50 protein-coding genes (2 of these 50 cut by a window edge) are annotated in these 57,671 nt (G+C 54.2%); 27 read left to right on the forward strand and 23 right to left on the reverse strand.

Annotation, left to right across the window (positions count from 1 at the left end; translation table 11 throughout):
- Positions 1-1,549 carry the 3' portion of a sensor domain-containing diguanylate cyclase gene (locus QWY20_RS11195; protein WP_330129102.1) on the forward strand. Its footprint begins 356 nt before the window's first position, so 1,549 of the gene's 1,905 nt are visible here — the last part of the coding sequence; its start codon lies beyond the left edge, outside the window; the stop codon is at positions 1,547-1,549.
- A 36-nt stretch (positions 1,550-1,585) separates the two neighbouring features.
- On the opposite strand, the gene rep is transcribed toward QWY20_RS11195, so the two are convergent.
- Positions 1,586-3,604, reverse strand: a complete 2,019-nt coding sequence (gene rep, locus QWY20_RS11200; protein ID WP_330129103.1) for a DNA helicase Rep — start codon at positions 3,602-3,604, stop codon at positions 1,586-1,588.
- A gap of 138 nt (positions 3,605-3,742) precedes the next feature.
- Here rep and ubiK point away from each other — a divergent pair, with 138 nt between their 5' ends.
- Both ubiK and QWY20_RS11210 read left to right on the forward strand, forming a co-directional pair.
- On the forward strand, positions 3,743-4,030 hold the full coding sequence (gene ubiK, locus QWY20_RS11205; RefSeq protein WP_330129104.1) for a ubiquinone biosynthesis accessory factor UbiK: 288 nt from the start codon (positions 3,743-3,745) through the stop codon (positions 4,028-4,030).
- 4 nt (positions 4,031-4,034) lie between these two features.
- Positions 4,035-5,321, forward strand: a complete 1,287-nt coding sequence (locus QWY20_RS11210; protein WP_330129105.1) for a Xaa-Pro dipeptidase — start codon at positions 4,035-4,037, stop codon at positions 5,319-5,321.
- Between the two features lie 57 nt (positions 5,322-5,378).
- Here the strand turns inward: QWY20_RS11210 and QWY20_RS11215 are convergent, their stop codons facing one another.
- From QWY20_RS11215 to QWY20_RS11225, 3 genes are all read right to left on the reverse strand, one after another.
- Positions 5,379-6,011, reverse strand: a complete 633-nt coding sequence (locus tag QWY20_RS11215; RefSeq protein WP_330129106.1) for a PEP-CTERM sorting domain-containing protein — start codon at positions 6,009-6,011, stop codon at positions 5,379-5,381.
- Positions 6,012-6,238: 227 nt separating this feature from the next.
- Complete coding sequence (locus QWY20_RS11220) at positions 6,239-7,144, reverse strand: ABC transporter ATP-binding protein (protein WP_330129107.1); 906 nt, start codon at positions 7,142-7,144, stop codon at positions 6,239-6,241.
- A complete protein-coding gene (locus tag QWY20_RS11225) occupies positions 7,141-7,962 on the reverse strand; it encodes an ABC transporter permease subunit (RefSeq protein ID WP_330129108.1) in 822 nt (273 codons plus the stop codon). Before QWY20_RS11225 ends, QWY20_RS11220 begins: the two co-directional genes overlap by 4 nt.
- A gap of 153 nt (positions 7,963-8,115) precedes the next feature.
- On the opposite strand from QWY20_RS11225, the gene QWY20_RS11230 reads away from it, so the two are divergent.
- Positions 8,116-9,429, forward strand: a complete 1,314-nt coding sequence (locus QWY20_RS11230; protein ID WP_330129109.1) for an MFS transporter — start codon at positions 8,116-8,118, stop codon at positions 9,427-9,429.
- 3 nt (positions 9,430-9,432) lie between these two features.
- Here the strand turns inward: QWY20_RS11230 and QWY20_RS11235 are convergent, their stop codons facing one another.
- The 3 genes from QWY20_RS11235 to QWY20_RS11245 form a co-directional block, all read right to left on the reverse strand.
- Positions 9,433-10,155, reverse strand: coding sequence for a VC0807 family protein (locus tag QWY20_RS11235; protein ID WP_305946106.1), 723 nt, complete (start codon positions 10,153-10,155; stop codon positions 9,433-9,435).
- Positions 10,156-10,209: 54 nt separating this feature from the next.
- On the reverse strand, positions 10,210-11,280 hold the full coding sequence (locus QWY20_RS11240; RefSeq protein ID WP_330129110.1) for a M28 family peptidase: 1,071 nt from the start codon (positions 11,278-11,280) through the stop codon (positions 10,210-10,212).
- Between the two features lie 75 nt (positions 11,281-11,355).
- Complete coding sequence (locus QWY20_RS11245) at positions 11,356-12,135, reverse strand: helix-turn-helix domain-containing protein (protein WP_330129111.1); 780 nt, start codon at positions 12,133-12,135, stop codon at positions 11,356-11,358.
- Positions 12,136-12,307: 172 nt separating this feature from the next.
- Between QWY20_RS11245 and QWY20_RS11250 the strand changes: the two genes are divergently transcribed.
- Positions 12,308-13,339, forward strand: a complete 1,032-nt coding sequence (locus QWY20_RS11250; protein ID WP_330129112.1) for a M23 family metallopeptidase — start codon at positions 12,308-12,310, stop codon at positions 13,337-13,339.
- Positions 13,340-13,418: 79 nt separating this feature from the next.
- Here QWY20_RS11250 and QWY20_RS11255 read toward each other — a convergent pair whose 3' ends face one another.
- A complete protein-coding gene (locus QWY20_RS11255) occupies positions 13,419-14,210 on the reverse strand; it encodes a DUF2884 family protein (RefSeq protein ID WP_330129113.1) in 792 nt (263 codons plus the stop codon).
- A gap of 288 nt (positions 14,211-14,498) precedes the next feature.
- Between QWY20_RS11255 and QWY20_RS11260 the strand changes: the two genes are divergently transcribed.
- The 4 genes from QWY20_RS11260 to QWY20_RS11275 all read left to right on the forward strand — a co-directional run bounded on the left by QWY20_RS11260 (position 14,499) and on the right by QWY20_RS11275 (position 20,128).
- Positions 14,499-16,313, forward strand: coding sequence for an assimilatory sulfite reductase (NADPH) flavoprotein subunit (locus QWY20_RS11260; protein ID WP_330129114.1), 1,815 nt, complete (start codon positions 14,499-14,501; stop codon positions 16,311-16,313).
- Positions 16,313-18,031, forward strand: a complete 1,719-nt coding sequence (cysI, locus tag QWY20_RS11265; RefSeq protein WP_330129115.1) for an assimilatory sulfite reductase (NADPH) hemoprotein subunit — start codon at positions 16,313-16,315, stop codon at positions 18,029-18,031. Before QWY20_RS11260 ends, cysI begins: the two co-directional genes overlap by 1 nt.
- An 11-nt stretch (positions 18,032-18,042) precedes the next feature.
- Positions 18,043-18,780, forward strand: a complete 738-nt coding sequence (locus tag QWY20_RS11270; RefSeq protein ID WP_330129116.1) for a phosphoadenylyl-sulfate reductase — start codon at positions 18,043-18,045, stop codon at positions 18,778-18,780.
- A gap of 91 nt (positions 18,781-18,871) precedes the next feature.
- The gene (locus QWY20_RS11275; protein WP_407935426.1) at positions 18,872-20,128 is read left to right on the forward strand and encodes a mechanosensitive ion channel family protein; all 1,257 of its coding nucleotides are present in this window, start codon (positions 18,872-18,874) and stop codon (positions 20,126-20,128) included.
- Positions 20,129-20,140: 12 nt separating this feature from the next.
- On the opposite strand, the gene QWY20_RS11280 is transcribed toward QWY20_RS11275, so the two are convergent.
- Both QWY20_RS11280 and QWY20_RS11285 read right to left on the reverse strand, forming a co-directional pair.
- Positions 20,141-21,544: a GTPase/DUF3482 domain-containing protein gene (locus tag QWY20_RS11280; protein WP_330129117.1), complete on the reverse strand. Its 1,404-nt coding sequence runs from the start codon at positions 21,542-21,544 to the stop codon at positions 20,141-20,143.
- A complete protein-coding gene (locus tag QWY20_RS11285) occupies positions 21,541-22,578 on the reverse strand; it encodes a DUF2868 domain-containing protein (RefSeq protein WP_330129118.1) in 1,038 nt (345 codons plus the stop codon). Before QWY20_RS11285 ends, QWY20_RS11280 begins: the two co-directional genes overlap by 4 nt.
- 288 nt (positions 22,579-22,866) lie before the next feature.
- Between QWY20_RS11285 and ahpC the strand changes: the two genes are divergently transcribed.
- Together ahpC and ahpF are read left to right on the forward strand one after the other, a co-directional pair.
- Positions 22,867-23,433 carry an alkyl hydroperoxide reductase subunit C gene (gene ahpC / locus QWY20_RS11290; RefSeq protein WP_305946123.1) on the forward strand — a complete coding sequence of 189 codons (567 nt, stop codon included), beginning with the start codon at positions 22,867-22,869 and terminating at the stop codon, positions 23,431-23,433.
- A 202-nt stretch (positions 23,434-23,635) separates the two neighbouring features.
- On the forward strand, positions 23,636-25,180 hold the full coding sequence (ahpF, locus tag QWY20_RS11295) for an alkyl hydroperoxide reductase subunit F (protein ID WP_330129119.1): 1,545 nt from the start codon (positions 23,636-23,638) through the stop codon (positions 25,178-25,180).
- 120 nt (positions 25,181-25,300) lie between these two features.
- On the opposite strand, the gene QWY20_RS11300 is transcribed toward ahpF, so the two are convergent.
- From QWY20_RS11300 to QWY20_RS11310, 3 genes are all read right to left on the reverse strand, one after another.
- Positions 25,301-28,174 (reverse strand): insulinase family protein, encoded by a 2,874-nt coding sequence (locus QWY20_RS11300; protein WP_330129120.1) that lies wholly within the window; start codon positions 28,172-28,174, stop codon positions 25,301-25,303.
- A gap of 115 nt (positions 28,175-28,289) precedes the next feature.
- A complete protein-coding gene (locus tag QWY20_RS11305) occupies positions 28,290-29,867 on the reverse strand; it encodes a serine hydrolase (RefSeq protein ID WP_330129121.1) in 1,578 nt (525 codons plus the stop codon).
- Between the two features lie 75 nt (positions 29,868-29,942).
- Positions 29,943-31,232 (reverse strand): DEAD/DEAH box helicase, encoded by a 1,290-nt coding sequence (locus QWY20_RS11310; RefSeq protein WP_330129122.1) that lies wholly within the window; start codon positions 31,230-31,232, stop codon positions 29,943-29,945.
- Positions 31,233-31,503: 271 nt separating this feature from the next.
- On the opposite strand from QWY20_RS11310, the gene cysG reads away from it, so the two are divergent.
- The 6 genes from cysG to cysQ are packed head-to-tail and all read left to right on the forward strand — an operon-like array spanning position 31,504 to position 38,414.
- Positions 31,504-32,910: a siroheme synthase CysG gene (gene cysG / locus QWY20_RS11315; protein WP_330129123.1), complete on the forward strand. Its 1,407-nt coding sequence runs from the start codon at positions 31,504-31,506 to the stop codon at positions 32,908-32,910.
- Between the two features lie 9 nt (positions 32,911-32,919).
- The gene (cysD, locus tag QWY20_RS11320) at positions 32,920-33,816 is read left to right on the forward strand and encodes a sulfate adenylyltransferase subunit CysD (protein ID WP_330129124.1); all 897 of its coding nucleotides are present in this window, start codon (positions 32,920-32,922) and stop codon (positions 33,814-33,816) included.
- Positions 33,816-35,279 (forward strand): sulfate adenylyltransferase subunit CysN, encoded by a 1,464-nt coding sequence (cysN, locus tag QWY20_RS11325; protein ID WP_330129125.1) that lies wholly within the window; start codon positions 33,816-33,818, stop codon positions 35,277-35,279. Before cysD ends, cysN begins: the two co-directional genes overlap by 1 nt.
- Entirely contained in the window at positions 35,276-37,000 is a 1,725-nt protein-coding gene (locus QWY20_RS11330; RefSeq protein ID WP_330129126.1) for an SLC13 family permease, read from the forward strand. The genes cysN and QWY20_RS11330 overlap by 4 nt, the downstream gene beginning before the upstream one ends.
- 18 nt (positions 37,001-37,018) lie before the next feature.
- Positions 37,019-37,636: an adenylyl-sulfate kinase gene (gene cysC, locus QWY20_RS11335; protein WP_330129127.1), complete on the forward strand. Its 618-nt coding sequence runs from the start codon at positions 37,019-37,021 to the stop codon at positions 37,634-37,636.
- Between the two features lie 13 nt (positions 37,637-37,649).
- Positions 37,650-38,414, forward strand: a complete 765-nt coding sequence (gene cysQ / locus QWY20_RS11340; protein ID WP_330129128.1) for a 3'(2'),5'-bisphosphate nucleotidase CysQ — start codon at positions 37,650-37,652, stop codon at positions 38,412-38,414.
- A 22-nt stretch (positions 38,415-38,436) separates the two neighbouring features.
- Here the strand turns inward: cysQ and QWY20_RS11345 are convergent, their stop codons facing one another.
- Positions 38,437-39,078, reverse strand: coding sequence for a hypothetical protein (locus QWY20_RS11345; protein WP_330129129.1), 642 nt, complete (start codon positions 39,076-39,078; stop codon positions 38,437-38,439).
- A gap of 125 nt (positions 39,079-39,203) precedes the next feature.
- On the opposite strand from QWY20_RS11345, the gene rsuA reads away from it, so the two are divergent.
- The 4 genes from rsuA to QWY20_RS11365 all read left to right on the forward strand — a co-directional run bounded on the left by rsuA (position 39,204) and on the right by QWY20_RS11365 (position 42,724).
- Positions 39,204-39,908 (forward strand): 16S rRNA pseudouridine(516) synthase RsuA, encoded by a 705-nt coding sequence (rsuA, locus tag QWY20_RS11350; protein WP_330129130.1) that lies wholly within the window; start codon positions 39,204-39,206, stop codon positions 39,906-39,908.
- 96 nt (positions 39,909-40,004) lie between these two features.
- Positions 40,005-40,475, forward strand: coding sequence for a DUF3015 family protein (locus QWY20_RS11355; RefSeq protein WP_330129131.1), 471 nt, complete (start codon positions 40,005-40,007; stop codon positions 40,473-40,475).
- 162 nt (positions 40,476-40,637) lie between these two features.
- On the forward strand, positions 40,638-42,419 hold the full coding sequence (locus QWY20_RS11360) for an Lnb N-terminal periplasmic domain-containing protein (protein ID WP_330129132.1): 1,782 nt from the start codon (positions 40,638-40,640) through the stop codon (positions 42,417-42,419).
- Positions 42,420-42,478: 59 nt separating this feature from the next.
- On the forward strand, positions 42,479-42,724 hold the full coding sequence (locus QWY20_RS11365; RefSeq protein WP_228592997.1) for a GlsB/YeaQ/YmgE family stress response membrane protein: 246 nt from the start codon (positions 42,479-42,481) through the stop codon (positions 42,722-42,724).
- An 8-nt stretch (positions 42,725-42,732) separates the two neighbouring features.
- Here the strand turns inward: QWY20_RS11365 and QWY20_RS11370 are convergent, their stop codons facing one another.
- Entirely contained in the window at positions 42,733-42,978 is a 246-nt protein-coding gene (locus QWY20_RS11370) for a DUF1289 domain-containing protein (protein WP_330129133.1), read from the reverse strand.
- 402 nt (positions 42,979-43,380) lie between these two features.
- Between QWY20_RS11370 and ilvG the strand changes: the two genes are divergently transcribed.
- From ilvG to ilvA, 4 genes are all read left to right on the forward strand, one after another.
- Positions 43,381-45,039, forward strand: coding sequence for an acetolactate synthase 2 catalytic subunit (gene ilvG / locus QWY20_RS11375; protein ID WP_330129134.1), 1,659 nt, complete (start codon positions 43,381-43,383; stop codon positions 45,037-45,039).
- The gene (ilvM, locus tag QWY20_RS11380) at positions 45,036-45,290 is read left to right on the forward strand and encodes an acetolactate synthase 2 small subunit (RefSeq protein ID WP_330129135.1); all 255 of its coding nucleotides are present in this window, start codon (positions 45,036-45,038) and stop codon (positions 45,288-45,290) included. The genes ilvG and ilvM overlap by 4 nt, the downstream gene beginning before the upstream one ends.
- A 57-nt stretch (positions 45,291-45,347) precedes the next feature.
- The gene (ilvD, locus tag QWY20_RS11385; protein WP_330129136.1) at positions 45,348-47,198 is read left to right on the forward strand and encodes a dihydroxy-acid dehydratase; all 1,851 of its coding nucleotides are present in this window, start codon (positions 45,348-45,350) and stop codon (positions 47,196-47,198) included.
- A 188-nt stretch (positions 47,199-47,386) separates the two neighbouring features.
- Positions 47,387-48,946, forward strand: a complete 1,560-nt coding sequence (gene ilvA / locus QWY20_RS11390; RefSeq protein ID WP_330129137.1) for a threonine ammonia-lyase, biosynthetic — start codon at positions 47,387-47,389, stop codon at positions 48,944-48,946.
- A gap of 116 nt (positions 48,947-49,062) precedes the next feature.
- On the opposite strand, the gene QWY20_RS11395 is transcribed toward ilvA, so the two are convergent.
- Positions 49,063-49,899: a DUF3037 domain-containing protein gene (locus tag QWY20_RS11395; RefSeq protein WP_330129138.1), complete on the reverse strand. Its 837-nt coding sequence runs from the start codon at positions 49,897-49,899 to the stop codon at positions 49,063-49,065.
- On the reverse strand, positions 49,896-50,615 hold the full coding sequence (locus QWY20_RS11400; RefSeq protein WP_330129139.1) for a HipA family kinase: 720 nt from the start codon (positions 50,613-50,615) through the stop codon (positions 49,896-49,898). Before QWY20_RS11400 ends, QWY20_RS11395 begins: the two co-directional genes overlap by 4 nt.
- Positions 50,616-50,900: 285 nt before the next feature.
- Between QWY20_RS11400 and QWY20_RS11405 the strand changes: the two genes are divergently transcribed.
- A complete protein-coding gene (locus QWY20_RS11405; protein ID WP_330087701.1) occupies positions 50,901-51,101 on the forward strand; it encodes a ribosome alternative rescue factor ArfA in 201 nt (66 codons plus the stop codon).
- Here QWY20_RS11405 and QWY20_RS11410 read toward each other — a convergent pair.
- From QWY20_RS11410 to QWY20_RS11425, 4 genes are all read right to left on the reverse strand, one after another.
- Positions 51,085-52,848, reverse strand: coding sequence for an alpha-amylase domain-containing protein (locus tag QWY20_RS11410; RefSeq protein ID WP_330129140.1), 1,764 nt, complete (start codon positions 52,846-52,848; stop codon positions 51,085-51,087). The genes QWY20_RS11405 and QWY20_RS11410 overlap by 17 nt on opposite strands.
- A 304-nt stretch (positions 52,849-53,152) precedes the next feature.
- A complete protein-coding gene (locus QWY20_RS11415) occupies positions 53,153-53,932 on the reverse strand; it encodes a substrate-binding periplasmic protein (RefSeq protein ID WP_330129141.1) in 780 nt (259 codons plus the stop codon).
- A 95-nt stretch (positions 53,933-54,027) separates the two neighbouring features.
- Entirely contained in the window at positions 54,028-54,912 is an 885-nt protein-coding gene (locus QWY20_RS11420; protein ID WP_330129142.1) for a DUF4097 family beta strand repeat-containing protein, read from the reverse strand.
- Between the two features lie 186 nt (positions 54,913-55,098).
- Positions 55,099-55,356 (reverse strand): hypothetical protein, encoded by a 258-nt coding sequence (locus tag QWY20_RS11425; protein WP_330129143.1) that lies wholly within the window; start codon positions 55,354-55,356, stop codon positions 55,099-55,101.
- 169 nt (positions 55,357-55,525) lie between these two features.
- Between QWY20_RS11425 and QWY20_RS11430 the strand changes: the two genes are divergently transcribed.
- Complete coding sequence (locus QWY20_RS11430) at positions 55,526-56,740, forward strand: NRAMP family divalent metal transporter (protein WP_330129144.1); 1,215 nt, start codon at positions 55,526-55,528, stop codon at positions 56,738-56,740.
- A gap of 28 nt (positions 56,741-56,768) precedes the next feature.
- Here the strand turns inward: QWY20_RS11430 and ilvN are convergent, their stop codons facing one another.
- Positions 56,769-57,263 (reverse strand): acetolactate synthase small subunit, encoded by a 495-nt coding sequence (gene ilvN, locus QWY20_RS11435; protein WP_228591362.1) that lies wholly within the window; start codon positions 57,261-57,263, stop codon positions 56,769-56,771.
- Between the two features lie 2 nt (positions 57,264-57,265).
- Positions 57,266-57,671 carry the final stretch of an acetolactate synthase 3 large subunit gene (locus QWY20_RS11440; RefSeq protein ID WP_330129145.1) on the reverse strand. Its footprint extends 1,334 nt past the window's final position, so only the last 406 of its 1,740 coding nucleotides appear in the window; the start codon falls outside the window, past its right edge — the gene reads right to left on this strand; it ends in the stop codon at positions 57,266-57,268.

Genomic DNA, 57,671 nt, shown 5'->3' on the forward strand with positions numbered 1-57,671 from the left:
CTTGTTGTGCAATCAGGCGTTGTTTGAACAGCTGATTCAAAGCGGTGATATTCAGGCCCAGGGCAGCATGCCTACCCATTGGATGGGAATTCCGCTAAAACGTGGTCAGCAAGTGATCGGTGTGATGGCAATCCAAAGTTACGATCCAGACAAACAGTACAGCGAACAGGCGTTGGATGTCTTTTGCCACCTGGCCAATCATACCGTGACGGCGATCGATAGGGTACGTAGCCGGGAACTGTTGGAGCAGACAGTCCGACAGCGCACACAACAACTGCAACTGGCCAATCAGGAACTGCAGAAAGAAATCAAAGAGCGGATCGCGGCAGAAAAACTGCAAAGCTCGCTGTACCGAATTTCAGAGTTGTCGGCTTGTAGCCGCAATATGCAAAGCTTTTATCGGGATATCCATCAGGTGTTGTCCGAGCTGATGTATGCAGAAAATTGCTACATTGCCTTACTGGATCGCAGCGATAGCACACTGAGCTTCCCATTTTACCGTGACCAGTACACACCGGCAGCTCCAAAGCGGCCACTGGGCAAAGGGTTTACTGAATACATCATCCGCCGTGGTGAAGCCGCGCTCATCGATGGGGCAGCTGCTGCCAAGCTCCATCAACAAGGTGAAATTACCCGTGGCATGGTCAGCTCATTACGTAGCACCCGCCACTCTACCAGCTGGCTCGGAGCGCCGCTGCTGCTGGAGGACGAAGTGATCGGCGTCATTGCCTTACAGGCTTATGACTACCAGTACGATTACAGTGAGCAGGAACTGAAAATTCTTCGTTTTGTGTCGCGCCATATTGCAGTTGCCATCCAACGAAAACTGGCCACAGAGCAACAGCGCAAACAACAGGAAGAGTTGGAACGTAAAGTATTTGAGCGTACCCGTGAACTACGCCAAACCAATTTGTTCCTGCGGTTGCAAGTGGAAGAGCGCAAAAAAATTGAAGAAAAACTGTTCCATGAAGCCAATCATGATGCGTTAACCGGCTTATCCAACCGCCCCCGCTTCCTGCAATTGCTGCAGCAACAGTTCCGCCAGCGCAAGCGTCAAACCGATGGCAAGCTGGCCCTGCTGTTTATAGATTTGGATCGCTTTAAAGCTATTAATGATAACCTTGGCCATGCCGTCGGTGATCACTATCTGATGGAAACCAGTAAACGATTGCAACAAGCCATTCGTGAGCATGATTTGGTTGCTCGACTGGGTGGCGATGAATTCGTCGTCATGTTAACCGATATTCAGCAACAGCTGGATGTAGAAGATGTTGCTGACCGCATCATCGAAGCCGTGCGACAACCGGTATTTATTGAGCAGCACCAGGTGCTGTCCGGCGCCAGTATTGGTATTGCGCTATACCATAACGATTACCAGAGCCCGGATGAAATGCTTCGGGATGCCGATGCGGCCATGTATCAGGCCAAGTCGCTTGGCAGTAACCGTTTTGTGATTTTTAATGCCGACATGTTGGTCGCACCCGACCCAAAGCCGCAACCTGAGCCAAGCCGTGCCGTCACGCAAAAAAAAACGGCTAAAGCCAGTTAGTCCCTGCCAGAAACAACGCTAGCGGCAAGCAAACGGTTACTCCGGCTTTTTCAACAGTTGCCGTAACCTGTCAATATTGGCTTTGCCCGTTTGTTGGCGTTGCTCTGCGGTTTTAGCAACGGTACTGTGTTGCCAGTCCAGATCATCTTGTGGCAGCTCATACAGAAACCGGCTTGGTTCCGGCCGGATCACTTCCCCATACTGGCGTCTTTCTTTGGCGTAGGTAAAAAACAATTCACGTTGTGCCCGGGTAATGCCGACATAGGCCAGCCTTCTTTCTTCTTCAATATTGTCTTCATCAATGCTGCCCTGATGCGGCAAAATACCCTCTTCCATACCGACCATAAACACGTATGGAAACTCCAAGCCTTTGGAGGCATGCAAGGTCAACAGCTGCACCTGATCGGACTGTTCGTCTTGCTCCTGGCGCTCCATCATATCCCGCAGCGTTAACCGGCTGACCACCTCTGGCAAGGTCATCGGCTCTTCATCGTCCTTGCCTTCCAGCATTTCGACAATCCAGCGAAACAGCTCGTTGACGTTTTTCATCGCCATTTCGGCTGCTTTTGGGCTGTTGCTATGTTCAAACAGCCAGGCCTCGTACTGGCTTTGCCGGATCAAATCCCGAATGGCCTCCGTGGGTTCAGCACGTTTTACCTGCTCGGTTAACGCCAAAATCCAGTTGGCAAAGTGTTGCACCGCCTGATAGCCTCTAGCCGGCAACCGCTGTGACAACTCGGGTACAAAGCAACTCTCGAACAAGCTGATCTGCTGCTCATGCGCCAGAGTACCCAGCTTTTCCAGGGTGGCGGCACCTATTTCACGGCGGGGGACATTAATAATACGCAGCAGCGCATTGTCATCATCCTGATTCACCAATAGCCTCAGGTAGGCCATCACATCTTTGATTTCGGCCCGTGAGAAAAAGGAAGTACCACCCGAGATGCGATAAGGGATCCGGTTGTTCATCAGGGCTTTTTCAAAAATCCGTGCCTGATGATTGCTGCGATACAGCAGAGCATAATCCTTGTACTGGGTGCGGTTGGTAAAGCGATGCGAAATAATTTCCGCTACCACTTTTTCCGCTTCGTCTTCCTCGTGTTTGCACGGCAATACTTTTAGCGGCATACCATAACCAATCTCACTAAACAGCTGCTTATCAAACACATGCGGATTATTGGCAATCAGAATATTGGCCGCTTTTAAAATCCGCTCCGAAGAGCGGTAATTCTGTTCCAGTTTAATCAACTTCAGATTGGGGAAGTCCTGTTGCAGCAAAGCCAGATTCTGCGGTCTGGCGCCGCGCCAGGAGTAGATGGACTGATCATCGTCACCCACCACAGTGAAACGCTGACGTTCACCCACCAACAGCTTCACCAGCTGGTACTGGCTGGTGTTGGTATCCTGGTATTCATCCACCAGCAAGTAGCGGATTTTCTGCTGCCAGCGTTCACGCACCTCCGCCTGGTGTTGCATCAACAAGGTAGGCAGCAAAATTAAATCATCAAAATCAAAGGCATTGTAAGCTTTCAGTAACTGGTTGTAGCGCTGATAATACTGTGCCTGTAGCAACTCTTCCGGCTGGGTTGCCCGCTGCAGCGCCAACTCAGGCAGCATCAGGTCATTCTTCCAGTTGGAGATTTTACTTTGCAGCTGTTTTAGTAAGTCTTTATCGCCCAGGTAATCGGCTTCGGTGAGCTCTTTAAGCAAAGCCATCGAGTCCTGATCATCAAACAAGCTGAAACTCGCCTTGTAACCCAGAGCCCGAAACTCTTTTTTCAGAATAGTCAAACCCAGCGTATGAAAGGTGGAAATAGTCAGCCCGCGGCAGGCAGGTTTAGGCAGCTGTAAGCTAATGCGCTCTTTCATTTCCCTGGCGGCTTTATTGGTAAAAGTGACCGCAGCAATATGTCGGGCAGGCAGCTGACACTGCTCTATCAGATACGCAATTTTATTGATGATCACCCTGGTCTTGCCACTGCCTGCGCCAGCCAATACCAAACAAGGGCCAGAGATATAATGCACCGCTTCATTTTGCTGAGGGTTTAGTTTCATCGGGGACTGGCAAAGCTCCATGCAGGCTGCGGTAAATCGGCCGGTCAGTTTACCGGAAAATCAACTAAAAGAGCAGCGCAAGCTTTGTTATACTCAAACCAACTTAGCATGTAAGCAAAGACCTACACAGGGGCACCTATGATCGATCCAAAAAAAGTGGAAGAGTTGGCCAAACAAATTGGCGCTGTGATCCCGGCCAAAGTTCGACAAGCAGCTGATGATATTGAAAGTAAAATCAAAGTGGTGCTACAACAAAAGCTGGCTGATCTGGATGTGATTAGCCGGGAAGAGTTTGACGTACAACGCCAGGTGCTGGCCCGCACCCGCGAAAAAGTAGAAGCGCTGGAGCTGCAGATGCAAACCATCATCGCTGCTCAGCAGCCAACGGCCCCAAAGGCGGCGCCACCCAGCTCCGATCAGGAGTAACCCAATGAAAACCTCTCAACTTGTGAGCACCTTGCTGCTAGCACTTGGCAGCTCGGTAGTTCATGCTGCCGATCAGCTGATCCTGGCCGGCCAATTGCTGGATGTACAAAACGGTGAACTAAAGCGCAATCAGGCCATTCTGGTACAAGACCAACGCATCGTGGAAATCCTGCCGGTACGTCAATTATCTACTGAGCAGCGTGCCATTCCTACGCTGGATTTATCCGGTTATACCGTACTGCCGGGCCTGATTGATATGCATGTCCATCTTACCTCCAACCCACAGCAGCATGGTTTTCGCCGGCTCAATAGCACGCCGGCGCGTCAGGCCATTTTTGGGGTGACTGCAGCCGAAGTGACCCTGCAGGCAGGCTTTACCACCGTACGTAATGTCGGAGCAGCAGGCTTTGCCGATGTGGATTTGCGCAATGCCATTGATGAAGGCGAAATCCAGGGACCAAGGATGCGGGTAGCCGGCCATTCCATTTGCATTACCGGTGGCCACTGCGACAACAACTTACTGCCGCATACCTATGCCGCCACTGGTTTTGGGGTTGCCAATAGTCCGGATGAAGTACGCACCCGGGTACGGGAGAACATGAAATACGGCGCTAACTTAATCAAATTCACCGCAACCGGCGGCGTGTTGTCGCGCAACACCGACGTCAATGCCAGCCAGTTCAGTCTGGCGGAGATGCAGGCGCTGGTGGCCGAAGCGCATGACCGTGGTGCCAGAGTGGCCGCTCATGCCCATGGTTTGCATGGCATGAAGCGCGCTATTGAAGCCGGGGTCGATTCGATTGAGCATGCCAGTTTTTTAAATGATGAGATACTGGCCATGGCCGCAGAGCGCGGTACTTATCTGGTGATGGACATCTATGTCAGCGATTATATTTTAAGCGAAGGCGAAGCTGCTGGGATCTTACCGGAGTCATTGGCCAAAGAGCGGCAGGTTGGTCAGCTTCAACGGGAAAACTTTCGCCGTGCGGTCGCTGCCGGTGTCAACATGGCCTATGGTACCGATGCTGGTGTTTATACCCATGGCCAGAACGCCCGTCAGTTTGGCTACATGGTGGAGTGGGGCATGACACCACTGCAAGCCATTCAAAGCGCGACCCTGCATGCCGCTACGCTGCTGAATTGGCGTAACGAGCAAGGGCAATTGAATGTAGGCCTGCTAGAACCCGGTGCCTATGCCGATCTGGTCGCCGTTGAAGGCAACCCCTTGCAAAATATCCGTCTACTGGAAGCCATTCCAGTGGTAGTGAAGGGTGGTAAACAAGTCAATTAAATAGCAAAAAGGCCTGTTGTAGCAGGCCTTTTTGCAGAAGCTGGAGTGACGCTTGGTTTAGCGGCGACGCAGGCGCAAGCCCAGCAAGCCCAGACCAAGCAATGCCAAAGTGGCTGGGGCTGGTACCGGTGTGGTATCGCTTGCCGGTGTGCCATAGACACTTAGAGTTGCACTGTACAGATTAAAATTATTGGTACCGCTGAAACGTGAGAACCAGAGATAGAAGCTGCCTGAGCTGACAATATCATCGAATACATCCAGCGAGCTCGTGAAGGTATAGGTCACTATTTGCTGACTGCTCGATAAGCGTCTATCCGATAAAAAGGCATTAAAGAGGTTAATGTCATCACTGGCGGCAAATCGGCTAGCCCCCGGCCTTACAACCCAAACGCCATTGCTAAACTGATGATTCAAGGTCAGCTCGAAGGATGTAATCTCTTCAAACGCAAGATGGCTAAAATCGAAAGCATCGTGAAATGAGCTACCAGTGGCACAGGTTGAAAGACTGGGACGAACAACTTGAAAATAGTCTGTGTGTAAACTACCGCAGTACCCACCATAATTCATATGCGAAGGGGCATGCTTATCAAACCCATAATCATGCGTTATGGTACCAATTAAAGCAGCATGAGCCGAGAACACCAAACCAGTTACCAGGACAACAGCCCCTGCAAACAACGATGTTTTCATAAAATTTTTCCCTAAATTACGACGGTTGCCAAACAACGAATACGTTTTTTGAGCTTTTGAACATTGACAGCTTAATGAAAAGCAAAAAATGTGCCGAAATTTTAAACAAAAACATTAGCAGTTGTTTTATCAACGTTTATTTTTTATACGCTCATGTTCTAAACCCTAGCTGCAGTTAGAACAAGCTGATCTATGGCAAAAAAACAGACACTTTTCAGCTTGTTGGCCTAGCTACCTGATTGAAACAACTGTTGCTCCAGCGAAGGCCCCCGGCTTAACTGCCGATAATCAATGTCCTGTTGGTGCAGCAATTGCAGCAACTGAACATCAAAATCAGCTACCCGAGCAGCATCGTACCGCAACTCCAGCTGAAGCTTACTCACTATGAGGAAAGACACCAGGCCAGGCAGTTGCTGCAGCAAAGGCAGCAGAGGTTGATAATTTTCCTGACACAACTGCAAGCGAAGCACTCCTGCCTCACTGACTTGGGCTACTTGCTGCCGGATCTGGCCTTGTTCCAGCATCAGCACAGTGCCACACAGCTGCTCCAGTTCAAACAGGTTGTGCGAACTGATTACAAAGGTGCAGTGGGCACTTAACTGCTGAATGCAATCGCGCAAGGCTTTGGCATGCAGCGGATCCAGACCAGCGGTCGGTTCATCCAGCAGCACCAGCTCAGGCTCGCCCAGCAAAGCCTGGGCAATCGCCAGCCGCTTGCGCATGCCGTGGCTTAGCTGGACTACCTTGGAGCCCGCTTCTGCCGTTAAATCCACCAGCGCCAACACCCGCTCAGTTTCCTGCCGGGATTTTGCCGCTGACATCCCTTGCAAGCGCGCCAACCAATGCAACTGCCTGGCCAGTCCAAAGTCCGGATCAAACTGCGCATCCTGTGGCAAAGCGCCTAAGCGTCCACTCAGGGCTGGACTACCCGCCTGATGCCCCAGCACCTGCACCCGGCCCTGATCGGGCTGAATGTAGCCACAAAGCACACTCAGCAAGGTGGTTTTTCCGGCTCCATTGGCGCCCACCAGCGCAATCGGAGCTCCGGCGTGGATCTGCAGATCCAACTGCTGCAATACTGCCTTGTGACCAAAGTGCTTAGTCAGCCCCTGACAATCAACCAATACTGTCATATGCCTCTCCGTTGAAAGCTATACAGTGAAAGTGCCAACAACAAAAGTGCTTGCCCAACCGGCAGGGCCAAGGGTGCCCAGGATTGCCAGGGCAAGCTGTTCATCAGTGCCGGGATCTGAGCGCCAGGCAACCAGCCAAACAGCGGCAGCACACCGGGCCAGTAATAGGCAAGCACTCCTAACAGCACTGGCAAGACACTCAGCACGACGATGGCCAGACTAACGGCAGCCCGACTGGAGTTCAGCCACACCGACATCAGGCTCATTAAGGCAGTAAAAGGCAGTAAGCACAGCATCACGAAAACCCAGCAAAACAAGGCCGCACTAAACAGCTCTGTGCTCAAAGCCGCCCCCTGCCAAAAAGCCAGCGCCAGGCTGGCTGCCAGAGTAAGTGCCAACAAAGTCCCCTGCATCAGCAACTGGCCAAGGAAGCGCCCCAGCAGCAGACTGCTCCTGCTGATACGCAGGCAGTACAAGCGCAAGGTACCCCGGCTGCGGTCGCGGCAAATCTGTCCGGCACTAAACAGCACTGCCGCCATCGGGCTTAATACCAAAGCCAGTAGCCAAAACAGACTCAGCTCTGGTCGAGGCCAAAGCAATAACTGCCGCACATCGACCCAGCCCGCAACCATTTCAGCCCCTTCCAGAATTGCAGGATCCAGCATCCATTGACTCAGCGGCATCACCAGATAACGCAGCAACACAAACCACAGCAGGCAAGATGCGGCAATGGTTAACCAGCCTCTGCGGGTTAAAAAGAGCCGTTGCCATTCGATCTGGCTAAGCAACCAGAGTTGGGACCAGGCGGGCAGATGCATACAAGCTCCTTAGCTTAGAGAAGAAACATGTTAAGTTCAGCAATATCAGTGCCAGAATAAAAATGACTAAAATTCAATACACTAGCCTGCTAGACTAAGGCTATTGAAGTCTAAAGGCGACTTTTTTCGTCAGAATCACCATCCGGAGGTAGCGTGACCCCATCCCAGGAAAAAGTAGACAAGCTGTACAGCCTGATAGCCAACGAAGAAGATGCCCGTGCCTGCAAGGATATCTCGGAGCAAGCTTGTACCGAAGTGCCGCGCAATTTTTTCTTAATCTTAATCAGCCAAACCCTGACCAGTCTGGGCGATTTACTGACCAGCCCGAAAACCGTGCTGACCTGGCTGATGACAGCAGTAGGCGCGCCGGCAGCCTTGATTGCCTGGCTGGTGCCTATTCGCGAGTCCGGCTCTTTGCTGCCGCAGCTGCTGATTGGCGCCTGGGTGCGCCAGCATGCGCTGCGCAAACCCTTTCTGGTGTTGGGCGCCATCATCCAGGCACTCAGCCTGTTTGGCATGGTGCTGGCGGTGCTCTGGCTGCAGGGGCTAAGTGCTGGCCTGGCGATACTCGGCTTGCTGGTGGTTTTTAGCCTGGGCCGGGGCCTGAACTCGGTGGCGATGAAAGATGTGCAGGGCAAAACCATCCCCAAACAGCGGCGTGGTCGGTTAACCGGCCTGGCCAGCACCGTATCGGGCTTGCTGACCACCGGTGTCTCCATCTGGCTGCTGAGCAGTGTGAAAGAAGCTGGCGTGCTGATCTATGTGCTGTTGCTGCTCGGGGCAGCCATGCTGTGGTTTGGTGCAGCCACTTTGTTCAGCCAGATTGAGGAAGAACCTGGTGAGACCAGCGGTGGCGGCAATGCCATGCAGCAAGCCTTTGCCAACTTAGCGTTGCTGCGCGACGATGTGCTGTTTCGCCACTTTGTCATTACCCGGGCACTGCTGCTCAGCTCGGCGCTGGCCACGCCCTTTTTGATTGTGCTGGCGCAGCAGCACAGCAGCTCGGGCGCTTTATTGGGGGCTTTTTTGCTGGCCAGCAGCCTGGCCAGTTTGCTGAGTTCCAGCATCTGGGGCTGGCTGGCCGACTGGTCCAGTCGTCGGGTGCTTTTGCTGGCAGCAGCCCTTGCCTCGCTGTTCTGTTTTATTGCCGCCATCGCCAGTCAGCTGGATGGCGCGCTGGTGGCCAGCATCTGGTTTTACCCGCTGCTGTTTATGCTGTTGAGCATAGCGCATGCCGGAGTGCGGGTCGGTCGTAAAACCTATTTGCTGGATATGGCCGGCGGCAACAAACGCACCGATTACGTCTCGGTCAGCAATACCGTGATTGGGGCCTTGTTGCTGCTAACCGGTTTGATCAGTGCGGTGGTCGCCAGCTGGTCGCTGTTTGCGGTGCTGGTGTTGTTCGCCGCCATGAGTGGCCTGGGGGTGCTGTTTTCCTGGCGGCTAAAAGAAGTGACTGCGTCCTGAAAATTAGCTTTCAGGCGCACCCACCAAAAACTGATCCAGCTCTTCGCCGGTCAGTTTGCCGATTTGGCTAAACAGATAAAGCACAGCGCCCATCATAATAATGGTGCAGGGAATGGCAATGACCGGAAAGCTGAGCGCGGTCATACGGCCAATTTCGGCATTAAAGGCTTCGGTGCCAGCCGGACTAACCACGATCCACTTGGCCAGCACATAGTTAAGCACGGCCGACAGCGCAAAGGAGCTGGCCAGCAGGTAAGTGCTGATTTGGACTTTCTGCTCAAACTGCTGGGTTGCCTGTTTGGCGGCCAGGGCAGCAGCCAGCTTGTCGGTGCGGATCAGATCGTCATTCAGTAGCAGCTTGCGCACCAACGAATAGCGGGTGTTGTGGGTCAGGATCACCGCAATGCCCAGCACCGCCGGTACCGCCGCTTCTTTGATGGCGATGTAGGCCGGATCCAGCTGCAACAAGCCAATGCCACCGGTCAGCAGCACACTGATCACCCCAAGCACCGAGAAGAAGTTCACTTTGTCGCTTTGAACAAAGTCCCAGCAGCCATAGACCACCGGAAACGCCAGTGCCACCACCAAAGCCCACATCGGCCCCAGGTGCGCATCGCCGCTGAACTTGCTTAAAATCACCACCGGAATAATGATGTTAAACACCAGGTTGCTAAAAAAGCCGCCTTTTTTGCGGGCGGGTTTGGCTGGGGTTACTGACTCACTCATTACTGCATGCTCAATTGTTTCAATCTGCTCAGTATACTCAAAGCTAGCGGCTTGTCACCTCTGCCTGGCGGCCAGCTGCTGATCAAGTTTTACAATAAAATCCAGCACGGTTTCAGTAACCGCCTGATAAAAGGCGGCATCGACCCGATCACTGGTATCCCGTGGCGTGTGGTAATCCGGATGGTCGGCCACGCCAAAATAGATAAAAGGCACACCATGGCGGTGGAAAACTCCATGATCCGAGCTGTTGACCCAGTTCTCGGTGCGTCCGGCCCGCCACCAGGGCCTGTCGTGTGCCCGCATCAGCCGCACTGAGCTCTGCTGTTGTACCTGATCCAGAATGGGATGCAGCCAGGGGTGCTGGTAGGTGCCCACCGCAAACAGCTGGCGCTCGCTATCCCGGCTCAGCATATCCAGATTGACGTTAAAGGCCAGCTGCGAAGGCTGCACCGCCTGATCGCGGAACAATGCGACCGCCCCCTGCAGGCCTTTTTCTTCGCTATCAAGGGCGATAAAGAGCAGCGGATGCTCCGTCGGATGCTGCGCAAAGTAGCGCGCCAGCTCCAGCATGGCAGCAACACCGGAGGCATTGTCGTCAGCACCGTGAAAGATTTGGCCGTCACGCACTCCCAGATGATCGTAATGCGCTGTAATGGCAATGGCTGGCAAGTCTGGTTGTTTGCCCGGCAGGCTGCCCAGCACATTGGCAGCATTGCTGATGGCTTGGATTTGTCGCTGACGCTGCCGAAAGAGCCCACTGAACTGGATATGCTCCTGCACTTCGTATTCGTGCAAATAACCCTCTACCCCAGCCGGCTGCAAGCCAATCTGTTGGTAGTGCTCCACCAACCAGTGCCGGGTGGCTAATGCCCCGGGCTGGCCTGACTCGCGCCCTTCGCGCTCCGGATGCGCCATCCAGCTTAGATCGGCCAGCATACGCTGATGATTCAGCCGCTCGGGCACCGCCTGCGCTGCAACTGGCACTGACTTTTTTGCCTCAATCCGGGTGGCTTCCCGCTCGGTTAACCAAGCCTGCCAGGCCGGATACCCCCACCAATAGCCGGCTCCGGCCAAAAGCACGCCGATACCGACAGTGACCAGCAACGACTTCCAAAAAACTCTCATACAAACACCTTATGGGTAGACCAACAGCATCATAACTGTTTTTTCCCTGAACCACAGCCTCCTGACAATACCCCCTTAGTCAAGACTGGTCGGGTTGCATGCTGACAGCACGTGATCCGACGGCATCAGTGGTTGTGCTACCAAGGTCAGCTGGTACTCGGGTAGCTCATCTGCAGGGCCGTACATCAGTTCAGAAGCTTCGGCATACTTATCGATCACCCGCTTCAGCTCTGAGCTCAGTTGGCGGAATGCCTGAGGTGGCAAACGCAAGGGTTTGACCATCACCAGCGTCTCCTCGGATACAGCCTGATTGAGTACCGCCGCTTCCGCACGCTGAAAGTAGCGGCTTAATTGCTGCTGCAACACCCGGCTGCCTGGCGCAAAACCAAGAGGAGGCTTCACCTTGAAGCGGTAGCGATTACCCGGCTCCAGCTCCAACAGCCCAAGCATTTCCAATTTGCGAAGCCGCTGATAACAAGCAATGTCATCCAATCCCATGGCGTCAGCCAAGACATTGAGCGGGCGTTGTTGATAAAACAGGCCCACAAAAAAATCCAGCAATGCGGACTCTGCGGCAAACGCCTGATCTTGCTCTTCGGAAAAAAAGTGATGCTCAGCGTGCTCTTCCACCGCAGTCTGCAGCACAGACGTCCAGTCCAGCTGGCAGATATCGACCAACTGCAGCAGGCGTTGCAGCGAGATATCCTGACCATTCAGCAGCCGTTTTACCGTATTCAGTGAAACATTTAGCCGGCTTGCCAGCCCAGCATAACTGATTTTTTGCTGGCGCAACCCTGCTTTTATCTGCTGCAAAGCTCGTTGAATCACTAAGGGGTTGAAGTGGGTTTTGTGCATGGCGCTAACCATTCAGGCTCATAAATTGACTAGTAGGGTACCATTAATTGATGCTTTTCGTGCAACCTCTGGTTTTTGCTTGTCCGTGCCAGCCTGGCTGACTAAATTACGAACCATCAGTGCGCTCCCGCTGTTGCATCAGGCGCCTAAAGTCACCACAAAGGAAAAGCAGATGGCTGAAACACCGAATCCAACAAGCACAGGCTGGCGCCAGGAGCTTACCGCATGGTATTGGCCGATGCTGGGTGGCCTTGCTATGGTCTTGCTACTGCAGTTTGGCGTGCAGGCGCTTTGGCAATGGTCACTGCCGTTTTGGCTTGTGATTGTTCTTTATCTGGCTTTTGCCGCTGGCCTGAGCTCAGTGTTGGGCCGGCTTGCTAACGAATATAAAACGGAAAAAACGCCTGTTCACCCCGCCAGCGCTTGGCCTGTTTCTGGGCCAATTCGCTATTTGGGCCGCTATTCGATGCTGTTTACCTTCCTACCCAGCTCCTTGCTGTCGATCCTAAACCCATGGCAACTCACACAGCAGTTGAAGCAATTGGCTGGCCAGGCCAAAGTGCATCGGCGCATGCGTGGACATTACGGCGAGCTGGATAGCTACCAAAATAAAGCTGTTTACCGCCTTCCATTTGCCGGCGAATGGCTTATTTTCAATGGTGGCCTGACACCAGGCACCTCCCACTCCTGGGATGTATTGGCTCAGCGCTATGCCTATGACTTTGTGGTGGCTGACGTCTCATTTCGTCGCCACCGCAATCAAGGGACCCGGCTAGAAGACTACTTTTGTTATGATGCACCCATACTGGCTGCTGCAGATGGCGTTGTGGTGGATATTCAAGACGGTATAAGCCCAGCACCTTTGGTTGGCTTTGCTGTCTGCGACTTTCTGTGTCGACACTTTGCCGGCAATTATCTGGTCATTCAGCACGCAGATGGCGAGTTTGGTGTTTATGCGCATTTAATCAAAGGCTCCATAACGTGCAAACTTGGGGAAAAAGTGCAACAAGGGCAACAGATTGGTCGCTGTGGTCATACAGGTCACTCCACGGAACCACACCTGCACTTCCATTTGCAGGATGGGATCAGTCTTTTTAACTCTATGGGCTTGCCAATATGGTTTCAAGACACCTTGGTCGATGGCGAACAAAAAACCAGTCCGGTGGCGCTGGAGCGCGGACAGCGGGTTGAGCAACCGCATTGATGCATAAAAAAGACGCCTTATCCAAAAGGAGTAAGGCGCCAAGGCTGTGGTTGGAAACTGTGTTTTGGCTAAGATTGGTTTAGTGGCGATTCGCCTGGGCATCCTGTTGAAACAGCGCATAAGGTGCCAGCTGCGGCAGTTCGCTGATCAGACTTTGTTCCAGCAGAGTCAGTTGCTGAATTTGCTCGCATAAGGCATCACCACGTTGCTCCAATGCTTCGGCTTTTAAATTCATGCTGGCTTCGAGCTCTTCGCCAAACTTTTCCATCCGCTCACCAAAGGCTTCCATCCGCTGCTCGAAGTTGCCTTCGCCGCTAAAAAAGGCTTTGCCCAGTTGCCAGAAAATACTGCCCATCGAGCTTTTCACCACTTCTTCAATCGCCGCTTCAAACTCGGGGCCAAAAGCTTCATTCAGCGCATCGAACTGACTGCCGCGGATCACCAGGGTATCGCCCTGCTCAGAAATAATCCGGCTTCTGGCCTCATCAACGTTTTGCATCGCGCTCTGCATCGCTTTGTGCTGCGCCAGCGGCCGGCCGGTTAATTCGGTCAGCACCTGATCGACGGCGCTGTAGGCCAGGTCCATCGCTTCGACCACAATACGCACCGTGCTTTGGCCTTGCTGATAGACTCCCTCGCGGTACTGCATCAGATGCGCACGCTGGGCCGGGGTGGTTTGCTGCGCTTCTTGCTGCAACCAGAAGTTGCCGTGCTGGTCGATGCGCCATAACTCGGTACCGGCCGAAGACAGTGTCAGCTGCTGCGGCGATAGGGTTAAATCATGCTGCAACTGAAAGTTGCACTGCTGATGCTGCATAGTGCCGCTGCTCACAGTAAATGCCAGGACGGTGGTTAATAACAGGCTGCTCATCATGCTGCTCCTTCTTGTTGGGTGTTGCTGATGCAAATTGCTTTTCAAGTGAATGGACTTTTGCAACCGCAATGCCAACTTTTATCTCATTGTTTTTAATGGTATTTAATATGAGCCTCTGATTGAGCTATTGGCGCAAATAAGGAAATTGACCAAAAAATAGTCCTTTTGCTAAACCGACATGCCACTTTGTAATTCCATAAAGGAATAAAAAAGAGAGATCTATTCTTTTACGCGCATCCATATAGACGGCTATGCTAGCGGCCTTATCATCGAACAGGTGTCGTTATGCTTTTGTCTTCTCTTGTCGCGCAGGCCAGCCCGTTGTCGGAACAGCAGGTGCAGCAGTTGCAGGGGCTGGTTAGCCAGCTTAATCCCATTCAGCAAGCCTGGGTCAGTGGCTATCTGGCGGCCAGTGCCCAGCTGGCCGGTGGCGCTTTGCCGCAGCAGCCAGCTGCCAGTGCGGCCCCGGCGGCGACCCTGACCATTTTGTATGGCTCCCAGACCGGTAATGCCCGTCATGTGGCCGAACAATTGGCGGCACAGGCCAAAGCCAAACAGTGGGCGGTGAACCTGCTGGATATGGCCGATTACAAAGCCAATCAGCTGAAGAACGAGCAATTCCTGACCATCGTCACCTCCACCTACGGTGAGGGTGAGCCGCCAGAGAATGCTGAAGCCTTCTACAAGTTCCTGTTCAGCAAAAAAGCACCGCAGTTGCCACAACTGAAATACGCCGTGCTTGGCCTGGGTGACACCAGTTACGAATTTTTTTGCAAAACAGCGCAGGATTTTGACCAGCGACTGGCCGAGCTGGGCGCTAAGCCACTGCAAGGCCGGCAGGATCTGGATGTCGATTACGAAAGCGCCGCCAGCAGCTGGAATCAGGCGTTAATTGAAGTGCTCGAACCCGAGTTTAAAGAAAGTGCAGCGCCAGCCAGTGGTGCTCAGGTCATTGCCTGGCCGGGCCAAACCGCCACCGCTGCCAGCAGCTACAGCAAGCAACAGCCGTTTGCCGCTGAGCTGTACACCAATCAGAAAATCACCGGTCGTGATTCAAGCAAAGACGTGCGTCATATCGAAATTTCACTGGCTGGCTCGGATCTGAGCTACCAGCCGGGCGATGCGCTCGGCGTCTATTTCGACAATGATCCGGCGCTGGTTCGCGAGCTGCTGCAAATCACCGCCATTGCCAGCACCGCACCGGTGCGGCTCGGCGAGCAGCGCCTCACCATCGCCGAGGCCTTAACCAGCCAGCTGGAGCTGACCCAGTCGTACCCGGCCTTTGTCGACAAGTACGCCACCGCCATTGGCAGCGAGACCTTACAGACCCTTGCCGCGGATAAAACGGCGCTGCGGGATTATCTGGCAGTGCGGCAAATCATCGACATCGTGCGCGAACACCCGGGCATGCCAAGTGCCCAGCAACTGGTGGATGCACTGCGCAAACAACAGCCCCGGCTATATTCGATTGCCTCATCGCAGGCCGAGGTGGAAGACGAAGTGCATTTAACCGTTGGCGTGGTGCGCTACGACGCTTTTGGCAGCACCCATTTAGGCGGCGCATCCGGCTTTTTGGCCGAGCGGCTGGCCGAAGGCGACCAGGTGCGGGTTTTTGTCGAGAAAAACGACAACTTCCGTTTGCCGGTCAATGACGACACCCCGATCATCATGGTGGGACCCGGCACCGGCATCGCCCCTTTCCGTGCCTTTTTGCAAGAGCGTGAGCAGCGCGGCGCCAGCGGCGACAACTGGCTATTCTTTGGCAACCCGCACTTTACCCAGGATTTCCTCTATCAGGTCGAGTTGCAGCGTTACCTGAAACAAGGGCTGCTGAGCCGGCTGGATGTGGCCTTTAGCCGCGATCAGGCCGAGAAAATTTACGTGCAGCATAAGCTGCAAAAACAAGGCAGCGAGGTCTTTGCCTGGCTGGAGCGCGGTGCTCACCTGTACATCTGTGGCGATGGCAACCGGATGGCGAAAGATGTGCACCAGGCCCTGCTGGCCATTATTCAGCAGCACGGCGGCAAAAGCCCGGAGCAGGCCGAACAGTATTTAGATGAATTGAAGCAAGCCAAACGTTATCAGAAGGATGTGTATTAATGAGCCAGTATCCGATCAACCCAGCTTTTGTTGCCGAGGGCAAGCTGTCTGATAACGAGCGGTTAAAGGCCGACAGCGATCACCTGCGTGGCACCATCACCACCGATTTGCAGGACGAAATCACCGGTGGTTTTAATGGCGATAACTTTATGCTGATCCGTTTTCACGGTATGTACCAGCAGGATGACCGCGATATCCGCGCCGAGCGGGCCGCGCAAAAACTGGAGCCACTGCACAATGTGATGCTGCGGGCCCGGATGCCGGGCGGCATTATTACCCCGACCCAGTGGCTGGCCATCGACCGCTTTGCTGCCGAGAAAACCATGTACGGCAGTATCCGGCTGACCACGCGCCAGACCTTCCAGTTTCATGGCGTGCTAAAGCCCAACATCAAACCGATGCACCAGTTCCTGCATGAGATTGGCATTGACTCCATCGCCACCGCCGGCGATGTCAACCGTAACGTGCTCTGTACCTCCAATCCGGTGCAGTCGGAGCTGCATCAGCAGGCCTATCAGTGGGCGGTGAAAATCAGCGAGCATTTGCTGCCAAAAACCCGTGCCTACGCCGAGATCTGGCTGGATGAAGAAAAGGTCGAAACCACCGAGCAGGAACCCATTCTGGGCGATAGCTACTTGCCGCGCAAATTCAAAACCACAGTGGTGATCCCGCCGGACAACGACATCGACGTGCATGCCAACGATCTGAACTTTGTTGCCATTGCTGAGAACGGCCAGCTGGTTGGTTTTAACGTGCTGGTGGGTGGTGGCCTGGCCATGACCTTTGGCGATACCTCGACCTACCCGCGCCGGGCCGATGAGCTGGGCTTTATTCCGCTAGAGCACACCTTAAAAGTGGCCGAGCATGTGGTGACGGTGCAGCGCGATTACGGCGATCGGGTCAACCGCAAAAACGCCAAAACCAAATACACCATCGATCGCATCGGGCTGGATAATTTCCGCCGCGAAGTCGAGCAGCGCATGGGTGTGCCGTTCGAGCCGCTACGGCCCTATATCTTTACCAACCGTGGCGATCGCATTGGCTGGGTCGAAGGCATCGATGGCAAGCACCATTTAACGCTCTTTATCGAAAACGGTCGGGTGCTGGATTTCCCTGGCAAGCCGCTGAAAACTGGCCTGGCCGAAATCGCCAAAGTGCATCAGGGTGATTTTCGCATGACCGCCAATCAGAATCTGATTGTCGCCGGTGTGCCAAGCGAGCAAAAAGCCCAAATTGAACAGCTGGCCCGGAAATACGGCCTGATTGATGATAGCCACAGCGAACAGCGCAAGAACTCGATGGCCTGTGTCGCCTTCCCCACCTGTCCGCTGGCGATGGCTGAAGCCGAGCGCTATTTGCCGGAGCTGGTGACCAAGGTGGAAGGCCTGCTTGGCAAACACCAACTGGCCGATGAGCATATTGTGCTGCGGGTCACTGGCTGCCCCAACGGCTGTGGCCGCGCCATGCTGGCCGAGGCTGGTTTGGTCGGCCGGGCGCCGGGCAAGTACAACCTATACCTCGGTGGCGATCGGGTCGGCAGCCGGGTACCGAAGTTGTATCTGGACAATGTCGGGGAAGCCGAGATTTTAACCGCGCTCGATCAGCTGATTGGCCGCTGGGCCAACGAGCGACTGGCCAATGAGTGCTTTGGTGATTTTGTTATCCGCGCCGGTGTGGTGGCGGAAGTCAAAGTTTCCAAAACCGATTTTCATGCCTGAGTGAGGCCAGAATGAGCAAATTTCGACAGATCCTGACGCAGGATGAAGCCACCCGGCAAGACTGGCTGGCTGAAATCAACAGCATCCTGACCCCGCTTAGCGCTGCAGAGCGGGTGCGCTGGGCGCTGGCGCATTTGCCACAGCAACCAATGCTAAGCTCCAGTTTCGGTATTCAGGCGGCGGTGATGCTGCACCTGGTCACGCAGCAGCAAGCCGATATCCCGGTGGTGCTGACCGATACCGGCTATTTATTCCCGGAAACCTATCAGTTTATCGACCAGCTGACCGAGCAACTGGGATTAAACCTGAAAGTCTACCGCGCCACGCTCTCGCCTGGCTGGCAGGAAGCGCGTTACGGCCAGCTGTGGCACAGCGCAGAAGGCATTAAAGAGTACAACCGGCTGAACAAAGTGGAACCGATGCAACGCGCCTTGCGTGAGCTCAATGTCGGCTGCTGGTTTACCGGCCTGCGCCGCAGCCAGAGCAGCACCCGGGCCGACAAACAGGTGGTGGAAATCAGCCGCGGCGTGGTCAAGGTGCAACCAATCATCGACTGGAGCAATAAGGATGTGTTCTATTACCTAAAAGAGCACGGCCTGAGCTACCACCCGCTGTGGGAGCAAGGCTATTTGTCGGTCGGCGATACCCACTCCACCGTCAAATTTGAGCCCGGCATGAGCGAAGAAGACACCCGCTTTAACGGCTTTGGCCGCGAATGCGGCCTGCATATTGATGGCGATGGCATCTAGCCATCGCTGTTGCAGCGCTACAATATCGTCATTTTGTCATTCAGCAGAATCGGTTACACTAGCCACAACTTCCCCTGTTTAACGAGTGGACATGAACGACTGGCTTGCAACCCTGGAACACTGGCGCGAACTCTCGCCCGAGCTCTTTATGGCTGGCAGCTTGCTGCTGCTGGTGGTGTTGTCCTGGCTGGCCAACTGGATTACCAAAAATATTCTGGTACGGGCTGTCTCTAAAGCTTTTAACGCCACTCCTTTTGCCCAACAAGCCTTGCAGCAGGATTTTGGCATCATTGCCCGCCTGGCCAATGTGGTGCCGGCGCTGGTGCTGGCGGCCGGGGTTGGCTTAATTGAGGGCTTGCCGCATCTGGTGGTGGAAGTGGTCCGCAATGTCAGCAATGCCTTTATTGTGCTGACCATTGCCATGTCGCTCAGCAATGTGCTGACCATGGTCAACAGCCTGTACGAGCGTAGACCCGACTCAAAAACCAAGCCGATTAAAGGCTACATTCAACTGCTGAAAATTATTGTCTACACCATCGCCTTTGTGCTGATGGTGGCGATGCTGATTGACCGCTCGCCGCTGATCTTGCTATCGGGCATGGGCGCCATGATGGCGGTGCTGCTGCTGATTTTTCAGGACACCATTTTATCGGTGGTGGCGAGTGTGCAGATTGCTTCGAACGATGTGATCCGGGTCGGCGACTGGGTCGAAATGCCGCAATTAAACGCCGATGGCGATGTGATTGACATTGCACTGCATACGGTGAAAATCCAGAACTGGGATCGCACCATCACCACCATCCCGACCCGCCGCTTTATGACCGATCCTTTCAAAAACTGGCGCGGCATGCAGCAATCCGGTGGCCGGCGCATCAAGCGCAGCCTGATGATCGATCAGCAAAGCGTCCGCTTTTTAACACCGGAAGAGCGGGCACATCTGGATCGGTTCCGGCTGCTGAAAGACTATCTGGCGGAAAAGGATCGCGATATCAAAGCCTGGAACGAGGCACTGAAAGAGCAGGGCAAAGAGCCGGTCAATACCCGTCGCATTACCAACCTCGGGACTTTCCGCGCCTATGTGCAGCGCTATTTGCAAAGCCATCCGCGGGTGCATCAGGGCATGATCCAGATGGTGCGGCAAATGCCCCCGACGCCCGATGGCCTGCCGCTGGAAGTCTACTGCTTTACCAATACCGTGGTCTGGGTCGAGTATGAAAGCATTCAGGCGGATATTTTCGACCACCTGTTTGCAATTTTGCCGGAGTTTGGCCTGCGGGTGTACCAGCACCCCAGCGGGCTGGATTTGCGGCAGCTGCGCATTGAAGGCCTGACGGCTGCGGATAATTAACTGGAAAGAGCACTAGCGAAGACTTTGCTGCTGCTCTTGCTGCAAAGTGCTGTGCAGTCGTTGCTGCAGCTGCTGGCGGATCCAATCGCTTAGCGCCTGACTCTGGGCGGCTTTCCACTTACCCTGCTGCAACTGTTTGCTCCATTGCAGCAGTTGCACCTGCGCCTTCTTATCCCAATCGCTGGCCTGAGTCGTCAGTGCCAGCCGGCTGCGCTCGGCGTGTGGCCTTAGCCACAACAACTGCACAAAAGTCAGCACCCGCGCCATCAGTACCAGCGGAAAATTCGGGTGCCGCACCGGGCCGATATAATGCCGCTGCTGACTAAGCGGCAACCAACCCAGCTTCTTGCCGGGCAACTGCTTGCTGGCCAGCCAGCCAGCTGCCGATCCCAGCACGCCGCCGGATAAAGCACCCAGCATTAGCGAGCTGCCGCCAAGGCCTAAATCGAGCACGGCACCGGTCGCCATGCCAGCAGCTCCAGTCACCATGAGCAGCTCCTTTTGCTGCAGCCCCCACAGGTACCAGGTTTCGGTATTCATCAGCCGGTCGCGCTCAATCGGCCAGTCCAGCTGACGAGCCAGCTCGCTCTGGCCATGCCCCCAGCTTTGCGCCAACTGTTCGAACAACTGGCTTTCGGCCTGATCAAGTTGTTGCTGCAGCCAGACTTCCGGCTGCTTTAGGAGCGAAGGTGGCAGCAACGACAACGGCTGGCGAAAACTCAGCTGGGCACACCAATAATCCGCCAACTCCATGCTAACCTGCTGCAGCCGCTGCTGCTCACGGTGCAGCAACTGCCGGTTGAGTTCGGTTAAGGCCGCGGTCCAGTCCGGAGTCAGCTCCGCCATGGCCTGAAACAGTGCCTGGCGGGCCGGCAAGGTAGCGGTCATCGGGTTAAAAACCCGCACCCACTGAAAGCTTTGGTTCAAGCTAAGCTGCCAGCTTTGGCTGTGGTTGCTGGGCGCTATCGGATTGATCAGCGCCATCCGTGGTTGTCCGGTCCAGCGCAAAATTTCCATCTCCGCCTCGTCGGTGGCACTGACCGGGCTGCTGGCATCGGTGACAAACAAAATACCGCTACCGGCCATAATGGGGCTTAACAGCGCCACCTCATCCGGAAACTGCTGCTGGTGCGAAGGTTCGGCCAAAAAGGCCCGCACCCGGGCCGGCCGCTCGGCTGGCACTACCGGCACCTGCTGCAACCAGGCCAGCACCTGACGGGCACGCTGAAATCCCGGAGTATCGGTCAGCGCCAGCAGCACCTTGCCATTTAACACAAATTCAAAACGCTCGGCTTCACGGGTGGTGCCAGATTCTACCCCAACCCGCACCGCATCGTTTTCTACCAGGGTCGATACTATCGACGACTTGCCCTGGTTGGGATGGCCGACCACACAAAATTGTGGTGCTGTTGTCATGCATTCTCCTCCAGCCAGGCCAGCTGCTCGGCTCTGGCAAAGGCCTGCCAACTGGCGCTGTGCCGTGCGTTGCTGGTATCCTGTTGCAGCCAAAGCGCCTGTGCAATGCCCTGCTTGCGGGCCAGCGCCATCCAGTCGGAAAGCTCCGCCACCGGGCTGCGACTGGCCGGCACCCGCCACAGCAGTTGCTTAGGCTTGGTTGCCAGCAGTGCACCAAAGGCATCGTTATCCTGCTGCCAGTCGTCCTGCCCAAGGGTCAGCGCCTCAGCGCTGGCTGGCAATTGCCATTGCAGCAAGCTGGCCTGTTGCCACTGTGCCAACGAAGTGGTGGTAAGCTCGGCAGCTGGTTCTGCTGCGGGTGATGACGCCGGGCTGGCTTGCTGGATCTGCAACTGCGGTTGGCTGCGCCGGCTTTGCCACTGGCAAAAAAGCGCCAGCGCCAGCCGCGGCAGCAGGTTGTAACACAGCAGGCTCATGGCCAAGAAGGGCCACCAGCCACTGGTTTGCGCAAGCAGCGCCGATTGCTGCTCAATGCGGGCAAAGCGGCTCTGCTCAATTAACGTATTATCTGGCACCGCAGCAGGCCAGAGGCTGTGCCAGGGCCAGCTAAGCCACTGGGTCAGCTGAAGCACGGCCCTTTGTTCCAGCAACAGGGTCGAGCTCCAGCCAAAGGCCAGATCCGACAGCAATAACAGCAGCAAGAATACCAGCCCGATCCCCAATCCAAACCAGCACCAGAGCCAGTTCAGCTGGCTCAGCAGCCACCACTGCTGATGGCGCTGTGGTTGCCAGTACAGCGGTTGCTTGCTAAAGCGAGCCAGCCACGGCCGGCCAGGGCGCAGCATCAGTCCCAGTGCCAGCAGGCTACCCAGCAAGGGCAGGCCAGCCCACAGCAACCAGAGCAACAGCACATTGAGGCGACCATCGGCACTGTAATTCAGGCTGGCGGCACCCAGCACTATGCCCAGCAACCCCGCCAGTGGCCAGCGCCACCAGGGCAACACCAGTTGATTTGAAACTGCACTCAATGCCATCGGCCTCTGTGGTTGAATTCATGCTCTGGTCATTATCTTATGTCAGGATAGCATTAAGGAACACTGCCCAGTCATGGTTTTTATGCAGTTAAGTGTGTTCACTGGTTGAATTTATCGCCACAGCCCCCATTGTTGAGAGGGATTGATGGAACGGCTGGAGTACAGCAACGCTTTATCGATTAAATTGATTAAAGCCATTTGTTTTATTCATTTTGCATAATGGGTGCCACTTGTTAGAGTAGCACCCGTCGAAACACCCAATGTTATTAACTGAAATGGAGGAAGACGATGTCTTCAATTATCAATACCAAGATCAAACCTTTTAAAGCCACTGCTTTTCAAAATGGTAAATTTATCGAAGTAACCGAGCAGGACTTACTGGGTAAGTGGTCTGTTGTGTGTTTCTACCCGGCGGATTTCACCTTCGTGTGCCCAACTGAGCTGGGCGACCTGGCTGATTTCTACCCGCAGTTCCGTGACATCGGTGTGGAAGTGTTCTCAGTGTCTACCGACACCCACTTCACTCACAAAGCATGGCACGATGCGTCTGAGACCATCAAGAAAATCGAATACCCAATGATCGGTGACCCGACTGGCGCTATCACCCGCAACTTCGGTGTGATGATCGAAGAAGAAGGCCTGGCCTTGCGTGGTACTTTCGTTATCAACCCTGAAGGCGAAATCAAAGTTGCTGAAATCCATGACCTGGGTATCGGCCGTAGCGCTGCTGAGCTGTTCCGTAAAGTGCAAGCGGCTCAGTACGTCGCGAACCACGACGGCGAAGTCTGCCCAGCCAAATGGACTCCAGGTGAAGCTACTCTGGCTCCATCACTGGACCTGGTTGGCAAAATCTAAATGCCACACCACCGTTGCCTGGCAGCGGACGCTGAAACCACGCCTCACAACTGAAGCTGGTTTCAGCTTCTCCCCCTGCGCTGTAAAACGGTACTCAGCCAGCATCTTTGGATGCTGGCTACACTCAAGCTTTGCCCGAAACTAATGAATGGCTTTGCCTGAAACAACGCGCTAAACACAGTCAAGAGATGGAGTAGACTCAATGTTAGATACCAACCTGAAACAACAATTAAGCAGCTATCTGCAGAACCTGAAATCCCAGGTAGAGCTGGTCGTATCTCTGGACGATAGCGCCAAAGCTCAGGAATTAAATACCCTGGCGACTGAGATTGCCAGCTTGTCGGATCTGGTCAGCCTGCGTCGTGACGATAGCGCGTCCAAGCGCGCCCCGGCCATGCAGGTACACTCGGTCGACAAAGGCACCATCATTACCTTTGCCGGCGTACCGATGGGCCACGAATTTACCTCTTTGGTGCTGGCTTTGCTGCACTCCGGTGGCCATCCGATCAAGATTGAGCCAGAGCTGATTGAACAAATCCGCCAGCTAAACGGCCGTTTTGAGTTTGAAACCTACATTTCGTTAAGCTGCCAGACCTGCCCGGAAGTGGTGCAGGCGCTGAATATGATGGCAGCCATTAACCCCAATATCACCAGCGTGATGATCGACGGCGCCCTGTTCCAACAGGAAGTCAGCGATCGCAATGTGATGGCGGTACCCACGGTTTTTTTAAATGGCGAGCAGTTCTCGCAAGGCGCCATTACGCTGGAGCGGATTATCCAGAAAATTGATGTCAATGCCGAAGCCCGTCAGGCTGAAGCGCTGAAACAAAAAGATGCCTTTGATGTGCTGGTCGTTGGCGGTGGCCCGGCCGGTGCTTCTGCTGCGGTCTATGCGGCCCGTAAAGGCCTGCGTACCGGCGTGCTGGCCGAGCGTTTTGGGGGCCAGGTGGCCGATACCGTCGGCATTGAAAACTTTATCTCGGTGCAATACACCGAGGGCCCGAAGCTGGTCAACGCATTGGAAGCCCATGTCCGCCAGTACGAAGTGGACATTATGAACAACCAGCGCGCGACCAAGCTCAGCAAGTCTGAGCAAGTCGAGCTGGAGCTGGCCAATGGCGCTGTACTGAAAAGCAAAACCCTGATTCTGGCCCCGGGTGCCCGCTGGCGCGAAATGAATGTGCCGGGCGAGCAGGAATACCGTGGCAAGGGCGTCGCCTACTGCCCGCACTGCGACGGCCCACTGTTTAAAGGCAAGAAAGTCGCGGTGATTGGCGGTGGCAACTCCGGCATTGAAGCGGCCATCGACTTGGCCGGTATTGTTGAGCATGTCACGGTGCTGGAATTTGCCGCCGAGCTGCGCGCCGATGCGGTGCTGGTGAAAAAAGCGCACTCGATGAGCAACATCACTATCATTACTGAAGCTCAGACCACCGAAGTGACCGGTGATGGCAACAAGGTCAATGGCATTCAGTACACCGATCGCAAGAGCGGCGACAGCCACCACATCGAGCTGGCGGGTATCTTCGTGCAAATCGGCCTGGTGCCAAACACCGAATGGCTGCGCGGCGCGGTGGAGCTGAGCCCACGCGGTGAGATCATTGTCGATGAACGCGGCCAAACCTCATTGCCTGGCGTCTTTGCAGCCGGCGATGCAACCACAGCCCCTTACAAGCAGATTGTTATTGCGATGGGCAGCGGCGCCAATGCCTCGCTCGGTGCCTTTGACTACCTGATCCGTCACTAAATTTAAAGCGCGTCCCCTTTGCGGCAGCCTTCGGGTTGCCGTTTTTTTATACCATAAAAAAAACGCCGGATGCATCCGGCGTTTTTGCGTGCAAGAACTGTCTCCAGCCTTACTCTTTCCTCACTGAGTTGCCATCCGGCGCTGGAACTCGGCCAAATCAGTCACCAGTTGCTGGTTAGGCAAGGTAGCGAACGGTTGCTCACTGAAAGCTGTGCCGCGCATCTGCACCGACATCCTTGCCGCTTCCGGGTTCAGTAAGGTTTGCTGGTAGAACGCTTGTACATCCGCCAGCGTCACCTGCTCAACGGCGGCTATCAAACGCTCACGGCTATCAAAGTCAAAGCGCTCACGGTACCAGTCGCTCACCAACGGCCGCATTTCTTCTTGCAGGTTCTTTGGTGGCTCCTTTAAGCTGATCAGCAAGCTCTGCTGAAGCGCCGCAAATTGCTCTGGTGTCACCTGCTGCAATCGCTGCCAGTATTGGTGCTTAAAGTCCTCAAAGCGCTGCTGCATATCGGCCGGGCCTTTGACCGGGGTCTGAATGTACAAGCCAAAGCCGGTGTAGTCGTTCAGATCGATGGCGGTGCCACCCACCGCGTAAGCCAACTGCTCTTCGGTGCGCAAGGTATCAAAAGCCTGGTTGGAAAAGTGCGATGCCAGCACACTGGCAGCAGCTCGTACCGCCATGCCTTGCTCCGGATGCACATGCATATCAATCAGTGCCACATCGGTGACATGAATATCACGGTTTAGCACCAGCGTCTCACCCGCGGCTGGTTTCCAGAATGGGCTTTGGGCGTAAGGCGTGGTGGTACGGTTGGCAGGCAAAGCCGCATCCAGCTTGCTGACCAGCGTCTGCACATCCTGCTGATCGTAATTGCCAAAGGCAAAGACGCGCACCTGATTGGCTGCCAGCGTTCCAGCAATAAAAGCTGTCAAATCGTCAGGCGTCATCGCCTGCGCTGCGGCGATCAGCTGCTCCGGATTGTAATTACCGCCGCGATACAGGCTGTTAAAAGCCCAGAACGCCTGACGAAAAGGCACCTGACGACTTTGGTTGGCAAGGCCCCGCACATAACGATCAACCGCCTGCGAGAAACCAGTCTCGGTGATGGTTGGGGTAAGCCCTGCCAGCAATTGCTCCAACAACAGCGGTTGCTTGTCGGTAAAGCCATCCAGGTTCAATGTTAAGCCATTGCCATCGCTTAACCAGACGCCGATGCCAGCCACACGGGCTTCAGTACGCAGTGCACTTTGCTCCAGATTGTACAAGTCCCGCCACAGCGCAAATGCAACCCGGGCGTTAATGTCGTTTTGAGCCGCTGGGCTGTTGAGCACAATATCCAACCGGCCTCTGGGCTGGTCGCTAAACACCTGACTTGGGTACAGCCAGGCAGCGATGCCATTGTGCTCCACCACCAACTCAGGTTTTTGCTGCTCGGCACGGGCTTTAATAGCAAAACTTTCCGGCAACAAGCGATTGACCTGCGGCAAATTCAGCGCCAGCTGCGGCTGCTGCCAGGCGGCCATTTCTTCCGCAGGGATATCGACAATCTTATACTTGCCAACATGGCGTACCAACTCACTGTCATGCGGCTCTTGCTGACTGATGTACCAGACCCGGAGGTTATCCGGTGTCAGCTGCGCCAACACCTGCTCAATGGCCTCTGCATCAAAACGCTCATAGATAAAAGGCGCGGCAATAGCGTGCTGCACCGGGCGTTTCAGCATACTGGCCGTCAGGTTAGAGGCATAACCAAAGCCATCGGTTTTTTCCAGAAACTGAAATTGGTTGGCCAGGCTGGTTTTGATTTCCTGGTAGTATTGTTCATCGACGCCTTGTTGCTTAATCAGATCCAGGTACTGCATCACCATAGCGGTGATGGCTTCACGCTGCTGCATGCCGGCATCGGTCAGATTCATATCAATGCTCAGATTACCGTAGTTGCCGTACAAGTCTGGGTTGACCGACACATTAAAGCTGGAAACCAGACCAGAGGCTATTAACTGAGCCGCAGCGGTACCGGGCATTTCCGAGCGCAGCAAGTAGGCAATGAACTCATTGGGTTTGACCGCATACTGATCGGAGTTATCGCGAATAGTGAAATCAAGTCGCAGCTGTTTGACATCCTGATTTGGCACATAGTGAATTCGTTTACCACCAAACAGGCTATTGTCCAGCTCGGCAGTCACGGTCGGAAGCGCAATATCTTTGTTTTCGATGCCAGAAAAATGCTGGCGCGCCAACAACTCCATCTCTGCCAGTGACCGATTGCTGATCATCGCCAGTTTCATATTATTGGCCGAGTAATAACGGTCGTAAAACGCCAGCATTTCCTCATGCAAAATACTGCCGGGCTTATCGCTTAAGCTTTCCAGGCTTCCTGCCAGAAAGCGATTGGAAGGATGGTCACCAAACATACGACGCATTAGCTCGAACTGAGCTAAAAAATCCTGCTCGCGGCGCATCGAGTGTTCGGCATTGACCGCATTGCGCTCTTTGTCCGAGTACTCAGGATAAAACTTAGGTGATTTGAAAAAATCGGAGAATCGATCCAGCGCTTCATCGTATACATGGTTGTTGATTTCAAACATGTAATTGGTGATATCCAGCCAGGTATAGGCGTTGTATGCACCATTGTGCTGGCTAAAAAAAGCAGCGTACTCGGCAGGATCCGGGTAACGCTCTGTGCCCATAAACAGCATGTGCTCGAGATAGTGTGCCAGACCCTGCTGCGTCATTGGATCTTGCAACATGCCAGCGCCAACACTGAGCGATACGGCAGATTTTTCCGTCGTTGGATCAGAGACCAGAATCACTTCCAGTTGGTTTGGCAGTGTCAGTGTTTTGTAGGCCCGTTGATCATTCGGGCTCACCACTATGGCAGCGGCTTGTTGCTTCTGCGCTGAGCTCTCGAGTTGTACAGGGGATTGCTGGGCGCAACCGGTGATCACGGCCAGTGCGATGGCACTGACAACAAACAGCTTTTTCATTTTATCATTCCTTGGTAACAGCCAGGTAAAATTTACTCGCTTGATCCTATAAAATGTCAGCTAAGCATACCAGCAAGCGGCTGGCAAACTTTGTAAGCGGATATGTCTTGCTTTCCTACTGCTGTTGAAAGATAGCAGTGCGGCTATAAGGCGAGGGGTAAATACCGACCTGCAGCAACTGAGGCCTCAATGTCCATTCAACGCTAAGTTCAATGGTACCCGCCGCATTTTTGGCAAAGTGGACAAACTTCTCCCGCTGCGCTTGGTTGTGCCAATGGGCCCGGTAGGTATCGCCTTGCCAGTGCTCCAAGGTCAAGCTGGACACACCATCATCCCAGAACTGCAGCAGCAAGTCGCCATTGTCAGCCAGCACGACGTCGGCTTCACCGTAAAGCGGATGCTGATAACGTCCACTGATTTGCGCTGTACTTAAGCTGGCAGCCACATCTGGCTGACGCTGTTGCTCGATCTGCTGGCGGCCCTCACTGGCTTCGGCAAAGTTCTGCTGGTACCGCGCCAAATAGTCGCTGTGCCAATCGTGGGACGGTAGGCCGGCGATACGATCGATAATGGTATGGGTCACCGCCGGTCTGAAGTTTTCAAAGGTATTGCCAATCACTACGATGCCAAGCTCCAACTCAGGCACCAGTGTCACCAGCGTATTAAAACCATCGGTAGCACCACCATGGCTGGCGATTTGATAGCCACGGTAATCCTCCAGATACCAGCCGAGGCCATAAGCCCGAACCGGCTCAATCCGGTTGGCGCGGCTCACCGTGACTTGAGGACTAAAGATCTCGGCCATCACGGCTTCGCTGACCAGCCGCTGTCCTTGGTAGACACCAGCCTCGCCCAGATTTAACCGCATCCACTGCGCCATTTCATAAACACTGCTATTAACCGAAGCCGAAGGACCAACATTGTCGAAGTTACGACGGGCGATTTCGACCACTGCGCCCTCAATGTACTGATGCGGCAGGGCAATATTGGCATCGTCCGGCACAAACTGGGTAATGGAGGTATTGCTGCGGGTCATGCCAAGGGGTTGGAATAAGCGCTCTCGCACAAAGTCATCCCAGCTTTGGCCACTGACTGCCGCCACCACTTCACCGGCCACCGAATACATCACATTGTGATAGACGAAACCCGAGCGAAAAGGCTGTTCAAAGTCGTGATAGCGCATCTGCCGGATCACCTGCTCGCGGCTGGCGGTGGGCATAAACTGAATACGATTGCCGGTGATGCGGCCAAGGCCCACCCGATGCGTGAGCAAGTCACGAATGCGCACTTCCTGCGTGACCCAGTCATCGGCCAGTTGAAAATACGGCAGATGATCAACCACCCTATCGTCCCAGTTCAGCTTGCCTTCATCCACCAGCAAACCGAGCGCTGTTGCCGTCATCGCTTTAGTGGTAGAGGCCACGCCAAATAAGGTGTGTTCATTGACCGGCAGTTCGGATGAAAGCCCCAAGGTGCCAAAGCCGCGAGCATAAATGACCTCATCCCGGTATACCACAGCCACGGCCAGCCCCGGCAATTGCCAGTCCTGTCGTCCTTGCTCAATCCAGTGATCCAGACCAGCCAATGGATCTGGTTTGGTGGAGTGCAGGGCACAGCCAGCCAATGCCAAGGCAGCCAGGCTGCTCAGCAGCAAGGAACGAACAAAGTAAGAAGAGAAAAGCGTGGGATGCATGCCGGGCCTCGAAATAACCATTCAAGGCCAGCATACTAGCCGATTTGGCCGCCGGGGCCAAATCGGTCAGGCCAGCTAGCCGGCGTTGGGTGTTCTGGCCGGGCGGCGATGCTGACTGCGGGCTTTAGCCTGAGCAGAGCCTTCAGCGCGCTGACCATCACGGTGCTCGCTTGGTTTCTTTGGTTTTTTCGGCCGGCGTGCTGGCTGCGATGGATTGGATGCCGGCACATTATGCACGGGCTCATAGCCCGCTTTTACCTGACGCGGTATTGCTTGTCGAATCACCCGTTCAATATCGCGCAGCAACTTGGCATCGTCGGCACAGACCAGCGACACCGCATGGCCACTGGCTCCTGCACGACCGGTGCGGCCAATGCGATGCACATAATCTTCCGGCACATTGGGCAGATCGTAATTAACCACTTGTGGTAATTGATCAATATCCAGGCCGCGGGCGGCTATGTCGGTGGCAACCAACACCCGCACTTCACCACTTTTAAAGCCTGCCAGCGCCTTGGTACGGGCTGCCTGGCTTTTATTGCCATGAATGGCCGCAGCCTGAATACCCACCGTTTCCAGTTGCTTGGTTAACTTATTGGCACCATGCTTGGTTTTGGTAAACACCAGCACCTGCTGCCAATGGTTGTCGACAATGAGGTCAATCAACAATTGTGCCTTGCGGTTTTTATCCACCGGGTACACCAGCTGCTCAACCCGCTCGGCCGTACTGTTGGCCGGACTGACCGACACTTCCAATGGGTTATTCACCATGGTTTTGGCCAGAGCACGGATATCATCGGAAAAGGTCGCCGAGAACAACAGGTTCTGCCGCTGCTTGGGCAAGAGTGCCAGGATTTTACGAATATCGCGGATAAAGCCCATGTCCAGCATACGGTCGGCTTCATCCAGCACCAGCACTTCCAGCTCGGAAAAGCGCACTGCATTTTGCTGGTACAAGTCGAGCAAACGGCCCGGGGTGGCAATCAGAATATCGACGCCTTTGCGCAGCTTTTGCATCTGCGGGTTAATTTTCACCCCGCCAAAGACGATGGTCGAGCGCAGCGGCAGACGGCTGCCATAACGCACCACGCTATCACCGACCTGAGCGGCCAGCTCCCGGGTAGGCGTTAAAATCAACGCCCGTGCCTGATTGGCAGACGCTGGCTTGCCTTCCGCCAGCCGCTGCAGCAACGGCAGGGTAAAACCCGCTGTTTTGCCGGTCCCGGTTTGGGCGGCAGCCATCAGATCACGGCCAGCCAGCACAGCAGGGATAGCCTGAGCCTGAATAGGTGAAGGGGTGTCGTAGCCTTCAGCCTGAATGGCTGCAAGCAAAGGGGCCGATAAGCCCAGGGAGGCAAAACTCATAGATTCTCACTTGTTGTACAAAGATTCGCCAGAACGGCGGTCGGGCAGGATACCTGAAAACCGCTGTCAGTGCCATCGAAACCGCACGAGAGCCGACTTTACCGTTAAATCTAACACTTAAAGCATAGATAAAAGAACACTAATTCCTTTTGGTTATATCTGAGCGCGATCCATTATTTTATTAAAGCCATACAGACGGCTATTCTGCAGGCTGAACTGATGCCACGCTGTTAAGATGGTGGAATAACGCAGCCATGGGCTGAGGTGTGTGATGGATTTTTTACCAATTTTTACCCAGTTGCAGCAGCAACCCGTGCTGGTGGTTGGTGGCGGCGCTGTGGCCTACCGCAAAATTCAGCTGTTGCTGGCAGCCGGTGCTCAGGTCACGGTGCTGGCCAAACGCATCAGTACAGAAGTACAAGCTTTGCAAGGCGATCAACTAACCTGCATTGAAGCAGCCTTTGGCGAGCACAGCATTGCCCATTACAAACTCATTATTGCTGCCACCGATAAACCGGCGGTTAATGCCGACATTTTTCAGGCCGCCAACGCTGCCAATATCTGGGTGAATGCTGTCGATGATCCCGAGCATGGCAACTTTATTTTCCCGGCCATTGTCGATCGCAGCCCCATTGTGGTGGCGATCTCCTCCGGCGGCAATGCTCCGGTGCTGGCGCGTCGTTTGCGCGAGCGCATCGAACAGCTGCTGCCGCAATCGGTCAGCCTGATCGCCCGCTTCGCTGCCGAGTGCCGTCATCGGGTCAAAGCTGCGCTACCGTCCATCAGTGAGCGGCGGGATTTCTGGGAGCGCTGGTTTGCCGGCCCGGCCCAGCAACTACTGGCGGCAGGCAAAACCAAGCAAACCGAACAGCTGTTTCAGCAGCAACTGCAGGATTTTGTGCCCAATCAGGGCGAAGTCTGGTTGGTCGGGGCTGGCCCGGGCGATCCGGAGCTGCTCACCATCAAAGCGATGCAATGCATGCAACAGGCCGATGTGCTGGTGTACGACGGCCTGGTCAGTGCTGATGTGCTGGCACTGGCGCGGCGCGATGCCGAGCGCATCTGCGTGGCCAAGCAAGCCGGTTTTCACAGCCTGCCGCAAGATGAAATCAATGCGCTGATTGTCCGGCTGGCGCAGCAAGGCAAACGGGTCTGCCGGTTAAAAGGCGGCGATCCCTTTATTTATGGCCGCGGTGGCGAAGAATGCGAAGCCCTGGTGGCCGCTGGTATTCGATACAGCGTGGTGCCCGGCGTCACCGCTGCCGCAGGTTGCGCCGCCTATGCCGGCATTCCGCTGACCCACCGCGATTATGCCCAGACGGTGCAACTGGTCACCGGTCACTGCCGAGCCAATGGCGACGAGCCGGACTGGCCATCGCTGGCCAAAGCAAGGCAAACCCTGGTGGTCTATATGGGGCTGATTAATAGCGGCACTCTTAGCCAGCAGTTGATTGCCCATGGCCGCAGCGGCGATACGCCGGTCGCCATTATTGAAAACGGTACCCGGCCCGAGCAACGCACCATTACCGGCACACTGGCGCAGCTGCCCGAGCTGATTGCCGAGCATCAGGTGAAAAGCCCGGCCTTGATTATTGTCGGTGAAGTGGTGGCACTGGCACCCAATTTACACTGGTTTCAAACATTTGTGGCTGAGCCAAGCGCCAGCCAGGCAGCCTAGGAGCAACTGATGGCTTTATCGCATTTACAACAACTGGAAGCCGAGAGCATCCATATTTTCCGCGAAGTCGCGGCCGAGTTTAAAAAGCCGGTGATGCTGTATTCGATTGGCAAGGACTCATCGGTGCTGCTGCACCTGGCCCGTAAAGCCTTTGCACCGGGAAAAATCCCCTTCCCCTTGCTGCATGTCGACACCGACTGGAAGTTCCGTGAAATGATTGAATTTCGCGACCGCATTGCCAAGGACTACCAGCTGGATTTGCGGGTGCACAAAAACCCGGAAGGCCTGGCGATGGGCATTAACCCCTTTGTACATGGCAGTGCCAAGCACACCGACATCATGAAAACTCAGGGCTTAAAGCAGGCGCTGAACCAGTATGGCTTTGATGCGGCTTTTGGCGGCGCCCGTCGTGATGAAGAAAAATCCCGCGCCAAGGAGCGGGTGTTCTCCTTTCGCGATAAGCACCACCGTTGGGATCCGAAAAACCAGCGGCCTGAGCTGTGGAATCTTTACAACAGCGCCATCAACGAAGGCGAAAGCATTCGGGTATTTCCGTTATCGAACTGGACCGAGCTGGATATCTGGCTTTATATCCTGCAGGAAAACATCGACATCGTGCCGCTGTACCTGGCGAAAGAGCGCCCTGTGGTGAAGCGTGATGGCACCCTGATTATGGTGGATGACGATCGCATGCCGATTGAACCGGGTGAGGTAATTGAACAGAAATCGGTGCGTTTTCGCACCCTCGGCTGCTACCCACTGACCGGTGCCATTGAGTCCACCGCCAACACGCTGGAAGGCATTGTCGAAGAAATGTTACGGGCCCGCACCTCTGAGCGTCAAGGACGGGTGATTGATCAGGATCAATCCGGGATGGAGCTGAAAAAACGCGAGGGGTACTTCTGATGAGCAGCACCGTTTTGGAAAACACCAGCTTAGAGCAGCAACTGAATGAGCTCGGCATTCGCGGCTACCTGCAGCAGCATCAGGACAAAAGCCTGCTGCGGGTGCTGACCTGTGGCAGTGTAGATGATGGCAAAAGCACCCTGATTGGCCGCCTGCTGCACGACAGTCAGCAACTCTATGACGATCAGCTGGATGCGCTGAAGCGTGACCACAAAGGCCGCAACAGCGAAGGCGAGCTGGAGCTGGCAATGCTGGTGGATGGCCTGCAGGCCGAGCGTGAACAAGGCATCACCATCGACGTGGCCTACCGTTACTTTTCCACCACCAAGCGCAAATTTATTCTGGCCGATACGCCGGGCCATGAGCAGTACACCCGCAATATGGCCACCGGCGCGTCCAACGCCGATGTTGCTATTTTGCTGGTCGATGCGCGCCATGGCGTGCTGACTCAGACCAAGCGCCACAGCTTTATCTGTGCCTTGCTTGGCATCAAGCATTTTGTGGTAGCAGTCAACAAGATGGATTTGATTGGCTACGCAGAAACCGAGTTTAGCCGCATCAAAAAAGACATTCTGGCCATTACCACCCAGTTGCAGGTACATCAGGTTGATGTGGTGCCTCTCAGCGCACTCAAAGGCGAGAATATCATGACCCTGTCGGCCAACATGCCCTGGTACCAGGGCCAGCCACTCTTGCCTTTGCTGGAAACACTGCCGGTGCCGGATCGTAGCGGCCAGCACAGCCGCTTCCCGGTGCAGTACGTCATCCGGCCCGATCTGAACTTCCGTGGTTTTGCCGGTACCGTTACCGGTGGCCGGCTGGCGGTGGGGCAAACAGTGAAAGTCTACCCTTCCGGCCAGCAAAGCACCATTCGCAGCATTGAAACTTTTGCTGGCGCCCAGCCATCGGCCCAGGCCGGTGAAGCCGTGACGCTGACGTTGCAGGATGAAATCGACATCAGCCGCGGCGACTGGCTGGTGCCAGTGGAAGAAAGCATCACTCAAAGCAACCGAGCCCTGGCCTATCTGGTGTGGTTTAACGAGCAGCCACTGCAACAAGGCCGTTTGTACGACCTGAAACTGGCCAGCCGCAAAAGCTCGGCCAGCATCAGCAAGCTGGACCATAAAATGAATATCAATACGCTGCAAAAGGTCGAAGCCGACAGCGTGCAGATGAACGACATTGCCCTGGTGGAGCTGGAGCTGACTGAAGTGCTGCCACTGGATACTGCCAGTGAGCACCCGGGTACCGGAAACTTTATTCTGGTCGACAGGCTGAGCAATGCCACGGTCGCTGCCGGCCTGGTGCAAACCGTGCTGGCCACCGAGCAAGCCAGTGTGCCGGCCAATTTCTCTGCCTTTGAGTTGGAGCTCAACGCCCTGATCCGCAAACACTTCCCGCACTGGAAAGCGGCCGATTTATCGGCGCTTAGTCAGGCGCTGTCGGCCCCGGATCGGTCATGACGCTGCAGCAGCTTGGGGTGATAGGCCTGTTGCTGGCGCTGATCGCAGGTCTTATCTTTAGCAAACGCTCGCCGGCCTTTTGGTTTGGCGGCGCTTTGCTGCTGAGCTATCTGGTTGGCTGGCAGCCGCTGGAAAAAGCGCTGACCAACTTCAGCAACCCCTCGCTGATCACCTTGATGCTGTTGCTGTTGGTCTCGCTGGCAATTGAAAAATCCCAGCTGGTGAGCTGGCTGAGCCGCAGCTTTTCCGGCCAGAACCTCAGTCTGGTAGTCGCCAGACTGAGCCTGGCCAGCGGCTTTTTGTCGTCCTTTGTCAACAATACGGCTGTGGTCTCCACGTTGATGTCGTCGCTGCGCCAGCATCCGCATTTTGCTGCCTCCAGACTGCTGATCCCGTTGTCGTACAGCGCCATTTTGGGCGGCATGCTGACCTTGATCGGCACCTCCACCAACCTGATCGTCAATGGCTTTGTCGAAGAAGCCGGCCATGCCAGTCTGGGCTTTTTTGATTTTACCCTGCTGGGCCTGATTGCCTTTGGCGCTGGCTTGCTGGTGCTGATGGTGGGCGCCCACTTTTTGCCCGACACCGGCAAAGACGAACAGACGGCCGCGCCTTATTACGTCAGTGCCCGGGTTGCAGACGACAGTCAGCTGATTGGCAAAAGCGTCAGCGACAACGGCCTGCGTGAGCTGCAGCAGCTGTTTTTGGCGGAAATTCAGCGCGGCGAGCAGCTGATTTGCCCGGTCAAGCCCGAGACGGTGCTGGAGCCCGGCGATGAACTGCATTTTGTCGGCGACTTGCAGGCGGTGTCCAAACTGCAGAGTTTTCCCGGCCTGACGCTGGTGCCCGGTGAAGCCGAGCACAGCGGCGAGCTGATGGAGGCGGCTATTAGCTACAGCTCCAAACTGGTTGGCAAAACCCTGAAGCAGGTGCGCTTTCGCGAGCAGTACAATGCGGCCGTGATCGCCGTGCGCCGCGGCCATGAGCGCTTAAACGGCGGCCTCGGCAATCTGGTACTGCATGCCGGCGATGTGTTGATCCTGGCCACCGGCAAAGACTTCCCCGGCCAAAATGAGCTGGGACAGGATTTTATTTACGTCAACGGCCTGGCCATCAGCCAGCCGCTGCCGGCCAAACGCAGCCACTGGGTACTGGGCAGCTTTGCGCTGACCCTGGTGCTGTCCATTCTGGAGTTGGTACCGCTGGTAAAAAGCCTGCCGGTGCTGCTGGTGCTCTATCTGGTCAGCTCGGTGATTAGCGTCAACGAGCTGAAGCGCCGCTTTCCGCTGGAGCTCTTTGTTATTGTTGGCTCGGCCATTGGTCTGGCGCAGCTGATGATCCAGTCCGGCGTGGCCGGCATGATTGCCGGAGGCCTGAATCAACTGGTGGCCGGTTATGGCCCCTATGGCGCGCTGATTGCCATTTTTGTTGCCACCTGGCTCTTTACCGAAGTGGTTACCAACAACGCCGCGGCCGCTTTGACCTTTCCTATTGCGTACGCGATGGCGCTGGATCTTGGCACAAGCCCGTTGCCATTTTTTATGGCGGTGGCCTTTGGTGCCTCGGCTAGTTTTATCTCCCCTTTTGGCTACCAGACCAACCTGATGGTCTACAGTGCCGGCAACTACCAGCTAAAAGACTATGCCCGGATCGGCATTCCGATGGCGCTGGTGTACTCGACGGTGGTGCTGCTGTGCCTGCCGTATTTTTACCCGTTTTAACTCTCGGACTGAACACAGATGACTGACAACATTGTATGGCAACAGCACCACACCAACCGCGCGCAGCGGGCCGAACTGTTCGGTCATCGCAGTGGCGTGATTTGGTTTACTGGCCTAAGCGGCTCAGGCAAATCCACCGTGGCCAATGCACTGGAGCAAGCACTGGCCGCCCGGGGCTTTCACACCTATTTGCTCGATGGTGACAATGTGCGCCACGGCCTTTGCGCCGACCTGGGCTTTAGTGCCGAGGATCGCACTGAAAACCTGCGCCGGGTTGGCGCCGTCTCTGGCCTGATGGTGGATGCCGGCTTGCTTGTGTTAAGTGCCTTTATTTCACCCTACCGCAGTCAACGCGCTTTGGTGCGCAGCCTGGTGCCGGAACAGTCCTTTTTGGAGGTGTACATTGCCACGCCACTGGCGGTCTGTGAGCAGCGCGATGTCAAAGGCCTGTATCAAAAAGCCCGTAAAGGCGAAATCAGCCACTTTACCGGCATCTCCGATCCCTACGAGGCACCGGAGAACCCCGATCTGGTGATCGACACCTCCAGCACCGAACTAAGCGTTAGTATCGAACAACTGTTGCAACTCCTTGCTGAGCGTGGTTGGATCAAGACTGCACAGAGCACCACCCTTTGATGGAATGAAGTCGATGAAACTACTGCTGCAACAAATCATTCAGCTGGCTGAGCAGGCGGGCGATGCCATCCTCGAGGTTTATCAGCGTGATATTACCGCGCAGGGCATTCACGCCAAGCACGACGACTCGCCGCTGACCGATGCCGATTTAGCCGCCCAGCAGATCATTAGCGCTCGCCTTCATCAGCTCACACCGGATATCCCGGTATTGTCGGAAGAAGCCGCCGCAACCCCCTGGCCCGAGCGCCAGCACTGGCAACGCTTCTGGTTGGTTGATCCCTTGGATGGCACCAAGGAATTTATTAAGCGTAATGGCGAGTTTACCGTCAATATTGCGCTGATCGAGCAGGGCAAGCCGGTGCTCGGCGTGGTGCATGCACCGGTAATGGAAAAGACCTGGGCGGCACTGAAAGGTGAAGGCGCCCTGGTACAACACCAGGGCGAGCAGTACCGCATTCATGCCAGCAAGCCACAGCCGGGTGAAGTTGTCAAAGTGGTTGGCAGTCGCAGCCATCCCAGCCCGGAGCTGGCCGGTTATCTGGAGCAATTCAAACAGTATGAAATGGTACCGGTCGGCAGTTCACTAAAATTCTGCCTGGTGGCTGAAGGGGAGGCCCATGTCTATCCACGCTTTGGCCCCACCATGCAGTGGGACACCGGCGCCGGTCATATTGTGGCCGAAGAAGCCGGTGCAACTGTTGCCTTTGAAGGGCTTAGCAATGCCCCTTATCATCGGGAAGCGCTGTTAAACCCCAACTTTCTGGTATCCGCGCTTTAGCAGCTAAAGCGCGTTCCTGGCGCTAAAAACTGAAACGTGCACCAAGGCGCCCCTGCGTGTAGGTGCCGCCCAGAAAGTCACCACGCTCAAACTCAGCCAAAATGGACAGATTGCGACTTAAAAAGTAATGCAAGCCAATAGCCTGAGTAAACTGGCTTTTATCCACAATATCCGACTCATCCAGATATTCATAGCCTAAACGGCCATACAGCTCAACCTGCGGTGTAATCATGCTGCGCAAAGTGCCTTCCACTTTCAGATAATCGTATTTATCCCTATCCAGGAACATCACATTGCCTGCAACGATTTTATCTTCCAGCCGGTAATTGCCAAAATAACCGGCCAGATCCAGCACCGTATTGGGTGCTACCGGAGTGATGACCCCAAGGCCGATGGCCCGATTGTAGATGCGGTAATTATCGTAGCCATCGGCAAAGCGGACTGTATCCTCTACCCGACTGTACTCACCCATAATAAACAGATGCTGGTTGATTAAAAAAGAGCCCTTTAAATCGTAGCCGCTGTAATCATTGCGCTCGCCTTCAAACTTATCTTCAAAGGATAAAAAACTGGCTTCCACAAAACGGTGTCCGGGCCAGTCATTGGCAGACGCTTGAAAACACAAAGCGGCGGCAACCGCTGATACCAATAAAGTAAAACGCATACTGCATCCTCCGGATGAATGATCAGCTTTTAGCCTAGCGGTTTGGGCTTAATTGAAGCTGAACAAGCTTTTGTGATCACGATTCAGTACACTATGCCAATACTTTCCTGTTACCACGAGCTTGTATGCGTCTGGATAAATTTATCAGCAGCTGCACCGGCCTGACCCGCTCTCAGGCCACCAAAGTGATCCGCCAGGGTCGGGTCGGCGTCAATGGCGAGCCTTGCAAGCAAGGAGCGACCCAGCTTAAAGCGGACGCTACCATCACTCTGGATGACGAACCGCTGGCACTGACCGGTCCCCGTTATCTGGTGCTGCACAAGCCGGCTGGCTATGTCTGCTCCAGTGATGATCCGGAGCATCCTACCGTGATGATGCTGCTGGATGAGCCGGCGCTAGAGTCACTCAATCCGGTGGGGCGGCTGGATCTCGATACCACAGGCTTGCTGCTGATTACCGACGATGGCCAGTGGTTGCATCGCATCACCTCGCCCAAACACCATGTCGCCAAAACCTACCGGGTCTGGCTGGCCGATCCCATCCCTGCCGATGCCGCAGTCCAGTTTGCCGAGGGCGTACTGCTGCGTGGTGAAAAAGATCTCACCCTGCCAGCCGAGCTGGAAGTCATTGCCGAGCGCGAAGCCCTGCTCACCATTCACGAAGGCCGTTACCATCAGGTGAAACGGATGTTTGCTGCTGTTGGCAACAAGGTGGTGCGGCTGCACCGCGAAAAAATCGGTGATTTTCAGCTGCCGGAGGACTTGGCTGAAGGGGAGTATCGATTATTAACAGAGCAGGAAAAGTACCAGCTACAAACAGTGCAAAAATAAATTTAATAAACGCTTATTTACCATATTGACTAAATTGTAATCTTTGAGTATTTTCAGCCAGCGCCAGGCGCATAAAATAATGATTATGGAGATCTCATGAAAAATACACTTCTTGCCGTTGCTTTAGTCGCAGCAGCAGTTACTGCAGCGCCATCTGCAGAAGCCAATACCTCAATTAACCCATGGAAACACTGTGGCATCGGCGCCATGATTTTTGATGACAACAACACGGCTGCAGCCATCTCAAACGTTATTTGGGATCTTGGAACGACCGCTATTTCTTCTAAAATTTCTTCTGAAGACTCTTGCAAAGGTCAACGTGTAGCTGCCGCTCAATTTTTGCAAGACACCATTGCACAGGTTGAAGAAGAGACCGTCATTGGTGAAGGTCTGCACCTAACAACCGTACTAAACCTGATGGGCTGCGATGCAGCAGCGCACCCTGCATTAATCGGCGAAATGCGTTTACAGTTGGATCTGAACTCTGAAGCAAAAGCTGAAACTTATTTCCTGCAATTGGAAGCTACCATTGCAGAAAATTATGCCACTCAGTGCGCTGTAATTTAAGCCTACTGAAGCTCTGACCTGCCCGCTTTATGCGGGCTTTTCTTATTCTCATGCAGTATGACTATGACAATCCGATTATGGCTTCTACTTTTTCTCTTAACAAGTTCCCTAAGCGAAGCACAAGCCTCAACTCTTGAGCGTTTTCAACAACAAGCTGCTAGTTTGCAATTGCAGCATGAGCCTTACTGGCATGCCTTACTCCATTATAAAAAGCACCGGTTGAATACACAGCGTGTTCGTAGCGAAATTCTGGATGACGATTTCTTTCTTGCATCGGATGGACGTACCAACCCGGCCAGCGAGCTGCAAGCTACCCTGGCTGCAATTTTCCAAGACATCAACGAGGACACAAATCAGCATGCCAGCTGCCGATTTATTGCCCGAACCAATTGGCTCGAAAAACAACTCACAGGGTTAGCAGAGGTGCGCCCCCGCCCTGCCTGCACCTTGTTTGAACAGTGGGCAGAGCCCGAGTATCTGGACTCCGTGAGTTTAGTCTTTGCCAGTGGTTATTTGGGCAACCCAGCCTCATTTTATGGCCATATCCTCCTGAAACTGAACAGCAACAACCCAGTCAAAACCCACCTGCAGCACCAAAGTCTGAATTATGGCGCGGCAGTGCCGGATCAAGAGAATCCTTTTGCCTACATTATCAAAGGACTTTTTGGCGGTTATCAGTCCACCTTCTCGTATGGTGAGTTTTATAAAAACTCCTTAACGTACGGTGAGCATGAACTCAGAGACTTATGGGAATATCAGTTAAACCTGACAGATGGTGAAGTCTTGCAGCTCACCTACCATGCCTGGGAGTTGATTGGACGCCACCACACCTATTATTTTCTTAAAGAAAATTGTGCTTTTCGCATGGCTCAGTTGCTGGAGTTAATTATTGATGCCCGGTTAAAGCCAGACCTGCAACCCTGGGCTATGCCGATCTCTGTATTCCACGCAGTTTCTGGCATCGAGCATCATGGGCAGCCTTTGATCCGAGCCATCAAACTCCATCCATCCAGGCAACACCGCTTTTACCAGAAATATCAGCAATTGAATGCTGCTCAGCAGCATGCTGTTGCAGCCATTATCCATCATGACTTCAGGGTGCAGAACTTCTTAGAGCCACTGCCATCAGCAGAGCAACAAGCTCAAGTATTGGAAGCGTTATTCGACTATATAGAGTTTGCTTATTTGGGCGAGTCTGTAGTCATTCAGCAAAAAAAACAGGGGCTGCTGCAAGCAAGGCTAATGCTGCCAGTGCTACCGCCAGCTCCATTTCCACAACCAGAGCAATTTCCTCATCAAAGTACGCGCCCCTCCATGTGGCAACTGCAAGCTTCGCATAGAAGCGACAAATTTATACCCGGTGTGCGATTCCGAGCAGCCTATTACGATTTATTGACCGCTCAGACGGGCCAGCCACCTTTTTCTGCGTTAGGCATGTTTGATGTCACTTTGGCAAGAGAAGAGCAACGTTTCGTCATTCAACAATTTGAGCTACTTCGGATCGAGCAAATGAATTTATCCACCACAGGCTTACCTGCCGACTCTGGTTTTGCCTGGAAAGTTGCACTTGGTTACCGGTCGCTGACCCGCCACTGTTCTGATTGCCGTCACCTATATGCCGAAGGTGGTCTGGGGAAAGCCATTCACTTCCAAGAGTATGGGATTGTCTATGCCATGCTGGATGGACGGCTTCACCCTGCCGGAGAACAGCTTAACTTGGTTAGCGCTGTTGGCAGGCTTGGCGCTATTGTCGATATCCATCCAGGCTGGCGCAGCCAACTGGAGTTTGGCTGGAGTAGTTACGCTCAATCCGGTCATCAGAGTTATGGCTGGTACCGCTGGCACAACCGCTTTGGTCAGAGTCCTGATTGGGATATCCGGCTCTCCTTGGACACTACCCAAGACGCTACACAGTGGACACTGTCCTACAGTCGTTATTGGTAACGATGTGACTTTTACCAAATCATGGCTAAACTTAAAAAAACAACAATGAGGGCAACTGCATGAACTTTATTATCTTTTTATTGATTGGCGCCTTAGCGGGCTGGTTGGCCGGGCAATTAATGAAAGGCCGGGGCTTTGGCTTGGTGGTCAATATTGTGGTCGGGGTGGTGGGCTCGTTTATTGGCGGCCTGGTGTTTTCTGCATTGGGGCTAGGACCAACCAACCTGCTTGGTACTTTGATTATGGCCACCATTGGTGCTGTGGTGCTGCTGTTTTTACTCAGCTTGATTAACAAGAAAGCCTGAACAGGCACTTAGTCAAATAAATCCGGCTCGGTAGCAGTGCTGTTTGCAGTACTGCCACCACCGACTCTTTGTTCACGCCGTTTTTTACGCTGCGCCAGCAACTTTAAAATCCGGGCTTTTTCCGCTACCGGCTTTTGTAGCCAGTTAAAGCGTTCTTCGCGTGAGCGCAGGCAGCCTTTGCAATAACCGCGGTTATCGCTTTCGCAGACCCCAATGCAGGGGTTGGGCAAATCAAACAGCTCTAACTGATCCATCCGGGCTCGCTGACAATGGCCGATAACTGCAGTGTACTCCGCCAGACAGAAGCTGTGCAAATCGCTCTACAGCGGCTTTTTTGCGATAAATTGCGTATCTGCCGAAAAAAGCGTTGACTTCAGACTGATAGACGGCTATTTATATAGGCAACTGGCGTGGTTTTTCACCACAGCCCCAATTAACCGTTAGAGTTAGTGAAGAATTACAAGATGCGTTTAGCAACCGTTCTGAACATTATTGTCCTCGTAGTCGTGGTGATTATTAGTCGCTGCGGGGGCTTGCGTTTGGAATTTACCAGCTAAATAACCAGATTCCAAAGAACCCCCGCTCCGCAAGGACCGGGGGTTTTTTCGTTTCCTGGCCTTGCAAAAAGCGGGTTGAGAGCATGCAGAGGAAACACAATGAAAGGCGCAGATTTGGTAATGAAGGTGCTGCAGCAGCACGGGGTAGACAGCATCTTTGGCTACCCCGGTGGGGCTATCATGCCGATTTACGATGCCATCTATCATAGCCCGGTGAAGCACTACCTGTGCCGGCATGAGCAGGGTGGTGCCTTTTCTGCCATTGGCTATGCCCGCAGCTCTGGCAAGGTCGGTGTCTGCCTGGCTACTTCGGGCCCGGGTGCAACCAACCTGATCACCTCGCTGGCCGATGCCTTGCTGGACTCGGTGCCGCTGGTAGCGATCACCGGTCAGGTGGCACAGGGCGTGATGGGTACCGATGCCTTCCAGGAAATTGATGTGCTGGGGCTGAGCCTGCCGGTCACCAAACACAGTTTTTTGGTGGAGCACATCGATGCGCTGGAAGACACCCTGCACCAGGCTTTTGTCCTGGCACAAAGTGGCCGCCCCGGCCCGGTGCTGTTGGATATTCCAAAAAACATCCAACAGGCCGAAGTCAGCTGCAACTTAAAGCCGGTGTCGGCTGCGCCAAAATCGTCATTACCACAGGTGGCGGCCGACCAGCTGCACCAAGCCCGCGCACTGATTGCTGCTGCCGAACGGCCCATCGCGTACATCGGGGGTGGCGTGCATATGGCCGATGCCATCGCCGAGCTGCAGCAGTTTTTAACCGAAAGCGCCATGCCATCGGTCACCACCTTAAAAGCCATGGGTTCGGTGGCCAAAGACAACCCCTATTATTTGGGCATGCTGGGCATGCATGGCACTCAGGCGGCTAATCTGGCGGTGCAGCAATGCGATTTGCTGGTGTGTCTGGGCGCCCGTTTTGACGATCGGGTCACCGGCAAACTGGACAGCTTTGCCCCGAATGCCAAGGTGATCCAGCTGGATATCGACCCGGCCGAAATCAACAAGCTGCGCCGGCCTGATTGCGCCATGCTGGGCGATATGAAGCAGGTGTTGCCAGCGATCAGCGCAGCAACCCGCTGTCAGCCATGGCTTGAACATTGCCTGGCGCTAAAGCAGCAGCACGGCTGGCGCTACGATCATCCGGGCGAGCGGATTTATGCGCCGCTGTTTTTAAAGCAGTTAAGCGATCGCCTGCCGGATAACAGCGTGGTCTGCTGCGATGTCGGCCAGCATCAGATGTGGGTGGCGCAGCACATGCGCTTTAATCACCCACGCAATCATTTAAGTAGTGGCGGTTTGGGCACTATGGGTTTTGGCTTGCCGGCCGCCATCGGTGCCAAGCTGGCCCGGCCAGAAGATACTGTGCTGGCCGTCAGTGGCGATGGCTCCTTTATGATGAATGTACAGGAGCTGGGCACCATCAAGCGCTTTCGGCTGCCGGTGAAAATCGTGGTGGTCGACAACCAGCGTCTTGGCATGGTGAAGCAGTGGCAGCAGCTGTTTTTTAATGAGCGCTACAGCGAAACCGATTTATCCGACAACCCGGATTTTGTCGCGCTAGCTGCCGCTTTTGCCATTCCGGGCCATACCATCACCCGCAAAGACGAAGTGGCCGATGCGATGGAAGCCATGCTGACCTGGCCCGGCCCCTATTTGCTGCATGTACGGATTGATGAGCAAGACAACGTCTGGCCCCTGGTACCACCAGGAGCCGCCAACGAAGATATGTTAACGGAGAGAGCGCAATGAACCATGTACTGACCATCCAAACCAAAAATCAGGCGGTAGTGCTGGAGCGCGTGCTGCAAGTCACCCGTTACCGTGGCTTCCAGCTCACCGGCCTGGAGATGAAACCACAAAGCAGCCAGGCCGGCTTGCTGCTGACCTTGTCGATTGCCAGCGACAAGCCAATCCATCTGCTGACCAGCCAACTGAACAAGCTGGTCGATGTCGAGCAACTGGAGCTGCACAGCGAGCAACTGGCGTCACTGAGAGCCTGATTTCAACTTTTTTGCTAATGTTAACGATGCCCAGCGGCATCAGGGAGTATCCACGCAATGCCAAAATTACGATCCGCCACCGTCACCGAAGGCAGAAACATGGCCGGGGCCAGAGCGCTGTGGCGTGCCACCGGCGTCAAAGACAGCGACTTCGGCAAGCCCATCATCGCGGTGGTGAATTCATTTTGTGAATTTGTGCCCGGCCATGTGCATCTGCGCGATTTAGGCAAGCTGGTTGCTGCCAGCATCAATGAGGCCGGTGGTATCGCCAAAGAGTTCAATACCATAGCGGTGGACGATGGCATTGCCATGGGCCATGGCGGCATGCTGTACAGCTTACCGTCGCGCGAGCTGATTGCCGACTCGGTCGAGTACATGGTCAATGCCCACTGCGCCGATGCCATGGTGTGCATCTCCAACTGCGATAAAATCACCCCCGGCATGCTGATGGCTGCGATGCGGCTGAATGTGCCGGTGATCTTTGTGTCTGGCGGCCCAATGGAAGCCGGCAAAACTAAGCTATCCGATCAAATCATCAAGCTCGATCTGGTCGATGCCATGGTGTCGGCGGCCGATCCTAAGGTCAGTGACAGCGACAGCGAAGCGATTGAGCGCAGCGCCTGCCCAACCTGCGGCTCCTGCTCCGGCATGTTTACCGCCAACTCGATGAACTGCCTGGTCGAAGCACTGGGCTTAGGCCAGCCTGGCAATGGCTCCTTACTGGCCACCCATGCCGATCGCAAAGAACTGTTTGTCCAGGCTGGTTACCGCATTATGGAGCTGTGCAACCGCTGGTACCAAAACGACGATGCCGGTGCGCTGCCGCGCAACATTGCCAGCAAGGCTGCCTTTGAAAATGCCATGATGCTGGATATCGCCATGGGCGGCTCCACCAACACCGTACTGCATTTGCTGGCCGCGGCGCTGGAAGGCGAGGTAGATTTCAGCATGGCCGATATTGACCGGTTATCACGGATAGTGCCGCACCTGTGCAAGGTCGCGCCCTCGACCCAGAAGTACCATATGGAAGACGTGCATCGCGCCGGTGGTGTGATGGGGATTCTGGCCGAGCTGAACCGTGCTGGCTTGCTGGATCCCAGCACCGGCCATGTCTGCGGGGGGAGCATGGGGGAAGTGCTGGCCAAGTGGGACATCAAAACCAGCCAGCACGAACAGGTCAAGCAATTTTACATGGCCGGCCCGGCTGGCATCCGCACCACCCAGGCTTTTTCACAGAATTGCCGTTACCCCAGCCTGGATGATGATCGCGAACAAGGCTGCATTCGCAGCAAAGAGCACGCCTATTCACAAGATGGTGGCCTGGCGGTACTGAGCGGCAATCTGGCACCCAATGGCTGCATTGTGAAAACTGCCGGTGTGGATGAAGAATGTCTGGTATTCAATGGCCGGGCGCGGATCTTTGAAAGTCAGGACGACGCCGTTGCCGCCATTCTGGCTGGCAAGGTCGTGGCCGGTGATGCGGTGATTATTCGCTACGAAGGCCCGAAAGGCGGGCCTGGCATGCAGGAAATGCTGTACCCGACCAGTTATCTGAAGTCGATGGGGCTGGGCAAGTCCTGCGCGCTGATCACCGATGGCCGTTTTTCCGGTGGCACCTCCGGCTTGTCCATTGGCCACGTCTCGCCAGAGGCCGCCAGTGGTGGTGCCATAGCCCTGGTTCAGGAAGGCGATCGGATTGAGATTGATATTCCGGGTCGAAAAATTGCCATTGCCATCAGCGATGACGAACTGGCTGAGCGCCGCGCCACGATGGAAGCCAAAGGTGCTAAGGCCTGGAAACCGCTGGATCGGCAGCGCGTGGTCAGCAATGCGCTGAAAGCCTATGCCATGCTGGCCAGCAGTGCCGATAAGGGTGCGGTGCGGGATTTGTCGAAGCTGGAAGGCTAGTATCCAGCATAGCGCAGACAGGCAGCAACACGCGGGGACGGGGTAAATACTTCCCTGTACCCTCTTGTCCGGCATCCATGCCGTACAGGCCCCGCTTAGTTGCTCCCTGTCTCCGCTCGAGACCTGGATGCAGCGGCGAGAAAAACAGTCAAAAAGTAGTTAGCAGTTATTAAGTCAACGGAGTAGCAATGAATAACCTGGCAACAGCACAACCCGCCCCGACAGATACCGATGTGATGCAGCAGTATCTGCGCGAGATTTTGCTGTCGCCGGTGTATCAGGCGGCGGTGGAAACCCCGACCCAGCCGATGGCCAAGCTAAGCCAGCGGCTGGGGCAACAGGTGTGGTTAAAGCGCGAAGACAAACAGCCGGTCTATTCCTTCAAACTGCGTGGGGCCTTTCACAAGCTGCACAAAGTGAAACAGCAGAGCCCGGATGCAAGGGTAGTCTGTGCCTCAGCCGGCAATCATGCCCAGGGGGTGGCGCTGTCGGCCAGCAAGCTGGGCCTGCAGGCCACCATCGTGATGCCAATCACCACGCCGGAAATCAAAGTGGCGGCGGTCAAAGCATTGGGCGGCAAAGTAGTGCAACACGGCACCGGCTTTGATGAGGCCAACCGCTTTGCCATGGAGCTGGCCGAAACCGAAGGGGCCAGCTACATTCCCCCTTTTGACGATCCCGATGTCATTGCCGGTCAGGGCACGGTCGCCAAAGAACTGCTGACCCAGCACAATCAGCTGGATGCGGTTTTTATTCCGGTCGGTGGCGGCGGTTTGCTGGCTGGCATGGCGGTCTACATCAAAGCGGTGCTACCGCATGTCAAAGTGATCGGGGTCGAGCCGGACGATGCCAACTGTTTGCAGGCAGCGCTAAAAGCCGGTGCGCCGGTGACGCTGGAGCGGGTTGGCCTTTTTGCCGATGGGGTAGCGGTCAAGCGCATTGGCAGCGAAAACTTCAGGCTGGCGCAGCATTATTGCGATGATGTAATTACTGTCAGCAGTGATGAAATCTGCGCTGCCATTAAAGATATTTTCGATGATTTGCGGGCAGTGGCCGAACCTGCCGGTGCGCTCGCACTGGCGGGGTTAAAGAAATTCAGCCAGCAGGCCGCTACCGCGCCCAATCAGCAACTGGCGGCGGTATTAAGCGGCGCCAACCTGAATTTCGATACTCTGCGCTATGTCTCTGAGCGCTGCGAGCTGGGTGAGAAAAAAGAAGCCGTGCTGGCTGTGACCATCCCGGAGCAGACCGGCAGCTTCCGCCGCTTTTGCCAGACTTTGGGCGGGCGGGCCATCACCGAGTTTAACTACCGCTACGCCAGCGATCACAAGGCCCATATTTTTGTCGGCATCAAATTACGGCATGGGGTGCAGGAGCTCAATACCGTCAAGCAGGCACTGCAGGATGCCGGTTACGACTTTCTGGATTTATCCGACGATGAGCTGGCCAAATTGCATGTGCGTCATATGGTCGGCGGCCTACCTCCACGACCGTTGACCGAGCAGGTGTATCAGTTCAGCTTCCCGGAGTACCCGGGCGCGTTGATGAATTTCCTGAATACGCTGGGCGAGCACCAAAACATCACGCTGTTTCACTACCGCAATCACGGCGCCGCCACCGGCGATGTGCTGGCAGGCTTTGAAGTAGCGGAACACCATGACATCGCCGAGCATTTAAACACCCTGGGCTATGAGTACCGGCTGGTCAGTGATAATCAAAGCTACCGGACGTTTTTAACGGCAGGGTAAAAGAGCTAGCTGCTTCCCATGAAATAGGGTGTAATTCAATTGATTACGCCCTTTTCGTTGCTAGACTTAATGAAGTTCAGACTAACTGACACTCTGAGAGTTGCCGTGGTACACCGCTATTGCAACTTAAACCCATTGGTCTGAAGCGCTTGCCTGGCAAACTGACTAATGCCTGCTTTATCCTGATATTCCAGAGTTTGCACTCCAAAAATAGTCAGCTCTTGTTCAACTTCTTTGAATGCAGCTTGAAGTTTGTTATCTGTACTAACAGGTCCCTGTAAAGGCAACAGTATATTCTGCTTTTGCAGTACTTGGTGGTTTATCAATCGACGGAAACGGCCAAGCCAATGTTCAGCATGGTCAAGCACCCTGGTAGCCGTTCTCTGCCGGAAAGCTAAAGGCCTTATAACAAATAGGTCATTTGTTTTGGCTACCAGCGGCAATGTCACCTCTATTAAGTTATCCTGAAGCTTTTGCTGCTTAAAGTGCGTAAGCTTTTCATCGCGGAGTTGCTGGCGAATCACCTTAACCATCAGATTTTCCTGATACTCTTCTGTCAGGAAGGTGCGATGGACCAGTTGCTCAAACAATTGATTGAGCACAGCTTCCGGTTTTTTTTCAAGGTACAGCGTACGTAGTTCAGAGTAACGGACTAATGTTTCTCTTGGCCGAACCACTTCCTGCATGTGCATTGCGAGATCTTTTGCCGCCAGTTTACCAGCATATGCATTTAGGCGCTGCAGCTCTTCTTCCACTGTTTGCAAGGTGGCTTTATACAACTTACCATTCAGGTCTTCAAAAAAGTCCGTCACTCTGGCAAAGCGAGTGGGGGCCAAGCGAAAATCAATTAAGCCAAGTTCTGGAGCGCACAGCACGATGCCGACATTAGCGAATTCGCCTGTCTCTGCATGTGGCATAAATCGTACTATTGCATACTGATACAGCGTTTTCATATCAGCACCTCCCAAAACTCATCATCATTATACTGCAACAAAGTCCTTCGTATCTGTTGCAAATAGTCGGCCTCATCATCAAGCCATGTGGCTGGTAAGGTTGCAGCATACTGTTCAAAGCCTTGCAAAGCAATGGTCAGCTTTGCACTGTAGTGGTCCTGCCACAACACATCCCGCTGGCTGCTCAGCCATACTTTATAACCGGGGTGTAAGTATGCGTTTCTACCGAAATTATAGTCCTCATCAAAGGCAAGGTTGTGATCAAGCACTACATAGTTATCTGAGCCTGCTCGGTAAAATAAGTTCGGATTACCACTATGCTCTGTCATGGTGCGATCTTCATTTTTTATCCAATAATCAAATAAGAATAAGTCGCGGGCAAATTGAGCAGGAAGTTTCAAGGCATTTGAGTATGTTATTTCTATTAGATCAGGAATGAGCCGGGAACCAAAGACAACGGTGTCTCCATCACCCAGCACACGTCGCGCTTGCGCATCGTATTTCAAAATATCTGGTGGTAGGTAAGCGCAACAGAAATCGGGTATATTCAGCTGCAGCTTTTGTCCTAGCCAGGCGCAAACAGCTTCATTGATTAATCCCCGGGGACCTGCTTGTGGCCCTTTGATATAATAGAGTTGGTTATCGGACAAACGACACAAATAGGGTTCGGTTCGACCTTGTGCTGCTTTAGTCTGGATCTCGATTACTTCGAGCAACGAATACCCCCTTGGTTTACTTGCAAATAAAAACCTATAGCACCATGAATCGACACACTAAATCTAAAGCTATGACAATCATCTGGAAAAAACAAACTTTACTTTGGTCTGGCGACAGAGATTAAAGTAAAGAACTCTGTTTGGACGTTGCGGCTACTTACCACGACTAGTATGGACTAAGCAGCTTTTTACTATACATTGCTGCACTGTAAGTACACGTATGATGCTTGCTCAGGCCTGGAGCCTCAGCTACACTTTGCGCGATTTTCACACAGGAGCCATAACATGAGTAAACCAGCAACAACCGAGCATGGCCGCGGGGAAATCCGCGATAATGCGATGAAAGCCTTAGTCACCAGCAAAGTATTTCAAACCAGGGTGGTAAAGGCGAAAAAGGGCAAAGGGTCCTACCAGCGAAAAGGGCGTAATTCCAACGATTACGCCCTTGTTGTTTTACTATATAGCTTTGTTAAAACCCACCATTAAAACTGGGGTGCAAATTGGTCTGATTGTGGTTGCTGCCACTTTCCCAGTCCTGACCACTGCCACCGGTTGGGCCTTTACGGGTTTTCCATTCAAAGTTGCCCGGATCCGGGATGGTCACTTCCCAGACATTACCGGATGTCCAGGTGCCTTCAATACCGCCGCCCCAGTTGGTCAGTTCCGCACTGCTGCCGGTGAAGAACAACGAAAAGCCATAGCCAACATCCTTGGTCATCCGCAGGGTAATGGATCCCGGCTGAGTGCCACCATTGGATTGTGGTACCCAGACTGACCAACCGGTACTTTCCGTCATAGTGACCGGGAAGCTGCCATAGCCCTGCGCATTGGTGGTCACCGTGCCGCTAACATTGCCGGTATAATCGTAAAAGGTGGTATTCGGCTGGTGGCTGTTGATGGTGAACGACTGCTGACCACCCCAGTTTCGACCCGATATCAGCATCACCAGACCGGTACCCGGCACAGTGCTAAGCCCTTCGCGCACATAGGCGTAGACGGCCTCGGTATTGCCGGAGTACTCATGGCCAGGACCATAGGCAAAGTAGCGGCGCGCCTCAATCAATTTATCCAGCGTTGGCGCCATGCCAAATTCGTCGTAATCGCGGGCAAACACAGTCGGCACCCCATGCTCACGCAGCAGCATATAAGCGTAGGCCTGGTTCTTGTAGTTGATCACCTGCGGCATGCCATAAGGGTTGCCGGCCCGGCTGGTATCGTGGTTATCGACAAAAGTGACCGCCCGATCACGGTGCTGGCTATTAACCAGACCACCCCACCAGCGCATGTCTTTGCCACCACTGCTTAAAGCAACAAAGTCTTCGCGCAAATTGAAATCAAAAGCGCGCAAATGCGGCGTATTGACTGCATCCAGATAGCCGTTGATATCACTGACCCAGGCTTCTGCGACAAAGAATACATCCTCGCTGGTGGCCCACTGTACGTGATTGATCCAGTCACGGGTAAAATCGGTATCCACGTGTGCGATGGCGTCCATCCGAAAGCCGCTAAAGCCAACGCTGTTGATGATCCACTCGCCCCAGGCTTTCATTTCCTGCTGCACTTCAAAGCGGTTGTAATCGACATCCTCACCCATCAAATAAGGGAAGTGGAAGGTATTGCCCCACCATTTGCCGGGGTAGAGCTGATTGTCGGAGCCATTAAACGCGGTCCAGTTCCAGTCAAAGTCGTGCCACAAGTAGCCCCAGTTTTGCTGGGTATAATGCGCCTGACGACCTTGCAGATGATACTCGGTCCAGGCCAGGCCAAAGCCAGGAATATTCTCCTGGGCATCGGCGCCCATGCGGTGGTTAAACACCACATCAAAATAGGCCTGAATACCCAGTTGGTCCAGAGCACTCAGTGCTTGTTGCAGCTGCTGACGAGTACCGTAACGGGTGGCGGTGGTGCCTTTTTGGTTAAACTCGCCCAGATCCCAGAAATCGTATACATCGTAACCGACACTGAAAGTACCATTCATGCCTTTGGCGGCGGGCGGCAACCACATCGAGGTAATGCCACGCTCGGCCAAAGGGGCCGCTATGGCCGGTAAATTGGCCCAAAGGCCAGGGTAGGCATCCCAATAAAATGCCTGGTACATGGTGTTGTTCACCTGCTGTGGTGGAATTTGTGGTAACTCGCTGGCCTGCAGGCCAAAGGATAAGCTGAGAGCGGATAAGGCAATGGCGCTGTGGCGCACCCTCTGCCAGATGGAGTTTTTCGCTGTGTTTTGCATGATTCTACCTGAAAATAAATGGTTTTATTTCCGGCCTGTAGTTGTACTACCCGGCTTCATGCCTTGCCGTCCTACGACTTTGTCCTTGTTGTTACCCCCTGCGTCTCCAAACGCCACCAGCTGTACTAAACAGGCCTTGCGATCTCTGCGCTTAAAACTTGCACAAAGCCTTACTGTTATGGCCAAGCTGGTGCAGGTAAACAAGATGAATACGTATGCAGAGGTAAATTAACGAAATATTTGCACTATTTTGGGGAAATCAGAGTGAATGGCGGGCATGATCGTCTTGCTGATCTCAGAGAAATTAAGGCGGTTCCACAACTGAAAAGTAACGTTGTTGCAAGCCGGATAGAACGCCATCGGCTACCAGTTGCTGCCAGGCCAGTTGCAGCTGGTGCAAACGCTCTTTATCAAAGGCTGCTTTGCTCACGGCCAGGTAAACCGGACTTTCATGCAAGGTAAAAAGCGCAACCAGCTCCTGCTGATCCAACACCTGCTGTTGATACAGCTGTTGCAGCGTCAGACTGTCTTCAAAGGTCAGTTGTATCCGGCCACGTAGCAGTAAATCCAGCTTTTGCTGGCTGGTACCAACATAAGCAAGGCGTTCTTGCAGATGTGTATTCTGCGCCAGCTCATTGGCAAATTCCTGACCGTAAAACACCCCCTGCATCAGGCCGATATGCCCATCCACCTCCGCCAATTGTTGCAGATTACTCACCTGACCAAGCAATGAGCTCGACCCAACTACCATAGTACGCTCGGTGCTGACCGGACCGATAAAGTGAGCAAACTCAGCGCGCTCTGCATTTTTCGACACATTGCTCATCATGCCAAGCTCACCCTCTGCCAACAGTTGCATGGCCCGGCCAAAGGGGATTTCCAACAGCTCCAGCTGACAGCCCATCCGCTCAGCCAGCTGCTGATACAACTCCGCATTGAAGCCTTGCCACTCCACCTCGCCGGTGGCCGATTCCAACTTAATAAAACGCGGAGGAAAATGCTGTGCCTGCACCTTGAGCAAGCAGGGTTCTGCCTGCAGTGAAGTGGCGCTTATCATCACCAGAGCCAACAGCCATCGGACCATAGCCATGCCAAATAAAAAATCGGAACCTAAGTATGGATAAAGCTGAAAAAAATAGCCAGACCAGGCAGCTTGGTACCGCCCAGTCTGATGTCAATTTAGCGCGATGGCAAGCGCACCTGACCACGCACTTCCTGATGCCGTACTGAGCCGCTACCTTTGCGCTCCAGGCTCAAGTCCCCGCCAATGCGCTCGGCACGGATGCTGCCGGAGCCGATGGAGCCAAAGGCTGCATTGCCGGTCACATCACTGATCCGGGCTGAGCCGGAGCTAATGCGGTCTACTCTGACCGAGCCCTGCACATCACTGGCCCGGATCTGGCCTGAGCTTAGGCTGTTGAGCGTGACATCACCGGCTGCACTTTCAATACTAAGCTGTCCCGAGCTGACACTGCTGGCCTGCACGGCACCGACCTGGCGCAACGTGACCTGGCCAGACGACAGCGCATTTAACTGCACCGGGCCAGCCTCAGCCAAAGTGAGTTGACCACTGGAAACCGTGCTGCTGACCGGGCCGGCTACCTTGCTGGCCTGCACCCGGCCAGAGCTTACTACCAAATCTAAACCGGCAATATTTTCAATACTGGCCGAACCAGAGCTGACCGTCAGATCCAGCAGCATGGACGCAGGCACCTGCAACGTTAAATCGAACCAACCATAGTTGCCTCCCCGCCCAAAGAGCCCTGAGCCAAACTGATTGGAGCGCCGCTCAGGCAACAACTGCAATTGCGTAGACTGGCCCTGCTGCCGGCTTGCCAGCTGCAATTCATCCAGACGTTTTTGCGATGAAGCGCACAACCGGGCATGCACGGTCACTTCATGACTATTGCCACCTGTCAGCTTCAGCTGATCGGAGGCCATGGTCAGTTGCAAGCGCTGTACGTCCGACAAATTAAGTGTCCGCTCCACACTGTAGGCACAGCGTTCATTCGCCAGTGCCAAACCAGAGCTAAGTGCCAACACGGCGATTCCTGCTTTCCACATAATAAAATCCTCATGTTCGTTGCGTTGATCCCATCTTTTAATCAGCAAAGTTTGGGCCATAAATAAAGTTATTATTTATTAGTTGGTTACATTGGTGCTGGAGTTGGGCGATTTCATTAAATAAGCAAATTCACCAAAGATTGGCGAATTTGCTCATCATGATTAGGATTTATTTGTTTGCGAAAGTTACTCTAACCAGGGGGTATCAGGCAACAACGCCAGATGCTGGCAATAACGCTGCAAATTAAAGGCTTCTTTGCGCTCTATCACCGCCTCCATTTCCGGTGCTAGGGCGCACGCCATCAGTTCAATCGCTTCTTCGCGGCTATGGCCGGTCAGTTGCAATCGCATCAGGGTTTCAGTGGTTTCTTTCGGGTAACGGTCGGCCAATTGGTTTTCAATCACTTCAAACAACAGGCCTTGATCAAGCTGAGCATCGTCCATCGGGGGATCCTAGATTCGATTGAGTGACCTTAGTATGACGGATCCGACCGTCCTTGTCAGGCCAGAAAGATTGGAAAATGCCACTGACGAAGAGCCCGGTTTACTGCTAAGATGTTTTCTTTAAAAATCAGATCACTGCTGCGCTATGCTCTTGACACTCAAACACAAAATGTCCGCTCTTGGCCCCGGCTTGCTGATGGCTACCGCTGCCATTGGCGGCTCGCATCTGGTGGCTTCTACCCAGGCTGGCGCACTCTTTGGCTGGCAGTTATTGGGGCTGATTTTGCTGGTCAATGTACTGAAGTACCCATTTTTCCGCTTTGGCGTGCAATACACCCTGGAGCAGGGCGAGAGCCTGCTGCAGGGCTATCAGCGCAAAGGCCGCGGCTACTTTTACAGCTTTATCGTCCTGAACCTGATTGCCGCCGTGGTCAATACCGCCGGTGTGCTACTGTTAACCGCCAGCTTGCTGCACTATGCGCTGCCCTGGCAGCTGTCGGTTACCCTGTTGTGCTGGCTGATTCTGACCGTCTGTCTGCTGATTTTATTGCTCGGTCATTACCGGGCGCTGGATAAAGTAGCCAAGATCATTATGGTGCTGCTCACCCTGGCCACCATCAGTGCTGCGGTGATTGCGGCGATGAATGGTGCCATGGCGCCAGCCGATTATCAGGGACCAAGCCCCTGGCAGCTGGCGATGCTCGGTTTTTTAGTGGCACTGATGGGCTGGATGCCGGCCCCGATAGAGATTTCTGCCATCAGCTCGCTCTGGCTGACCGCCAAGCAGCGCCAGCAGCCCATCAGCCGCCAGCAAGGTTTGTTTGACTTTAACCTGGGCTACTGGCTGACCGCAGGCCTGGCACTGGTGTTTGTTTCATTGGGAGCTCTGGTACAATACGGCAGCGATCAGCCGATTGCGCTGGCAGGTGCTGCATTTGCTCAGCAACTGATTGGCATGTACGGCAGCACCATCGGTGACTGGTCGCGGCCGCTGGTCGCCGCCATCGCCTTTTTATGCATGTTTGGCACCACCATCACGGTACTGGATGGCTACGCCAGAAGCCTGAATGAATCCTTCACCTTGCTTGGCTGGCATCCGCGCGGCCAAAGGCGTAGCTACCAGGGCTGGCTGTTGGCCCAGGCTTTAGCGGGCATGGCTGTGATTCTGTTTTTCCGCTCAGCGCTTGGCCCCATGCTGACCTTTGCCATGACCCTGGCCTTTTTAACCACGCCTGTCTTTGCCTGGCTTAATTACCGGCTGATGCGCCATCACTCGAACCAGCCACTATCAACCCTGTTGGTCTGGTGGAGCCGACTCGGTTTGCTGTATCTGATAGGTTTTGCGCTACTATTTTTGCTGTGGTATGGCAAGCTGCTTGGCTAGAACACACGGTGCCCTAGCCAAAATCAGGTTAGAGCGCCAGGGTTTTCTCACCGCGAGCAATGCCGGAAACACCGGAGCGGACCACTTCGATAATGGCTGAGCCTTTAAGCGCCTCAATAAAAGCATCCAGCTTGTCCGAAGTGCCGACCACCTGAATGGTGAAGGTTTTCGCAGTGACATCGATGATTTGACCGCGAAAGATATCGGCACAGCGTTTAACTTCATCGCGCTGCTCATTGCTGGTGGCTTTGACCTTGATCAGCATCAGCTCGCGCTCGACATGGGCGCTTTCGCTTAAGTCCTGTAACTTCACCACCTCAATCAGCTTATGCAGCTGCTTGGTGATTTGCTCGATCACCTGATCGTTGCCATGGGTCACCAGCGTTAGCCGCGACATGGTAGCATCCTCAGTCGGTGCTACCGTCAGCGAGTCGATGTTGTAACCACGCTGCGCAAACAGGCCTACCACACGCGCCAATGAGCCCGGCTCGTTTTCCAGCAAAACAGAAATAATATGACGCATGATTAAGTCCTCTTTGTTTTGCTTAAGAACATCTCATTGATGGCACCACCGGGAACCTGCATTGGATACACATGCTCCTTTGGATCGACATGAATGTCTAAAAACACCAGTTGATCCTTGCTGGCAAAGGCCCGCTCCAGCGCCGGCTGCAGCTCTTCCGGTTTGGTGACCCGAATGCCGACATGACCGTAAGCTTCAGCCAGTTTGACAAAGTCCGGCAACGAGTCCATGTACGAGCTGGCATAACGCGACTCGTAGTTCATGTCCTGCCACTGCTTCACCATACCCAGGTAACCGTTGTTCAGGTTGATGATTTTCACACCGAGGCCGTACTGCTTGCAGGTGGACAATTCCTGAATATTCATCTGAATCGAGCCTTCACCGGTGACACAAACCACATCGGCATCG

Source organism: Alkalimonas cellulosilytica, assembly GCF_036325985.1.
In the GTDB taxonomy this organism is placed as follows: domain Bacteria; phylum Pseudomonadota; class Gammaproteobacteria; order Enterobacterales; family Alteromonadaceae; genus Alkalimonas; species Alkalimonas cellulosilytica.

Bases quoted from the DNA above. Each gene is read 5' to 3' on its own strand.
- rep (WP_330129103.1), bottom strand. From the start codon at position 3,604: ATGAAACTAAACCCTCAGCAAAATGAAGCGGTGCATTATATCTCTGGC.
- ubiK (WP_330129104.1), top strand. From the start codon at position 3,743: ATGATCGATCCAAAAAAAGTGGAAGAGTTGGCCAAACAAATTGGCGCT.
- QWY20_RS11210 (WP_330129105.1), top strand. From the start codon at position 4,035: ATGAAAACCTCTCAACTTGTGAGCACCTTGCTGCTAGCACTTGGCAGC.
- QWY20_RS11215 (WP_330129106.1), bottom strand. From the start codon at position 6,011: ATGAAAACATCGTTGTTTGCAGGGGCTGTTGTCCTGGTAACTGGTTTG.
- QWY20_RS11220 (WP_330129107.1), bottom strand. From the start codon at position 7,144: ATGACAGTATTGGTTGATTGTCAGGGGCTGACTAAGCACTTTGGTCAC.
- QWY20_RS11225 (WP_330129108.1), bottom strand. From the start codon at position 7,962: ATGCATCTGCCCGCCTGGTCCCAACTCTGGTTGCTTAGCCAGATCGAA.
- QWY20_RS11235 (WP_305946106.1), bottom strand. From the start codon at position 10,155: ATGAGTGAGTCAGTAACCCCAGCCAAACCCGCCCGCAAAAAAGGCGGC.
- QWY20_RS11240 (WP_330129110.1), bottom strand. From the start codon at position 11,280: ATGAGAGTTTTTTGGAAGTCGTTGCTGGTCACTGTCGGTATCGGCGTG.
- QWY20_RS11245 (WP_330129111.1), bottom strand. From the start codon at position 12,135: ATGCACAAAACCCACTTCAACCCCTTAGTGATTCAACGAGCTTTGCAG.
- QWY20_RS11250 (WP_330129112.1), top strand. From the start codon at position 12,308: ATGGCTGAAACACCGAATCCAACAAGCACAGGCTGGCGCCAGGAGCTT.
- QWY20_RS11255 (WP_330129113.1), bottom strand. From the start codon at position 14,210: ATGAGCAGCCTGTTATTAACCACCGTCCTGGCATTTACTGTGAGCAGC.
- QWY20_RS11260 (WP_330129114.1), top strand. From the start codon at position 14,499: ATGCTTTTGTCTTCTCTTGTCGCGCAGGCCAGCCCGTTGTCGGAACAG.
- cysI (WP_330129115.1), top strand. From the start codon at position 16,313: ATGAGCCAGTATCCGATCAACCCAGCTTTTGTTGCCGAGGGCAAGCTG.
- QWY20_RS11270 (WP_330129116.1), top strand. From the start codon at position 18,043: ATGAGCAAATTTCGACAGATCCTGACGCAGGATGAAGCCACCCGGCAA.
- QWY20_RS11275 (WP_407935426.1), top strand. From the start codon at position 18,872: ATGAACGACTGGCTTGCAACCCTGGAACACTGGCGCGAACTCTCGCCC.
- QWY20_RS11280 (WP_330129117.1), bottom strand. From the start codon at position 21,544: ATGACAACAGCACCACAATTTTGTGTGGTCGGCCATCCCAACCAGGGC.
- QWY20_RS11285 (WP_330129118.1), bottom strand. From the start codon at position 22,578: ATGGCATTGAGTGCAGTTTCAAATCAACTGGTGTTGCCCTGGTGGCGC.
- ahpC (WP_305946123.1), top strand. From the start codon at position 22,867: ATGTCTTCAATTATCAATACCAAGATCAAACCTTTTAAAGCCACTGCT.
- ahpF (WP_330129119.1), top strand. From the start codon at position 23,636: ATGTTAGATACCAACCTGAAACAACAATTAAGCAGCTATCTGCAGAAC.
- QWY20_RS11300 (WP_330129120.1), bottom strand. From the start codon at position 28,174: ATGAAAAAGCTGTTTGTTGTCAGTGCCATCGCACTGGCCGTGATCACC.
- QWY20_RS11305 (WP_330129121.1), bottom strand. From the start codon at position 29,867: ATGCATCCCACGCTTTTCTCTTCTTACTTTGTTCGTTCCTTGCTGCTG.
- QWY20_RS11310 (WP_330129122.1), bottom strand. From the start codon at position 31,232: ATGAGTTTTGCCTCCCTGGGCTTATCGGCCCCTTTGCTTGCAGCCATT.
- cysG (WP_330129123.1), top strand. From the start codon at position 31,504: ATGGATTTTTTACCAATTTTTACCCAGTTGCAGCAGCAACCCGTGCTG.
- cysD (WP_330129124.1), top strand. From the start codon at position 32,920: ATGGCTTTATCGCATTTACAACAACTGGAAGCCGAGAGCATCCATATT.
- cysN (WP_330129125.1), top strand. From the start codon at position 33,816: ATGAGCAGCACCGTTTTGGAAAACACCAGCTTAGAGCAGCAACTGAAT.
- QWY20_RS11330 (WP_330129126.1), top strand. From the start codon at position 35,276: ATGACGCTGCAGCAGCTTGGGGTGATAGGCCTGTTGCTGGCGCTGATC.
- cysC (WP_330129127.1), top strand. From the start codon at position 37,019: ATGACTGACAACATTGTATGGCAACAGCACCACACCAACCGCGCGCAG.
- cysQ (WP_330129128.1), top strand. From the start codon at position 37,650: ATGAAACTACTGCTGCAACAAATCATTCAGCTGGCTGAGCAGGCGGGC.
- QWY20_RS11345 (WP_330129129.1), bottom strand. From the start codon at position 39,078: ATGCGTTTTACTTTATTGGTATCAGCGGTTGCCGCCGCTTTGTGTTTT.
- rsuA (WP_330129130.1), top strand. From the start codon at position 39,204: ATGCGTCTGGATAAATTTATCAGCAGCTGCACCGGCCTGACCCGCTCT.
- QWY20_RS11355 (WP_330129131.1), top strand. From the start codon at position 40,005: ATGAAAAATACACTTCTTGCCGTTGCTTTAGTCGCAGCAGCAGTTACT.
- QWY20_RS11365 (WP_228592997.1), top strand. From the start codon at position 42,479: ATGAACTTTATTATCTTTTTATTGATTGGCGCCTTAGCGGGCTGGTTG.
- QWY20_RS11370 (WP_330129133.1), bottom strand. From the start codon at position 42,978: ATGGATCAGTTAGAGCTGTTTGATTTGCCCAACCCCTGCATTGGGGTC.
- ilvG (WP_330129134.1), top strand. From the start codon at position 43,381: ATGAAAGGCGCAGATTTGGTAATGAAGGTGCTGCAGCAGCACGGGGTA.
- ilvM (WP_330129135.1), top strand. From the start codon at position 45,036: ATGAACCATGTACTGACCATCCAAACCAAAAATCAGGCGGTAGTGCTG.
- ilvD (WP_330129136.1), top strand. From the start codon at position 45,348: ATGCCAAAATTACGATCCGCCACCGTCACCGAAGGCAGAAACATGGCC.
- ilvA (WP_330129137.1), top strand. From the start codon at position 47,387: ATGAATAACCTGGCAACAGCACAACCCGCCCCGACAGATACCGATGTG.
- QWY20_RS11395 (WP_330129138.1), bottom strand. From the start codon at position 49,899: ATGAAAACGCTGTATCAGTATGCAATAGTACGATTTATGCCACATGCA.
- QWY20_RS11405 (WP_330087701.1), top strand. From the start codon at position 50,901: ATGAGTAAACCAGCAACAACCGAGCATGGCCGCGGGGAAATCCGCGAT.
- QWY20_RS11410 (WP_330129140.1), bottom strand. From the start codon at position 52,848: ATGCAAAACACAGCGAAAAACTCCATCTGGCAGAGGGTGCGCCACAGC.
- QWY20_RS11415 (WP_330129141.1), bottom strand. From the start codon at position 53,932: ATGGTCCGATGGCTGTTGGCTCTGGTGATGATAAGCGCCACTTCACTG.
- QWY20_RS11420 (WP_330129142.1), bottom strand. From the start codon at position 54,912: ATGTGGAAAGCAGGAATCGCCGTGTTGGCACTTAGCTCTGGTTTGGCA.
- QWY20_RS11425 (WP_330129143.1), bottom strand. From the start codon at position 55,356: ATGGACGATGCTCAGCTTGATCAAGGCCTGTTGTTTGAAGTGATTGAA.
- QWY20_RS11430 (WP_330129144.1), top strand. From the start codon at position 55,526: ATGTCCGCTCTTGGCCCCGGCTTGCTGATGGCTACCGCTGCCATTGGC.
- ilvN (WP_228591362.1), bottom strand. From the start codon at position 57,263: ATGCGTCATATTATTTCTGTTTTGCTGGAAAACGAGCCGGGCTCATTG.